The organism is Secundilactobacillus malefermentans, from assembly GCF_008033155.1.
Taxonomy (GTDB): domain Bacteria; phylum Bacillota; class Bacilli; order Lactobacillales; family Lactobacillaceae; genus Secundilactobacillus; species Secundilactobacillus malefermentans.
Window position 1 is genome coordinate 115,343 of the sequence record NZ_CP042371.1, and the last position, 57,671, is coordinate 173,013.

Genomic DNA, 57,671 nt, shown 5'->3' on the forward strand with positions numbered 1-57,671 from the left:
CTTCTTCACATGAAGTGAATCCTATCGGGAATGGAAAACTCATAACTTTACAATCTTAGCACAATTAATACCCTGATGTAACGGCGAATTTTTCTAAACAGGATAATCCTTTATCACCAATAAAAAAATGCGTTATAATAATGCCTATAATTCTAAAAGTTATGGAGTAATTTAATAGTGAAATTTAACCTTGGATCACTAAATAAACAAAAGAAACTTCGAGAAATGCTCATCTACTGTTTTCTTGAAACGACAGCATGGTGGTTAATTATTTCTCGATTTACAGGTGCAAATCCTCTATCTTCCCTCACAACCCGTACGGTATCGCTCATGACCTTTAGTCTGATCAGTGCTTTCTTGATTGCTTTTATCATGGATACTAATTTCTCTTCAAATTTAATCTTGCCGATTGGAATCATCGGTTTGATTCCGATTATTCTTGATATTGAAAAGTTAACATTCCCAATCTTTGGGTTACTACTTTTGCTAATTATCGGGCTATTCGCCTCGTGCATCCCGCAATTACAACTGCAAAATTATTTTGGCCTACTTACTATCTCACTTTTAGTCGTAGCTGTTGTGCCAATTACCATCTATTATGGTCAATATCATTATTTTCCAAATGCACTGTTCACGAGTTTCATTGCTTTTTGGTTTCTAACGGCCTTTTTCTTAGAACCATATTTTACGAAAAAAACACAGTCCATCTCAATCACATCAATTGTTTTATTGGGTGCAACAGTGGTCGCTATTTTCTTCTTATCCCATATTTTTCTTGCTTTCGTCTCTGTCATATTGTTACTGGTTTCCTGGTACGCAAAACCGCTATTGCTCAAATCGCATTGGTGGTTAATCATATTTGGAATTTTACAGATTATTATCTCTTTCGCGCTTTAAGCCTTCGTCATTATGATGAGGGCTTTTTATAATGCGATGAATAAGTTTGGAAAGATAACGCCAGGCTTTTTTAATTTGATGTTCATTTGTAGTTGGTCATCCAGTGTGGTCATTAAATCCTCAAATTCAAGACGTTCGTCACCAATCCACCCTTTAAAATCAACCATTTTACATTCACCCTCGACTATTGCGTACTCCTTCTTAATGAGCAAGCCTATTCCTTCAATTGTCACCTCAATATGTAATTCCCCATCACTCATCAACATTTCTTTTAATAATTTCATACCATCATTTACCAACATAATTTCCTCCTTATTTCGACTATTTATCACTTTTACTCTAAAAATTGCTTGATTCTCCTCTTTCAAAAACTTATTACATGCTTCTAACGATCTTAAATGGGTCTGAATTGTTCTCGAAAATGAGGACAAATAGGTTCACTCCTTCTGCTTTATTACAATCTATACTAATGAATGAGAACAAAAAAACAAAGTGCTCTTGCAAACCCTTTCAAGTTGTCTTACAAACGCTTCCAAGTTCACTTTCGTTTTAATCGTTTTTTAATCGAGTCTAACAATCCTTACTCTCCCATGGGATAAGCAAATGAGAAAAAAACGGCCAAATGCGGAAAAAAACGCTAAAGTGAAAAAGGCCTTTATTTTTAAATTACGAATCCTATTAAACTGGGAAAGTGCTTTTTTTCAAGTGCACCGCAACCCCGAAAAAACGTTTTCACAACTTTTGGAATTTTCTCTTTTTTTAGCGTATTATGAAGTTGAAACCGGAAAAATATTATAATTTAATGAGGTGGTTTTCTAATGAAACTTTTCCGATTCAGTTTGATTACAATATTAAGTACGTTATTCTTTTCAATTTTATTTAATTTAAAGCCTAGACGGATAAAATAATTTTCGATGGCTTTAATGGCTGACTACAAGGAGGAGATCATAATGACTGAAATACTAATCACTACGACAGAACACATCCCTGGTAAAGAATATGAGGTCATCGGCGAGGTATTTGGCCTTACAACCCAATCCAAAAATGTTTTTAGGAATATTGGTGCTGGATTGAAGAACGTCGTTGGCGGTGAAATTAAAGATTACACCAACATGCTAACCGAATCTCGAGACATTGCGATTGACCGCTTAAGGAAAAATGCGGCTGACATGGGCGGCGATGCCGTCGTTATGATGCGCTTTGACTCTGGATCAATTGGTACTGACATGCAATCAGTCGCCGCTTATGGAACTGCAGTTAAATTTATATAAAACAAAAGGGCCTATTAAAGTATGATAATCATACTTTAATAGGCCCTTTTTAGTAAGGAGAGTACAGGATTTGAACCTGCGCGCCGGTATAAGCCGGTTCGACGGATTTCGAGTCCGTTGCATTACCACTCTGCCAACTCTCCATAAGTAGCGTACTTATTAAGTATAGCAATTTTGACAACTTCTGCCAAGTTGGACTTAACAAAAATAGTACGCTTTATTATTAATATTCCATCAAACTAAAAATATCGTAATCGCTTATCTTTTCACGACCATGCAGATCCTTTAATTCAATGATAAAGGCGGTTCCAACAACAATGCCACCCAATTCCTCAACCAGTTTAATGGTTGCACTGATTGTGCCACCAGTAGCCAACAAATCATCAGTTACTAGGACCTTTTGACCTGGCTTGATAGCATCTTTATGCAGATAAAGAGCTGAAGTACCATACTCAAGATCATACGTTGCTTTCACGGTCTCTCGAGGTAGCTTTCCCTGTTTACGAGCGGGTGCGAAGCCAATACCAAGTTCATAGGCAATTGGACAACCAACAATAAAGCCTCTCGCTTCTGGGCCAACAACCATTTCAGCACCTTTATCCTTTGCATAATCGACCAACTTATCCGTTGCTTCACGGTAAGCCGCGCCATCAGCCATCAAAGGTGAAATATCTCGAAAAATAACGCCCTTTTCTGGGTAATCAGGTACACTCGCAATATATTTGGTTAAATCCAATGCCATTAAATAGCAACTCCTTTAATTCGTTAAACTAGCTGCGTTTGCAACCAAACTTTTAGCTCATTTGCATTACTTAGCAGTAGTTTTTCTTCTGTTTCAATTTGTTGTTCTCTTAATTGATAGCTTGGAGCAGCTGCTAAATCGACTCTACTTGGTTTAGCAGCGCCACTCATTAGGCCTTGACTAACCTGAACGAACCCTACCTCAAAGAAAACTTGTATCATAAATACTAATACGTTCCGATTAATTTCTAAATACTTTGCCAATTCATCCATTTGATGGGCAATATCAACATTTCTGTGTGTTTCCACGAACTTAAACAGTTTAGCATACTGAGCGCGTTCTGGCATCCCCAAAAGCGAAATAGGCTGCTTTTTGTACAAATACAGCACAATTTTGCTAGGTTTTACTTGTTTAAGAATGCCCCCTAGGTCTTCAATTGTATCTGGACAATCAACAATATAGATAACCGTTTCCGGATTAACTTGCTGGATTGAAAAATCTTCAAAAAGGATACCTTGGGCATTCTCTCCTATAAACGGAAGCAATTGGGTCATTATTTTCTTATGGAAAAAGAGGTAAACACCAGATTTTTGAAACATTTGTTGGTTTAATTGATTCGTTCGTTTAATAAAGAGCTGAGTCCCACTCACAAGAACATCCTTTACCATTACTTGTAGGGTAGATCTACCTTTCCAAACGTTAAGATCTAGGCAACCAATAATTTCAGTGTCATTCGGGCCATTCTGAATGTCTTTTGCAAGCGATCCTTTTCCAAACGCAATGGCGTCTAAGGATTTCCCATTCTGTCCTAATTTAAAACGTAAATGCGTTTTATCTGCACCCATTACCTTTACGCCAGAAATACTGTCTGGGTCAAATCGAAAAAGTGGTTCAAGGTTATCAGTTCCAAACGGTGCAAGTCGCTTCATCAAGTGGAAAAAGTCCATTGTTGTATCGGCTAAATTTAGCGTAGCTGCAACCTTAACTTGCGACCTTTCTTGCTCACTTAATTTTTGCTTGTCGGCTTCTTGCTCAAGTGCCTCTCGAACTTGATTAATGTTATCAATAGTCGTGGTCATTCCCACGGCCATCGCATGACCACCAAAATTGACCATTAAATCACGATGTCCATCTAAAGCAGAAAAAAGATCGAAGCCATCAACGCTTCTCCCCGATCCCTTGGCCCGTCCGGTTGTAGAATCACGATTTAAAACAATGGTCGGTTTTCCCGTTTTTTCAACGATACGACTCGCAACTATTCCTAAAACACCTTCATGCCAATTATTACCATCAATAATTAACGTTTGGCTGTTACGATTAGTTTCTGTGTCAGCCTGCGCTTCAGCTTCTAAACTGATTTGTTTAACTAATTCCTGTCGTTCTTTATTTTGGCTTTCAACATCTCGAGCGAGTTCTGTTGCTCGATCTTCATCAACCGTTGTTAGGAGCTCAACCGCTGGTGCAGCATCATTTAGTCGACCTAACGCGTTCAGTCTTGGTGCGATGCCAAATCCAATACTTTGCTCATCAAGTTCTTCAGGATTAATTTTGGCTTCTTTAATCAAAGCTGATAACCCTAACCTGGCAGTTTGCGAAATTGCTTGTAACCCATAATAAACGAGTACTCGATTTTCTCCAGTCATTGGCACTAAATCAGCAACTGTCCCAATTGCCACTAAATCAAGTGCGTCCTGTGGTATCTCTTGTAGAAGTGCGGTCACCACTTTAAACGCAACACCTGCCCCTGAAAGGCCCCCAAATGGATAGTTACTTCCTGGAAATCTGGGGTGAATAATCGCGTAAGCATCTGGTAGTTGTTCAGGTAATTCGTGATGATCGGTTACAACAACATCACAGTTCAACTTATTGGCGGCGGCGATGGCTTCATTACCAGAAACCCCATTATCTACTGTAATAATTAAAGTTGTCCCGTTCTCGATTATTTTTTTAAAGGCTTCGACGTTTGGCCCATAACCATCACTAAATCGATTTGGAATATAAAACTCAACCTCAGCGCCAAGCTGGTCCAATGCCTCATACATAATGGCGGTGCTAGTGACGCCATCAGCATCATAGTCCCCGTAAACGGTTATTTTTTCGCTGTTTGAAACAGCTTCCTCAATACGATCAATTCCACGTTGCATATCATGCATTAATAAAGGATCAGCTAATTGATCAGGATTCGGATTCAAAAAGTTTTGAATTGAATCTGCATCTTCATAGCCTCTATTAATTAATATTTGGCAAATAATCGGATCAAGTTCTAATTCCTGACCTAATTTTTTTGCTTCATCAGATGGTTGATCAACATTTTTAACATTCCATTTATATTGTGATTTTATCAATTGACCAAACGCTCCCTACTCTCAATGACGATTTTTTGCGAGTTGTTCCCATTAATGTCTAGATTTATCAAATGGAACTTCTATCTCATCAAAATCCTTCACAACTTTAGTGTCTGAAAATACCTTTTTGGCTTCTTTTTCAAGTTCATGCGCCATTTTAGAGGTATATCTTGCTGAAATGTGCGTTAGTAAAAGTTTCTTAACGCCCACCTTCTTCGCAACTTGAGCAGCTTGGATGTTAGTTGAATGATAATAGTTATAGGCCAAGTTGCCCTCACCTTTTCCAAAAGTACTTTCATGAACTAATACATCAGCATTAGTCGCAAGCTCTGCAATATTAGCCGTTTTTCTCGTATCACTAATAACGGTAATAATTCGGCCTTTTTGTGCGTTACCAATAAAATCTTGACCATCTAAAACGCGACCATCAGGGAGTTCAACCGTTTCCCCTTTCTTAAGTCGACCGTAAAGTGGTCCAAAGGGAACGTTGGCTGCCTTTACCTTATCTGCCATTAGCTCACCTGGATGATCTTTTTCAACAACTCGGTAGCCAAAACAATCTATCTTATGATCTAAAGGTGCCATATAGACGGTAAATTTATCATCATCATAAATTTCCCCAGGCTTTTCTAACTCTTCAAACTTAATAAAATAGGACAGTTTTGTTTCTGTGACGTGTAAACTCGTCATGACAAAATTTTTAATTCCTTTTGGTCCGTATATCGTTAACGGTGTTTCTCCACCTTGAAATGAGCGGCTACTTAACAAGCCAGGTAATCCAAAAATATGATCCCCATGCAAATGTGAGATAAATATTTTATCAATCTTTCTCGGTTTTAATGTTGTTCGAAGTATTTGCTGTTGTGTCCCTTCTCCACAATCGAAGAGCCACACTGAGTTCCGCTCTTCCAGGAGCTTTAAAGCAAGACTTGAAACGTTTCTAAACTTTCCTGGTACACCTGCACCAGTTCCTAAGAATTCTAATTGCATATTGTTATCCTTTTCTAACTTAATAGTCTACTTTTATAATTAATCCATTTAAATTTTACTTTCATTTTTGCCTTATCAATTGTAGCATACATATAGGAAATTGCGATTTATTAATCGCGGAATTGAGGATAAAATGCAGCTTTCAGACTTTCGAATAATGAGCTCTGATCTAAGACCTGACCTACTAATATACGTCGAGTATCTCGGTAAACAATTACCGGTTGTCGATACTTTCCTAAATAAAAATACTCTGGTACTCTTAGGTGGTGACAAAGAACCGCTATCCTTAACCTCATTACTTAATATCACGAAAGAATTGTCCGAATCTCTTAGTATTTTTGTAAAAAAAGATTCGCCGACTCGGGTTTATGGATTCAAAATTGAAGGAAATAAAATTATCATTAATTAGGAGACCATCCATGAATAAAAAGTTTTTAGTAACCGCAATATTGCTGCCATTACTCCTTTTGGCAGGATGTCAATCTACGAGCAAACCATCAGAGAATGATAGCAGTCACAATTCAGTAAAAACTTCCGAATCCTCTAAAGCAAGCGAATCAAGTAAACTTCAAGCTTCGAAGAACGAGACTCAAGCCAACTTTTCCGTTCCATCAAAGGATAAAAAGAGTGAACAATACGTTAAGAGTGGTAAATTGACTAAAATTAATCAATTTAGTTATGATTCGTTAGGAACTAAGCTCACCCTAAAAAGCAGTAAAACGAGTCATTTAATCACCCAAAATAAGCAAATTAAATATGAACTGACCAACCATAAAATTTATCAGAATAAAGCGACTACTAGTCGAGCAGTCGATGCAGCAGAAACTGCCTTTTCTACCGTAAAGATAGGATCTTCTTATACCACGCTTCAGCTAAAATTCACGGTCACTAATTATTTAAACAAACCTATTTTAATAGATGGTGTCAGTCGAATTAAGTTTAATAATGCAGGAACAGTTAGTTCTGCGTCTGGACTGAGTGATTCAAGTGCCGGCCAACAAATCAAGGCGAATTCATCAAAAAGTTTTTTTGCCATGGCACTGCTACCTAATGATCGTTTGAAAAAGCTTAATCCCGTTTCAATCAGTTTTTCTGGTGGATATAATTCTACCGGTTCCCAAATTGCTAAAACACCAGCAACTCTTCAATTACAATTGGAATAATAAAAAGACAAAATCGACCTGCACAGGAAGATTGAAGTGAACCCCCGGTATTGGACCAAATCCAATACCGGGGGTTTTACTATGACAAAATACACTAAACTATTTAAATTTAAGGTTGTTCAAGACTATTTGACCACTTCGCTCGGACTTAAGTTAATCGCTCGTAAATACCAGATCAAAAGTTATACAACCGTTAATAAATGGATCAGACAATATCAACATTTCGGTACTGAAGGACTTGAAGTTAGAAGACCAGGAAAAGTTTATGATGGCTCCTTTAAGGTAAATGTTTTAAAATGGATGAAAACGAACCAGGCGTCCTTAACTGAAACTGCCCTTAACTTCGATATTTCTGCGCCGTCCACAATCTGGCAATGGCAACGTTCTTTCGAAAGAAATGGTGTTGATGCCTTGTATCGTGGTAAGGGGCAACCAAAGCTAATGCCAACGAATAAACAAAACAAGAAAGTTAAGAAGCAAAGTGAACTAGAACATTTACGCGAAGAGAACGAATTACTAAAGATTGAGAACGAATATCTAAAAAAATTGAAGGCCTTGGTTCGATCACAACAAGACGACGAGCACAAATCATCCAAGAATTAAGGTCGAGCTATAAGCTTGTCAAGATCCTCAAAGTAGTTGGAATGGCCAAAAGTACATACAGCTACGCTGTAAGTCACGTTGCCGTTGATAGCGACAAAGACGCGGGACTTAAACAAACAATTACTGATTTCAAGACTAAGGCTCCTGCGGCGGGTTATCGTCAGGTTACTGGGCAATTACGCGAAATGGGTATATTCGTTAACCACAAGAAAGTATTACGCTTGATGCGAGAATTAAACCTACTGTCGACTGCCTTTAGTAAACAATCTCGAAAGTATAATTCTTATAAAGGAACGGTTGGCACTATTGCGAAAAACAGACTTAACCGCCGGTTCATGTCAGATCGTCCTTATCAAAAATTAACGACAGACATTACTGAAATTCGTTGGGGCAAGAAAACGATTGAAGAGCGTGCTTATTTTACGTGTATCTATGATTTGTTTTCTGGCGAAGTACTTAGCTATAATATTTCTTTAAATCCAACTGTGACATTCACGACAAAGGTTTTAGAGTCAGCAATCAATCGCATTCCCAAACAATTAGGTTATCGCACAACAATCCATTCAGACCAAGGATTCCAATATCAGAATATTCGTTGGGTTCAGATTTTGAAACGACGTCGAATTATTCAAAGTATGTCTCGAAAAGCAACCTGTTTAGATAACGCCGCAATGGAAAGCTTCTTTCACATAATGAAAGCAGAAGTGTACTATCAAAAAGAGCTCAATACGCTTGAAGAGTTAACTTCAGCAATATCGAGCTGGATTCAATATTATAATTTTTCTAGAATTAAAACAAAACTGGGTGGTAAGAGTCCGGTTAAATACCGAACTCTTACCACCCAGAAAGTTGCTTAAAGTTTCGTCCAATATTTGGGGTTCACTTCAAGATTTTGTCTTTTTTTATTTCTCAGTTTTTGTCATTGATCTAGCAACTAAACCAGCCAAATATTTGTTACCCGTCGGATTAGGGTGAACGTGGTCATCATAGAACCATTTACTTTGATTTTTACTAATTGAATGCCAATCAATAATCTTCAAATTATCATAGTGTGCAGGCGCTTCCTGCAGTTTTTGATTAACTTCACGTTCCCAATTTCGCGTTGGCACATGCGTATTAATCCAATAGACATGCCGTTTAGGACCAATTGCCTTCATAACGTCATCCAGTTGATCATCAGACATTGGGCTGTTCGTACCTAGATTAATCAGAACCGTATCATTTAACTGACCTTTCGCAGCCAGCCCCTTAATAACATCGGGAGCATCCCAAATTTGACGTCCAACTTTTGCAGAAATAATCATTTGTGGAAAAATCCGTTGCAAATCTGCTGAATTATCCGCCAAAATTGAATCACCCACTGCTGTCACTTTCATAACTTTAGCCTTGTCCAATTCAGTTTTAGATAGTTGATAATCCGTTGCAATTGCTTTTTCCTCACCAGTTAGACTGGCAGTTTTTTTAGATTCCAGCTTTTCAGTTGCTTGTGAGGAGCTTTTAGATTCGGCTTGTTTTTTCTTGATTGCTTTATTGCGTGCATTGGCAGCTTTTGTGTTGGTAGCAATTTTCTTTTGAAGTGCCAAATCGCCTTGATTTGCTCGACTTGGCTTCGTCACAGCACCCGTCATGGCAACAATTAGGATTAAGATAGCGGGAACCAACCATAGACGTTTCCATCCATACGGAGACTGCTTCTTAACAAACCTTCGAATCGAAGTACCTATATGACGATAGTGATACTTTCGAAGTGGCCCTTCTAGATATCGATATGAAAGATCACTTGCTACTAAAATTAAAATAACTTCGATAGCCGCGTGAAAAAGTGGATGAGCTGCAATATTAGTCATTTTGGCTTCGTAAAAAATCATAATTGGAAATTGATACAAATAAATACCATAGCTCCGCTTTCCTACCCAACTGAAAACGGGATTGGAAAATAATCGATTCATATCCGCACCCGGATGGGCGATTGTGGCAACTAAAATCGTTGAGAAAATAGTGAAAAGGAACATCCCACCAACATAGGTGAATCGGCTTTGACCTGACATTAAGAAAAACATCGCAATAATAATGATTAGACTAGCCACGCCCACACCGTTTAATGTAAATCGCAACCTTTGCGAGATGACTGGTTTTAACTTAGTAGCCGGCCAAACAAACGCAAGCGCAACACCAAACAGAACAGCAAATAATCTAGTATCAGTCCCGTAATAAACCCGATTGGATGATGCACCGCCGATTGTTAAAGCTGCCATCAAAATTCCGGACAAAATTGCTAATGAAAGTAAAATTTGAAAAATCTGCTTTCGTTGCTTAAAGAGTGCAAGCAGTCCAATTAAGAGCAGTGGCCAAATAAAGTAGAATTGGCCTTCAATCGAAAGTGACCATAAATGAGTAAACGGAGACTCACCATTAAATCTATCAAAATAGGACTGTCCGTGACCAATTTCCCACCAATTATAAATGTACAGGAAATTAGTCCAAATGATATCTTTTAACCCGGTCAGAAGACTTCGCTGAAACAGCGTAATATACGCGGCAGTTGCTAAAACCATTGCAACCAGTGCCGGATACAACCGCTTTAATCGCCGTTCATAAAAACCCACTAAATCAATTCGTCGGTTTTGTTCATATTCTTGTAAAAGTAAATCCGTAATCAAGTATCCAGATACCACAAAGAAAATGGGTACTCCTAGATATCCCCCTTGAAGTCGGTACGGTAGCAAATGATAGACAATGACACCAATTACCGCCAGCGTCCTAATACCATCAAAGCCAGTGATGTAACGACTATTTTTAAGTCGTCGCTCATTTGTCTTTTCCATTAAAACTTCCCCTTTTTATCGGCCCCTATTTGCCAATGACAACTCTATTCCACGTACTCAAAAGTGAAATCTTCAATTTGAACAAGATCACCATTTTTTGCACCCATTTCTTGCAGTTCATCATCGATACCCATTCCACGCATCTGCCTTGAGAATCTAGTTAAACTAGCCTCATGGTTTAAATCTGTCATTTGGAATAATTTCTCAATTCGCTGACCAGTTAATACCCAGGTTCCATCTTCATCTTGATTAATTTCAAAATCTGGAACGTTCTCAGGAATAACATCTTCTTCTGTCTCCAAATCATCAAGACCCTTAACTGGGAATTGAGGCGTCTTATCCAATAACTCAACAGTTTGAATAATTAATTGCTTCAGTCCGCTATGAGTCACAGCCGATATGGCAAAGATTTGCGGTTGATTTGGTAATGTTGTATCTTCCGCAAGCTGCTTTTTGAACTCTTCTAAATTTTCCGCAGCCTCTGGAATATCCATCTTTGTCGCCACAATAATTTGTGGTCTATCAAGAAGGCCTTCATCATACTTCCTTAACTCATCGTTAATTTTGTGAAAGTCATCAAATGGATCGCGATCTTCTGCCCCACTCATGTCAATTAAATGAAGCAACACACGAGTTCGTTCAATATGACGCAAGAATTGAATTCCTAGGCCAACACCATCTGCAGCCCCTTCAATCAGACCGGGCAAATCTGCAACAGCAAAATCACGGCCATCATCAAGCTTTACCATCCCTAAGTTAGGGACTAATGTCGTAAAGTGATATTCTCCGATCTTAGGCCTTGCACTTGTAATAACTGACAGTAACGTCGACTTTCCAACCGATGGGAATCCAATCAACCCAACATCGGCCAACATTTTAAGTTCAAGTTTAACTCGACGTTCTACTCCTGGTTCACCATTTTCTGCAAACTCAGGTGCCGGATTCTTTGGTGAGGCAAATCGAATATTACCTCTTCCACCGCGACCACCTGCGGCCACAATAATCTGATCATTAGAATCTACCAAGTCACCGATAACAGCGTTGGTTTCTTCATCGATTACAGTTGTTCCTTGAGGGACACGAATAATCCGATCATCGGCTCCTGCGCCTGTCATCCCTTTTATACCACCATTGGTTCCACTATTAGCTTTAAATTTTTGATTATATCTAAAGTCCATCAGGGTTCTTAGCCCCTCGTCTGCTCTAAAGACAACGTTGCCGCCACGGCCGCCATCGCCACCGGCTGGGCCACCATTTGGAACGTACTTTTCTCGTCTAAAGGCAACCATTCCGTTGCCGCCATTACCAGCTTTTACGTTTATTGTTACTTGATCTACAAACATTTATATTCCTCATTCTCTATCTGACGTTTTTCCTTTTTCCGAAGTTGTTATCCCCAAGATTATAACATGTTCTCCAACTGCTTCATAGTTGGTTATTGGCTGGTTTCATTCTGCTTTAGCGTTACTTTGATGGTGTCGACAACTGTGGTTGAAATACCAAGTTCTTTTAATTCATCAGGAGCGGCTTCAGCAATTTTTTTGATTGATCCAAATTTTCTAAGCAATTTATTTCTCGTTTTTGGGCCAACTCCTGGAATATCATCCAGTCTAGAGCTCAAAGAATGCTTTGAATGAACTTGCCGATGAAATGTTATTGCAAATCGATGAACCTCATCCTGAATTCTTTGAAGCAAATAGAACCCTTGAGATTTTGGATCAAAATGAAGCGGCGTATCACCTTCACTTGCAAGTAAATCTGCTGTTTTATGTTTATCATTTTTAACCATTGCAGCAACTGGGATATCTAAGCCCAGTTCATTTTCCATCACATCTTTTGCCGCATTAAGTTGAATATCGCCACCATCCATCAAAACGAGGTCTGGCATCTTAGCGTGCTCCTTCAGTAAACGTGTGTAACGCCGTCGAATGACTTCACGTGTACTGGCAGCTTCATCGGCGTGATCCACCGTTCGCAATTTATATTTACGATACAAGCTTTTATTAGGTTGTCCATCAATAAAGACGACCATCGCGGATACTAAATCAGCACCTTGAATATGAGAATGATCAAACGCCTCAATTTTATGGCCAGGCGCAATTCCTAGTGCCTTAGTAATCTCTTCCATTGCGCCAACCGTTTTCTGCTCATCAAGTTCCAGTAAACGAAACTTCTCTTCTAGCACGAGTCTGGAGTTCTTACCGGCCATTTCTAGCAATGATCGCTTTTCTCCCCTGACTGGAGTTCTAACTGGTAACTGTAAAATATCACTTAGAATTTCGTGGGGAATTTCTTTTGGAACCAGTATCTCTCGTGGTAACACATTATTTTTCCGATTATAAAATTGAAGGATAAAAGTGGTCATTTCCTCAATAGCATCGTTAACAACTGGGAATAGCCGTTTTTCACGTTTCATTAGGCGCGACTGGCGAATAAAGAATACCTGAATTGAAAGCCACCCTTTATCAAAGTAGAAGTTAAAAATATCTCTCGGTGTTCGGTCATTTGAAATAATTTTTTGCTTTTCAACAGTGACTTCGATGTAGTGAATCTGATCGCGCAATTCTGCTGCTCGTTCAAATTCCATGCTTTGCGCTGCTTTATCCATTCTTATTTTCAAATCTTTCTTTACATCTGCGACATTACCATTTAAGAAAGATTTTATTTTCTTTATTTGCTCTTCATATTCCTCAACTGGGACCTCTTTAAAGCAAGCCCCCAGACATTGTCCCATGTGATAGTAAAGACAAGGACGATGCTGGTAACCATTACAACGTCGCAACGGATAAACTTTTTCAAGGAAGTGTAACGTTTCTTCAGCTGCATAAACATTTGGATAAGGTCCAAAGTAAAACCCACCATCTTTACGAACGCTACTAACAATCTTCAATTGCGGATCACGTTCATTCGTAATTTTAATATATGGGTAGCCAGTTCCCTGTTTGAGCTTAATATTGTAATGTGGTTGATGTTTTTGAATTAATGTAATTTCAAGAAGAAAGGCTTCTTTATCAGTGGAGGTAATAATCGTTTCAAAATCAGCTATTTCAGACACCAAATGGGCCGTTTTCCCATCATGATGACTTTTAAAATAGGACCGCACCCGATTCTTTAAATTTTTTGCCTTCCCAACGTAAATAATTTTGCCATTTATGTTCTTCATCAAATAACAACCAGGAAGTCCAGGAAGTAGTGCTAGCTTATGTTCAATATGCTCTGAAGCCATCAAAATCCCCCCTATAGTCTTTAAATTCAGCTATTTTATTATAACCCGAATAAACGTTTGGTTCAATTATCACATCTTGAATCAAAAAGGAATCGGAATAATATTATTCCGACCCTTTATGCCACTACTAACTATTAATAATCTTACTAATAAAATCTTTTGCTCGGTCAGTTTTAGGATGATCAAATACTTCAGTCGGCGTCCCTTGTTCTTGAATATAACCGTCCGCCATAAACCAAATTTCATCTGCCACCTGCTTAGCAAATCCCATTTCATGGGTCACAACGACCATTGTCATTCCTTCTTCGGCCAGCTCTTTCATCACTGCAAGTACTTCTCCAACCATCTCTGGGTCCAAAGCGCTAGTAGGCTCATCAAAAAGCATTACTTGTGGATTCATTGCCAGTGCCCGGGCAATTGCTACCCGCTGTTGCTGACCTCCAGAGAGACTATCAGGATATGCATTTGCTTTTTCTTCTAGGCCAACCCGTTTGAGTAATGAACGGGCCTCTTTTTCAGCGTCTTGGCTGCTCATTTTTTTAACCTTAATTGGGGCGAGTGCTAAATTCTGAATGACCGTCATGTTCGGAAATAAATTAAAATTTTGAAAAACCATTCCCATTTTTTCACGCACCGTACTTAGTTCTTTTTCAGATAGCGTCGTTATTTCGGTCCCATTAAACTTAATCTGGCCCTTTGTTGGCGACTCTAACTTATTCAGGCAACGAAGGAACGTACTTTTCCCTGCCCCAGAAGGACCAATCACACAGATAACTTGTCCATCATGAACTTCCTCGGAAATGTTCTTTAAAACGTCATTTTTCCCATACTTTTTCGCTAAATCTTTTACTTCAATTACCGCATTATGAGTCATGTTGCATCCTCCCTTCGAAATGATTCAAAATTCTGGTCAGTCCAAACGTCAAAATAAAGTACAGAACCATCGCTACAAACACTGGCATAACGCCACGATAAGTGTCTGCACGCACGATATTTAGCTGATAAATTAAATCAGTAACCCCAATAATCGACACAATCGAGCTTTCCTTGATGAGCGAAATAAATTCGTTCCCCAACGCTGGCCAAATATTTTTAAGTGCCTGAGGTAAAATAACGGAACGCATGATATCCGTCTTCGACAATCCCAGACTTTTTGCTGCCTCGTCTTGCCCCTTAGAAACTGAGTCAATTCCACCTCTAATAATTTCAGCTATATACGCTCCACTGTTTAGGGAAACTGCTATTATTCCTGAAACGAGTGCAGGTAAATTGATGATAACCCCAACACCAAAGTAGACGAACAAGACTTGAACCATAAGTGGTGTCCCACGAACAAATTCAATATACCCCACTGCAATTCCCTTCAATAGTTTATTGTTGGCAAGTCGCATTAAGGCTAAAATAACTCCCAATAAAACACCAATGATTCCTGAAACAGCTGCTATGATTAGGGTATATTCAACCCCCTCTGCGAAATACTTCCAGTAATGGCCCATTGAGGTGTTCGCAGTATTAACTTTCAAATATTTTCCAGCTTGATTCAAATAAACCTTATTAATTAGATCATCTTTCTTTATTTCGCGAATACTTTTGTTTGCGGCCGCAACTAGACTATCAGAACCTTTTCTAAACGCAATGGCGGAACCCGTACTATTTTTATCTAACTTATAGGAAGAGTGAATCGCAATAACGCTGGAATCGTTCTTGGCGTATGCCTCTGCCGTTGGCTTTTCCATCCCTACTGCTTCCAATTTATGCGTTTTAAGTGCTAATACCAAATCTGTTCCTTTATCCATTCCCTTAATCGTAACTCCAGGGATATATTTTTTTGCCAAATTATATTGTAGTGTCCCCGTTTGAGCCCCAATTTTTTGGTTTGCTAACGATTTTTGATTTGGATATTTGCTTGCATCCGCTTTATTAATAAGGAAGTCTTGCCCACCCATATAATAAATGTCTGAGAAATCAACGCTTTGTCGACGAGATGGGGTTGGATTCATTCCTCCCAAAACCATATCCGCTTTACCGGTTTCAAGGGCAACCAGCAACGAATCAAACGTCATACTCTTAATCACTAGTTTGACGTGGATGTCTTTCGCTATTTTCTTTGCGATTGAGACATCCATCCCTACTATTTTGCTCTTACCTTTTTGATTAACCTGAAACTCATATGGCGGATAATCAGGGCTCGTCGCTAATACCAAAGTTCCCTTTTTTTGTACTGCTGCAAGTGAATTATCCGTCGCAGCATGAACGCTACTTGGCGCCATAGACATTGCAGTAATTCCCACTATGACCATTGCCATCATTATTAATAACTGTTTTAGTTCCTTCATTATTCTATTCCTCTTTATTTTTCAATTTTCCTGATAGCAATATTTCAATGTTTTATAAGATTCTGACTCAGATGGCAAACCATATGACAAACAACATTTTTTCTGCTATGATAGCGTCAAAGTAAGGAGATGGAGAAATGGCTATTAAAGTTAAACGTCAAGATGACTTAGACGCTATGTTTGGAAAATTTGCTCGAATGGATCCAAAAGACGCTAAACGTGATAAATTTCTAAAGCACGATGAAGCACATAAGGACCTCAAAAAGGCTAAGCCATTACTTGATCGGGACGATCATTTTCATAAATAATTAGTTAATTTTCGAAAAATGGTTAAATAAAATAAGGACTAGGATAAGCTCAGTGCTTGCCTTAGCCCTTATTTTTTATTGATTTAATTCTACTTTCGCTAATTCAATTTGTTTCTTAACCTGATCAAATCCAGTTCCACCTTCAGAATGACGGCGTTCTACCGCAATGGTTGGTTTCAAAACTTCATACACTTGCTGGTCAATTTTTGGATTTATTTTTTTATAATCCGTCAATGAAATGTCTTGTAAGTTTTGATGGTTTTGAATTCCCTTAAGGACTAATTCACCAACAATTTTGTGCGCTTCCCTAAATGGAATCCCCTTTGTTGCCAAATAATCAGCTAACTCCGTCGCGTTAGAGAAGTCATTTTCAACTGCCGCATGCATCTTGTCCTTATTTACCTTTAACGATTTCAACATTCCGTTCAGGACTTTTAAGGATGGTAGAATCGTCTTGATTGTGTCAAAAGTTCCCTCTTTATCTTCCTGAAGATCCTTGTTATAAGCAAGTGGCAAAGATTTCATTGTCGCAAGGAGACCCATCAAGTGGCCATATACTCGACCACTCTTACCACGAATAAGCTCTGCCATATCTGGATTCTTCTTTTGAGGCATGATTGAACTTCCGGTTGTGAAAGCGTCACTGAGCTCAATGTAGTTAAATTCATAGCTCACCCACATACTAAGCTCCTCACAGAATCGTGATAAATGCATCATTAAGATTGAAGCATTACTTAAGAATTCTAAGGCAAAATCTCTATCTGATACTGCATCTAGGGAATTTGCATATACTTTACTAAATCCCAATTCTCTGGCAACAAACTGACGATCAATCGGAAAAGTTGTGCCTGCCAGCGCTGCAGCACCTAATGGCAACATGTCTGTATGTTCTTCATTAAAAGTAAATCGCTCTTTATCTCGCTTTAGCATTTGATAATATGCCATTAAATAATGGCCATAAGAAATTGGTTGGGCATGTTGCAAGTGGGTATAACCCGGCATAATAGTCTCAACATTTTCTTCAGCTAGCTTAACTAACGTACTCTGAACCATGCCAATTTCATCGATAATTTTTGGTAATCGGTTCTTTAAATACAAATGAAAATCCGTCGCAACCTGATCGTTGCGAGAGCGGGCTGTGTGAAGTTTGCCTGCAACCGGACCAATTCTGTCCGTTAAAATCGATTCAATGTTCATGTGGACATCTTCGTTAACAGTTGAGAATTCAATCTTACCGGCATGTAAATCGCTTTGGATGCCTTCAAGACCTACAATAATTTGCTGAACATCTGAATCAGGCAAAATTCCTGTTTTACCAAGCATTTTAACGTGAGCCAGTGACCCTTCAACATCTTCATCCGCCATTAATTGATCGAAATTAATTGAAGCACCAAAATCGTTTACCCAACTGGCACTTTCTTCTTGAAAACGACCACCCCATAATTTAGTGCTCATACTTTACCTTCTCGTCCTTTTCTTGACCGGAAACTAAAACTTTTTCTGCTGTTTTTTCATGTGCAATTTGGTTTAGGAATGCTTTTTGTTTATTTTTAATGTTTACTTGTGAATAAACTTGAGTTGGTAATCCCCAAAGCTTTACGAAGCCTTTAGCTGCCTCTTGATCAAATGAATCAGCTGAGGTATAAGTGGCAAGATTTTTATCATAAAGTGAGTTGTCAGATTTACGTCCCAAGACGGTCACGTTTCCCTTAAATAATTGTAACTTAATTGTCCCATTGACCGATTCTTGGCTTTGTTTTAAGAAGGCCAATAAGCTGTCCATTAGTGGTGAAAACCATAAGGCATTATAGATAAGTTCAGTCAGTTGTTTTTCAATGACTGGCTTAAAATGAGCTAAATCCCGTTCAAATGTCATGTCTTCAAGTTCTTTATGGGCCTTAATTAAAACCGTTGCAGCGGGAGCTTCGTAAATTTCACGAGATTTGATTCCTACTAATCGATTTTCAATATGATCGATTCGGCCAATTCCATGTTTGCCAGCAATTTTATTTAATTTTTGAATAATATCAGCTAATTTCATTTCTTGATGATCCAGGGTAACGGGAACGCCCTTTTTAAAATCAATTTCAACAACCTCAGGCTCATTTGGTGTCTCTTCTAAGGGATTAGTCATCGCATAAGCATCTTCTGGAGCTGTTGCCCATGGATCCTCAAGCACACCCGCTTCGTTTGCACGTCCCCAAATATTTGCATCAATAGAATAAGGTGAGTCTAGGTCAATTGGAATCGGAATGTTATTATCTTTAGCGTACTTTATTTCTTCTTCACGTGACCAGTGCCAATCTCTCACTGGTGATAATACTTCAAGACTAGGGTCCAGTGCATGAATAGCAACTTCAAAACGAACCTGATCATTCCCTTTACCCGTGCAACCGTGTGCAACCGCAATTGCATCGTGCTCATGAGCTACTTCGACCAATTTTTTACTAATTAAAGGACGAGATAAAGCCGAAATCAATGGATATGAGCCTTCGTAATAAGTATGACCTTGCAAAGCGACTAAGGCATAGTTTTCAGCGAATTCATCCAATGTGTCAATCGCATAAGCTTCAACTGCACCTACGTTTAGAGCCTTTTGTTTGATAAAGTCGAGATCTTTTCCTTCTCCAACGTCAATACAACAAGCAATAACGTCATAGCCTTTATCTTTAAGCCAGGCCACTGCGACTGAAGTATCTAGTCCACCAGAATATGCCAAAACAACCTTTTTATTCTCTTCCATTTTGATTCCCTCATTCTCTAATTATTTTTTAATGAATTTGATAATAAAAAGAGAATATCATTATTATACATGACATGCAATCTTTATACATAAAAAACCGTAATATTCATAGATATATTCATAAATTCGGAATATTTTGGTTAATTCAGCCAAAAAAACAGCTATCCTCGATGAGGATAGCTGTTTCTACTTCTTAGTTTTGTTGTTGAAATCCGTTTGGATAACGCTTATTTAATCGCTCAATGTTATCTTTTGCGACATTATCAAATGGAATATCTGCCCATTCCGCAACTTGGGAAAGATACCACATCACGTCACCCATTTCCTTCGTCAACGCTTTTTTATCCAAGTTTTGACTATAGAAGGTATATTGTCTAACTAGATCAACGACCTCGCCAACCTCACTTGATAAACCCAAAGCACAGTTAGTTAAAACTTGTTCATTTCCATAAAGCGTACGATTAGCCGCCTTTTGATAATCATTAAATTCCAACTTCGTTACCTCCAAATGCTTGTGTCTCAATCCATTTCCATATATCTTCCTTACCCATTTTAGTTTGAGCAGAAAACATAATAAATGAATCTTTTTTATCAAATTCGAGTTTCTTTTTTATGATACTTTCTTGTTTGTTCCATTTGCCTCGCACAATCTTGTCGCTTTTAGTGGCAACAACTAAGATTGGAATTTCATAGTAGCTCAACCACTGATACATTTGCACGTCTTCTTGAGAGGGCTCGTGTCGTGCATCAACTAACGAGATAACTCCTTTTAATTGTTCACGCTGAGTTAAATAGGTTTCAATCATTTCTCCCCATTTTTCTCGTTCTTGCCTTGATACCTTGGCATAGCCATACCCTGGTACATCCACAAAGTACAGGTCTTCCTCAACTTTATAAAAATTCAAAGTTTGAGTTTTACCGGGCTGGCTAGATGTCCGTGCGTAACTTCTTCTGTTTATCAAAACGTTAGTCAATGAAGATTTCCCAACATTTGATCGACCGACTAGTGCAATTTCAGGATAACCTGTTGTTGGATATTGAGTTGGTGATACAGCACTCATTACGAGTTCAACGTTATTTACTTCCATCATTTGCGTCCTTTCATTTTCCCTCATACCATTCTACCATACCGTCGGACAAATAAAAAAAGCCGAAATAGAATATTCCGACTTAATTATTGGGCTATGAAGCCTTTTGATTCTTCAAAACAATCTCTGGCTCAGCCTTTTCCGTAACAGTTTTTGGTGTAATAATGACTTTCTTAATATCATCTCGTCCTGGTATATCAAACATAATGTCTCGCATAACATCTTCAATAATAGAACGTAAACCACGAGCACCAGTATCACGATCAATGGCTAACTTTGCCATTTCGCGCAAGCTTTCTTTCTTGAACTCTAGCTCAACGCCGTCAAGTGCAATCAGCTTCGTATATTGCTTTACTAAAGCATTCTTAGGCTCTGTAAGGATTCGTACCAAATCATCCTCAGAAAGCTTCTCTAAAGCCGTTAGAATTGGTAAACGACCAATAAATTCTGGAATCAAACCAAATTCCAGTAAGTCTTCTGGGACAACTTGCTGCATAAAGCTCTGATTTTCGTTAATTTTGTTACGTGCTGAATCAGTTCCGAAACCAATTGTTTTGTCACCTAATCGGTTCTTAACAATTGTTTCAATTCCATCAAATGCACCACCCACAATAAACAAGATATTCGTTGTGTCGATTTGAATAAACTCCTGTTGTGGATGCTTTCGTCCGCCCTGCGGTGGTACATTAGCAGTTGTTCCTTCAAGGATCTTCAGTAAAGCTTGTTGAACTCCTTCACCAGAAACATCTCGGGTGATAGAAACATTCTCGGCCTTCTTCGCAATCTTATCGATTTCATCAATATAAACGATTCCTTTTTCAGCTCGTTCAACATCATAATCCGCACTTTGAAGTAGTTTCAATAAAATATTCTCAACGTCTTCACCAACATAACCAGCTTCAGTAAGTGTTGTTGCATCTGCAATTGCAAAAGGAACGTTTAAGATTTTAGCTAAGGTCTGAGCTAAAAATGTTTTACCAGAACCAGTTGGTCCAATCATGCTAATATTACTTTTTTGTAATTCTGGCCCATCTTCGTCTTCTTCTTTGTTTAACTGATTAATTCGTTTGTAATGATTATATACAGCAACAGAGAGCGTCCGCTTTGCTTCCTCTTGCCCAATTACGTAATCATTTAATGAGTCAACGATTTCTTGAGGAGTTGGTACCTTGAAATCAGCAGCTTCTTCATTACTAAATTCTTCATCGATAATTTCTTTACATAAATCGATACATTCGTTACAGATATAAACGCCTGGACCTGCAACAATTTTTTTTACTTGATCTTGTGACTTGCCACAAAAAGAACAATTCACTGGACCATTCGTATCGGTATTTTCAAACAAGCAACTCACTCCTTCTATTATGAATTTTATGAACCCTCACGAATAAACAATATAACACAATCATCAAAAAGTAACATCTAAAGGCTTCTCTTCATGATTAAATTATACAACAAAGACCCATGAAAGAAATAAATTAGCTCTCACAGGTCTTCTATAAAAGCCTCATCAATAATTAAAAATTATTTATTGTCAGCTTTCTTTTCGTCTTTTTTTGCATCTTGTTTTGCAGAATCAGCAATTAAATCAACAGCCTTTTTAACTGCAATGTCGTGCTGTAGCATGTCATCAGAAAGTGCACTACGTACAGCACTCTCTTCCATGCCATATTGGCCAGCCAAGTCTTTCACTTCAGCCTTAATATCGTCTTCTGTTGGTTCAATCTTTTGATCTTCAACAACAGCCTCTAATACAAGGTTAGTCTTTACTCGACGTTCTGCATCATTTTCAAATTGCTTACGTAAATCAGCTTCTGTTGTCCCAGTGATTTGGTAATATGTCTTAGGATCAATTCCTTGTTGTTGCATGTTAGCAAGGTATTGGTCAGTTTGACGTTGGATATCTTCTTGCATCATGGCTTCTGGAATATCCTTAACTTCAGCATTGTCAACAGCTGCAGTAATTGCAGCATCTTCAATAGCATCGTGGGCTTCCTTAGTCTTTTGATCCTTAAGTTCATCTTTAATCTTAGTCTTTAATTCTTCAAGACTATCTACCTCTTCATCAACATCTTTAGCAAATTCATCATCAAGTTCAGGTAATTGCTTCTCCTTAACTTCGTGAATCGTTGTCTTAAAGGTAGCTTCTTTACCTTGTAGGTCCTCGGCTTGATAATCCTTAGGGAATGTTACTTTTACATCAACATCCTCACCAGCCTTGTGACCAATTAATTGGTCTTCAAAGCCTGGAATAAATGAGTTAGAACCAAGTTCTAAGGCGTAGTTGTCAGCCTTACCGCCATCAAATGACTTGCCATCAACTGAACCATCAAAGTCGATTGTAACAGTATCACCCTTCTTGGCAGCTTCGTCTTCTTTCAAGACTAATTCTGCTTGTTGTTGGCGACGCTTTTCAATTTCTGCATCAACATCTTTTTGGTAGACACGTGTGTTTTGCTTTGGAACACTTAAGCCTTCGTAATCGCCTAATTTTACATCAGGTTTAACGGTAACAACAGCTTTAAGAACCCAAGGCTTGCCTTTTTCCATTGACTCAACGTCAACTTGTGGTTGGTCTACTGGGTCGATTTCAGTTTCTTTGATAGCTTGCTCATATGCTTCTGGTAAAACGATGTTTAAAGCATCCTGGTATAAAGCTTCTTCACCATACATTTGGTTGAAAATTTGACGAGGAACCTTACCCTTACGGAATCCAGGTACTGAAAGATTCTTCTTTGTTCGATCAAAAGCTTGATCAATACCTTTTTTGATTTGCTCAGAGCCAATCTCGAATGTTAATTCGCCTTGATTAGCTTCTTTCTTTTCCCATTTTGCAGTCATTATATTTCCTCCGAAACCTCATGTTATTTAATTACAATTCTATTAATTGCATACAAATTTTAGTTTAACGTATCCAAGTCAAAAAGTAAATTACTTTCCAGCAATAACCGCATTCTAACGGTAAAGTTATCCAAAATTCATACTCAAAAAACACAATCATGAAAAAAGAACTCGAAAAGTTTAACTTTTCGAGTTCTTCTTTTAGGCCTAAAACTAAAGAGTTTTAGTCAAGAATTTCTGAAACGACTCCGGCACCAACAGTATGGCCACCTTCACGAACAGTAAACTTAGTACCCTTTTCAATGGCAGCTGGAGCGATTAAGTCAACTTCGAAAGTTACGTTATCGCCAGGCATAACCATTTCAACACCGTTAGCTAATTCGATAACACCAGTGATATCAGTGGTATGGAAGTAGAATTGAGGACGGTAGTTAGAGAAGAATGGCGTATGACGGCCACCTTCCTCTTTAGAAAGGATATAAACTTCAGACTTAAACTTCTTATGAGTTTGAATCGAACCTGGCTTTGCAAGTACTTGGCCACGAACAACTTGTTCACGGTTAATACCACGAAGAAGGACACCAACGTTATCGCCGGCTTCACCAAATTCCAAAGTCTTACGGAACATTTCAAGACCAGTTACGGTACTCTTAAGAACTTCTTCTTGTAAACCAACGATTTCGACTTCTTCACCGACCTTGATAGTACCACGATCGATACGACCTGAAGCAACAGTACCACGACCAGTGATCGTAAATACGTCTTCAACAGGCATCAAGAAAGGTTTGTCGTTATCACGTTTTGGAGTTGGGATATATTCATCAACAACATCCATCAAGTGAAGGATAACTTTTTCTTGTTCTGGATCGCCTTCAAGAGCTTTAAGTGCAGAACCACGAATAACTGGAATATCGTCACCAGGATAATCGTATTCTGAAAGTAACTCACGGACTTCCATTTCAACTAAGTCGATTAATTCATCATCATCAACTAAATCGGTCTTGTTAAGGAAGACAATAAGATATTCAACACCAACTTGGCGAGCCAATAGGATATGCTCACGAGTTTGTGGCATTGGGCCGTCGGTTGCAGCAACAACTAAGATAGCACCGTCCATTTGAGCGGCACCAGTGATCATGTTCTTGATGTAATCAGCATGTCCTGGAGCGTCAATATGAGCATAGTGACGTTTTTCAGTTGAGTACTCAACGTGAGCAGTATTGATCGTTATTCCACGTTCACGTTCCTCAGGTGCCTTATCAATATCAGCGTAATCTTCGGCCTTAGCCAAACCTTTGGCAGCTAAAACTTTAGTAATAGCTGCAGTTAAAGTAGTCTTACCATGGTCAATATGGCCAATTGTACCAATATTTACATGGGGCTTACTTCTGTCATATGTTTCTTTTGCCATTAATGAAACCTCCTGTTTTTATCGCAAGAATAATCTCAGCACCAAAGCCATGGTGCTGGCAATCCTTTGAGTATAATTATACTACTTCTTCACAAAAAGACAAAATGACGTGTCTCTAGAAGAATCCTTAAAGTATTATATAGACTGAATCGAGTTTTGTAAACCAAAAAAAGCGAATTTACGCATTTTTCCTGAAATTTAGCAAAACAAACCAGTAAAAGAGCATTTATCTGCTTAATATCTATAAAAATTGCAGGAATTTTCAGATTAAAAATTAATTTTTAAAAATCTATTCTGAATTTTTAAACGATTGAATCATACTTTTTGTATATTTTTGCATTTTATTTTGCCATTTTATTATTGCTTTTATTTGTTCGTTTTCTTCATCAATCGTCACTTCAGTATATGAACTAGATAGAACTTGAATCCAAAGCGTCGAATTGGTAATGACGTTTTCGGCAAAGGGATAAAGGTACATGAGCTGCAACCTTAATTCCTCATGCAGCTGTTCACCCAAAATCGGATCGTTTACATCAACTTCTTCATTAAGAATCTGATTAGTTTCTATATAACTCTTAGTTTGCTGGATGGGTAGCAAGTCTCCGGTGTTAAGCGGATGCTCTTTTTCATCTAGCCAATACATATTTACTTTTTCTTGCAGTCTCATCTTTTGCATAGACTCTAATACGCTTGAACGAATAATTGGATGAATAAATGGATCTAACAATAAAAACCTAGCGCTTTTTAGCCACAATAATAGCGGTAATTTTTTTGCGGTTTGAAAGCGTGCAATTTGGACTGAAATCGGCTCATCAGCCATATGATAGAATTGGTTGGCTATTTTTTTGTTAGTCTCTGCCATATTCGATGAACTGCCAATTTCAGCAGATGAAATTTTCTCTAAAACTCTCTCTTTATACTCACCAGGAAAATCTGCTGTACCAATTATTTCTCGAAGCAGAATAAAAGAATCGTTTTTTATTAATACATTTTGAAAGAAGTTAAATAACGGTTCTTCAGCTAAATAAGCTTCAATTGATTCTAAAACTATTCTTTCGGCTGCCACAAACTGATTATCGAGGTAATAAGCATTACTTAGATAAATGTTGAGCTCCTCTGTGGGGGACTCTTTGTATAGCTCCTCAAATTTCAAAACTGCTTGATGATACTTTTCACTTGCAAGTGCCTCTTTTGCGCCGTTCAAAAGTTCTTCATTCATGATAATTCTCCACCTACAAAAAGAACCGAAGCGTGATTACTCCGGTTCCATCTTATTTAGATTCATCTTTTTTGTTTTCTACTGCAGCTGTGTTTTCGTGTTCCTTAGTTGTTTTACTGCGATGATGTTGATTTACTTCCATGATAACGGGCAAAATAACCGGATGACGTTTTGTTTGGTCAAACAAGTAGTGATTTAAATTTTCTCTAACATCTTGTTTTAAATGTCCCCAATCAAATTCTTTATGATCTAGATTTGCTTGGACTACTTTCTTAATGATGTCCGAACTTTCATGCATGAGGTTTTTGTTAGCTTTTACATAAACAAAACCTCTCGACGTAATCTTTGGTTCTGAAATAATTTTCTTTTTCTTTCGATCAATTGTCACAACAGCAACAAATATGCCATCTTCCGAAAGCACTTTTCGATCACGCAATACAATATTTCCAATATCGCCAACACCAATACCATCAATCATCGTATTGCCAACGTTAATACTACTGCCTAAATGCATTTCGCCATCATCATACGTGATAACGTCACCCTTAGCAGTCATGAAAATATTTTCCTTTTTGATGCCAACTTCTTGCGCAGCTTCCGAATTTGCTTCCAATAAACGATATTCACCTTGAATAGGAACTAAATACTTGGGCTTCAAGATATTAATCAAAAGTTGTAGATCATTCTTACTAGCGTGTCCTGAAGAATTTAGCTCATCAGAGATAGAAATCACTTCTGCACCAGCACGGTAAATCATATCCCGCGTTTTAGCAACAGTTGTCTCCATTGCATGTGAAGGTGTTGTCGTAATAAAGACTAAATCCCCTGCTTGAATCTGGGGTCCCTTCTCCTGTTGATTAGCCATTCTTTGGAGAGCTTTTATTGGTTCACCCATTTTTCCTGTCTGCAATATAATCGTTTCTTCAGGCGCTAATTTATCTAGGTCTGCTTCCTCAACTAATAGATTATCAACAGGTAATATCAACTTATTTAAACGTAAAGCGGTGTTTACTATTTTTTCTAAGTCATGGCCTGTTAATAAAACTCTACGATTTGTATTAGCAGCCGCATTAAAGACCTGTTGGATTCGGAGAATATTGGAGGCTACACTGGCAACAATAATACGTCCTTCATGATATCTAAAAGTTTCTTCAACATATTTAGCTATATCACGTTCATTGGTTGTTTCAGCTGGATTTTCCGCATTAGCAGAGTCACTTAAAAGCGCCAATACACCCTTTTGACCAATTTCAGCTAATCGACCGTAATCTGTTTGAAAATCACGACCTGCTGTCTGGTCAAACTTAAAGTCCCCAGTATAGACAATTTCTCCTTCATCAGTATCCAAAACAATTCCCATTGATCCAGGAACAGAATGGGTTGTTCGGAAAAACGAAACCTTCACATCTCCAAAATCAATTTCAGCATTTGCATCTACAACGTGAAAATCAGAGAACTTTTTGGTTGTTTCATTGCTTTCCACAGACAACTTGGCTAATTCGATTGTCATTTTTGAGCCAAAAACTGGCACATTGAATTTATTTAAAAAGTATGGAAGTGCCCCAATTGCATCTGCATGGCCATGGGTTAAGAACACGCCGACGATTCGATCTTTATTTTCCTCAAGATAAGAAAAATCAGGAATCACAATATCAATTCCCAATAATTCATTTTCCGGGTACTGAAGTCCACAATCCAAAATATAGATACCATCATTAATGTCAACAACATACATATTTTTGCCGTTCTCACGTACGCCACCAAACGGGCTAATTTTAATTTTACTACTCATAATTCACCTCATACGAACTGTATTTTCGTCTAATAACTATCATTCGGGGATAATTAAGCAATTGCTAGAATTATCGACCTGCTACCTTCATCCAATTTCTTGGAAACGATCTTATTTAAACTGAATACAGTGTACCATATTTTAGAGAAATACAATATATAATGGTGTTTTTTGTGACTTGATGGGATAAAAAAAAGCCCTCTAATTGAGGACTCTTAGAATAGAATTAACGACGTAATCCTAAGCTATTAATAAGATCATGGTAACGTTGAACATCCTTGCCACGTAAGTAAGCAAGTAAGTTACGACGGTGACCAATCTTCTTCATCAATCCACGTTGTGAATGGAAGTCTTTTCTATGAGTTTGCATATGAGTGTTGATTTCAGTAATGTCGGCTGTTAAAACAGCGATTTGAACTTCTGCTGAACCAGTGTCTCCATCATGTCGTGCATACTTTTTAATAATTTCGTTTTTTTGCGTTTGAGTAATTGCCATTGTGTAATACCCACCTTTCAAATTTTTTTGTCCCCTTCACTGAGTAAAACGGCTGTGAGTGTCCGTTAAACTAAGTTAGGGATAGTTATCACACTTTTTCTATTATATCTTAGCCATCAAAGACATGCAAGATATTTTAACTTTTGACTTTACTATCAAGTAAAAAACCTTTACATTAAAAGGGAGAAGTGTTGCAATCGGTGATTCTATTCTGTATAATTACATACGTTGAAAAAAATCGATAACCAGGCAACGGTTTTCTACTTGTTGGAGGTGAAATTAATGCCAATTATTAAATCTGCGATTGAACGTGCACGCACTAACGTTAAGGCTAGCAAACGTAATGCGCCACAACTTAGCGTAATGAGAACGACTGTTAAGCAATTTGAAAAAGCAGTTACTGCTGGAAGCGACAACGTTACAGAATTGTACCGTGCTGCTTCAAGTGCTGTTGATCATGCTGCTTCAAAGGGCCTAATCAAAAAGAACAAGGCTTCACGTGATAAATCACGTATGGCTGCTCGACTTGCTAAAGTTGCTAAGTAAATAAAAAAAGCTCTGATCAAATGATCAGAGCTTTTTTTATGCCGTCATAACCTCATCTGTAAACTGTACCATAAATAATTCAAACAATGTTTCGGGATTTTGAGTTGTTGATTTTAATTTCTTTTCAACATCAATTAATCCAAGATAGGCTTTTTGCAATAATAAAACATTGAAATGCTTAACTGTTTGCAGTGATAGTTTGACTCTATATGGATGGACCTTTAACGTACTTGCTAACGTTCCCTGACTATAGCCATGTCGCGTAAGTATCTGCACCTGTAACAATAATCGAAACTGGCTCACCAATATGGCATTTATTTGTAACGGTTCCACCTTTGAAAGTAATAGTTCCTGATATAGTCTGATTGCGCGTGCAGTATTTTGACTCAGCACTGCTCCTACCAAATCAAATACGTTCTGGTCTAGCGTTTTCGTAACGAGTCCCCTCACTGCATCATCATCAACTAACTTTGAGGAATGGCAATAAAGCTTTAATTTTGGCAATTCATTCATGATCAACGTTAAATCACCATTAGTTCTTTCGAGAAGTAACTGCTCTGCAGATGGCTTAATTTGAAAATTATCCTGTTCAAGTTCGTTCTTTATTATTCGTTTAATTTGTGGCTCTTTTAGATTGCTGATATCAATTATTTCTGCAACAGATTTTAATTGCTTTGAAATTTTTTTGCGAGAATCAAGCTTATCATATGGTGCAAAGAAAACTAGGATAGTACTTGGCTCAGGATGCTGTAAGTAATCGAGTAGATCATCTAAGTTATGATTAACTTTGCTTCCTTTGTGAGTTGATCCCGTAAAGAAATATGGGTTATTAACAAAAACCAGTCTTTTCTCTCCAAAAAAAGGTGCTGATGAGGCATCCGAAATTGCCTGGGAAATGGAAGTCGTTTCCATGTCATAACTGGCAAAATTCATGGTAAGCTCGTCCGCTGGAATAAGGGTCTTTAAATTCTTTTTAATTTTTTGCTGTAAATAAGACTGATCACCAAGAACTAAAGCAACATTCTTAATTTTATTTGAATCAATTTGTTTTAAAAACTCATCAAAAGTCATCAGTTCCTCCTTAAAAAGGTATGCCATTTTCCAATATGGTTTCCTTCAAATACATATGAAATCATACCATCTGTTTGTGTATTAAAATATGGGATCCCCTGTTTTTTTAACGTTTGTAGTGTTTCTTCATTAGGATGTCCGTACCGATTTTCTCTCCCAGCAGATATTATTCCTAATTTTGGCGATATTTGCTTGAGTACCTTTGGATCTGAGGCTGTCTTACTACCATGGTGGCCTAATTTTAAAACATCCACCTTAAGTGACGGATATTGCTCAATAATATCTCTCTCCCCTTGCCTATCTAAATCACCCGTAAACAGCCACCGCTTTTTTCCTAGCCAGCAGGTCAATACCATGGAATCCCCATTTTCTCCAATTCCAGAGTGAAACGGATGCAATACTTCAAAGGGAGATTTGTTGGGGATACTACCGGCGCGTAAAGGTTTTATATTGCTTAAGGAAATGAAATTTTTAACTTTATTAATAAAGGCCGGATTTTTCTGCATACCCAGTGGGACGTACAAATTATCAACGTTCAAATTAGCCAATACAACTGGCGCATCCCCAGTATGATCCGCATCTTTATGACTTAAATATAATCCATTTAAATGTGAAATTCCTTTACTTTTTAAATAATTAATCGTAATTGTTTCTGCTCGACTTCTCGCTTTTGTGGTTTCCTTAAACTTCGAATTTCCGAAAGCCAGTCGTCCACCCGTATCAATCATTGAGATGCTACGGTTAAGCGGCTCCCTCACTAAAAAGCAATCACCCTGTCCAATATCAAAGTACGTAACCTCTCCATGGATTGTTAAATGAATCATCCCAAACATTCCTAGATATACAACTAATATTGTGCTCAATAAACCTAAACTTTTTTCCTTTTGACCAATCAAAATTAGCGTCGCAATAAAAACAAAAGCCAGTCCTCCAAGTGCAGGCTTACCAAAAGTAATGAGGCCTGGAAGTTTTGCAACATTATTTAAACCTGCGTTAAATACCCCAATTATCAAATTGGCAATTTGTCCAATAAACGTAAACTTTAAGCCCAATATACCGCCCATAAATGTTAATGGAAAAATGAAAGCACTAAAGAACGGTAAAATCAGCAGGTTGGCTAGTAAGGACAAAACATGCCATTCGAAAATATGGAACAAAATGAAGGGTAAGCTTATCAGGTTCATTAAAAATGTTTGTACCCAGAATTTTTCATGGCCTACAAACATTAAGCAAAAAGCTAGCCCAAAACTCAACTGATTTCCCATTTGCATGATTAGTGCAGGTTGAATAGCCGTACAAATCATCAATGTCACACTAAAATTGTCCATTGGTAAAATTTGTTTCCCAAATTTTAAGAATAATAATCTCATCTCCGCCATTATTATTGCTCTTAAAAGGCCAGTTGCGCCACCCGTAAATATGAAATATAAGGGTAAAGCAACGATTAAAAGCCATTGAATCAAGTTTTTTGAGCGACGGAATAGTGTTAGCAGTCTCTCAATCAGCAATAGAAAAATGGATACGTGTAAACCTGAGATGCTAAATAAATGAATGAGTCCCAATTGTTTAACACCAGTTAATTGCTGATAAAAGTCCTGAGTTCTGGCACCCAAAATCAGACCTTGAAAATACAGTTTTAATTCTTTTGGTAGCCTTTGAGATTGAGAAACAGCTAAACATCGCCAAATATGGCACTGATTAATCACGCTTTGAATAATATTTGTTGCTTTTGCAGATTGAATATTAAGAATCTGATTGATTTTGATCGTATTTAAAATACTATTTTGTTCATCATATTTTCGCCGATCAAATTCATTTACGTTTGTCGCTTGAACGGGAAGCGCCACATCACCCTTTACAGAAAATAGAATAGGCACTTTAATTCTTTTATAGCGCCTTATTTCACTTGGTGAGTTACTAAAATATATTGCTGAAATTTTGGTGCCATTACTAAGTCTGCCCATTAACCTAAGTTGATTCCCAACCACCGTTACGTTATCTGGTTGAACGAACAAGCTTACCCGAACATTTTCAGCGGGCGTAATTTGGGATTGATTCTGCCGGATATTAAAACAAAAGAAGTACCCTGCGAAAATCAAAAATCCAATCACACAACTGTGAAGTGAACCCCGATAATTGGAGAAATCCAAATTATCGGGGTTTTACTATGTTTTCAAAAAAAATAAAATTACAGGCTATTCTAGAATTAGCACAGGGCCTTCCACCAAGCTATATCAATAAAAAGTACGGAATTAAAGGGTCTGCGACTATATATGAGTGGAAACGTCATTTTAATCAGTTTGGTGTGGAGAGTTTCCAAGACAAACAGACCAAGACTTACTTTGATTATTCGTTTAAAATGAAAGTAATTAAATGGCGTTTCAATCAAAGAGCCTCTTATCCTGAAACTGCGAAGCAGTTTAAAATCAAGCATCCAGCTGTAATCTGGCAATGGGAAAAAGCTTTTAAAGAAGGACGCCTCAATATTGATCAAAGGCGGTCGAAATTAATGTCCAATAAAGATGTAGAAAAGAAATCTAAAGAACAGCTAGCAGAAGAAAATCGTGTGTTAAGGGTTCGGGTGGCTTATCTGGAAAAATTGCACGCCTTGGCTCAGAAGAAGAAAGACTTACAAACCAAGAAAAAGCGCAAATAGTTACTGAGCTGAGGCGAGAATTAAACGAACAACTAAGCTTTATCCTCAAAGTTATTAATATGGCTAGTAGTAGCTTTCACTACGCCCTTGGGCGTAAAGATGACTCTAAATATCCGCACAAATTAGTAGCTGAAATCCTCCAGATTAGATTGGATAATCCTGACTTTGGCTATCGCACTGTAACTGCCGAATTAAAAAATAGAGGCAAGAGAATTAATCATAAGGTCGTACTCAAAATCATGAAGCAGAACAACGTTCTCTGTCATGCCTTTGATAGGAAAACCAGGAAGTATAACTCATATAGAGGAACTGTGGGCAAACTAGCTAAGAATAAATTAAAGCGTAGATTCAATACGAATCGACCTTATCAAAAAGTAGTCACCGATGTTACTGAATTAAGATGGGGAACCAGTTCCACTAATGAACGAGCTTACTTCACCGCTTTTGTGGATTTATTTAGTAATGAGATATTGTCTTGGAACCTTGGGCTTAGCCCAAATGTGGATTTTGTTACAACTCCATTGAAAGATTTAATCAAATCAAAGCCACAACTACCATATAAGATGCTGATTCATTCAGATCAGGGATTTCAATATCAGAATCGTAGCTATGTTTCAAAGTTAAAAGAAAACCACATCATCCAAAGTATGAGTCGCAAAGCGACATGCCTGGATAATGCGGTTGTTGAAAGCTTTTTCCATATTCTAAAAGTTGGAACAGTGCATAATAATCATTATGCCTCTTACGAAGAGCTTAAAATCGGCATTACCAAATATGTGGACTATTACAACAATAAGAGAATTAGAACAAAATTGGCTGGAAAGACCCCGGTTCAATACCGAGAGCTTTCCAACCAATTCAGTGCTTAAAATTAACTCCAATATTTGGGGTTCACTTCACTGATTAAAATTTTGATGTTTTTGAGATAAATAATCCTAATTAGCCAGTATATTAGTAGACATAAGCCTAAAACCTTATTTCCATAGCAAAAAATTGCCAAACCACTCACATTGATTGCCGGGAATATCCAATAGCCACGTTCTATAATTAATCAGTTAGATAAGTTTCCAATGATGCTTCATCAAGAATATCGGAAGTAAGTGATACTTTTTCTAGTGCCACGTTTTTAAGCTTAATCAGTTTTTCAGCATACGGATCATTATGATAATTTCTTAGATAGTAAATTTTAACAATCCCCGCCTGTAACAGCATTTTAGTACATTGTAAGCATGGAAAATCAGTGACATATATTTCTGCCCCATCAGTCGATTCACCAAACTTAGCACACTGCAAAATAGCATTCATTTCTGCGTGAATGGTTCTCATACAGTGGCCATCTACCAAGTAACAACCCTCATCAATACAGTGTGTATCTCCTGCAACTGAGCCATTATACCCGCCTGCAATAATTCGTCGATCCCTGACTAAGGTTGCACCAACAGAAAGACGATTGCACGTACTTCTTGAAGCCAATAGGACCGCTTGTATCATAAAATATTGGTTCCAAGGGATTCTTTTTTTATCCAAGATTAAAGATCTCCTTTTAAAAGTTTTCCTTCCTAGTATAGCAAATTTCTAACCTTAAAATCTTACAATTATACAGTCGCGTTTTCTGAAATTTTTTCAACTGTTTTATCACCAAACCCGCTAATTTTTGTCAAATCGTTGACGCTCTTAAACTCTCCGTGTGCTTCGCGATATTGAATAATATCTTCTGCTTTTTTCTCTCCAATTCCCGAAAGCTCCTGTAATTGCGATGCATCAGCCTGATTTAAATTAACCTTAGTCCCTCCAGCATCCGGGGAATCATTAGAAGAATTCGGAGTCTCGCTGGGAGTACTACTTGAACTCTCAACTGGTGTTCCCGTCATCGCGCCCGGTTCACCTTTAACCTCCCCCTTCACTGGAACGTATACTACTTGCTGATCCGTCAAGGATTGTGCCAAATTTATGTGCTTTTGATCGGCAGACCTATTAAAGCCACCAGCCAAATCAATTGCATCATTCACCCGCATATTAGCCGTCACTTGGTAGACACCTGGATTTTTGACTGCGCCTTTAACATCAATGTAGATTTGTTTATGTCCGTCTGAACTTGCTGTTTGTTGAAAGCCACTAGACTGGGTTGACGCTGATGACCCACTAACTTTTCTAGGACTTACCATGGAATTGCCAGTTTGTGTGCCATTCAAAGTTGGGCTATCTGCCCTCCCTTTTTGATTGAGCATGAAGAAACTAATAGCTACTAAAATAAGGACTGCAATAATTCCGCCAATTATTTGAATCCGATATTCTTGATATAATTCCTTTACCTTATCCAACTTGCCACCTCCTTCACTGTTAAGTACGAAAAATAGTCGAAAAAAAATCAGTTAGATTATTCTCTAACTGATTTTTTATTTTTCTAAATAATCTAATGCATCCTTAAAGGTTTGTACTGGTACTACTTTCATCCCCGGCGCATACTTTTTAGCAGTCTTTTTTGCCTGTTCATAGTTAGTTAAATGATTTGGCTCATATTTGAGCACTTCTTTGCTTGGCTTTAAGTAAGGGGCGAAAAATATCTTTGCTCCTGCTTTATGTGCGGCAATAATTTTCTTATCAATTCCGCCAATTTCGCCAACTGAACCATCAGGATTAATCGTTCCAGTACCCGCTATTTTTTGTCCATGCCTAATGTTTTTCCCAGTTAACTGGCTGTATATTTGTAGGCTAAACATTAATCCACCTGAAGGCCCACCAATATCCCCAGGGTTAACCTTTATCGGAATTTTAGTATGAACTTTTATATTATCAGTGAGCGTAATTCCAATTCCAGGAGTTCCCTTTGCAATATCAATTAACTTACCGGTTGCTTGCTGCGAGTGGCCATTGTGTGTAAAAGAAATTGTCATTTTCTGATTTACTTTTTGTTTCCGAATGTACTTCTGAAAGCCATATGCACTTGAGAAATGTTGTTTATTTACTCTGGTTACAGTGTCTCCCACGCTTAATTTTGAACGAAAATTAGAATTTTTACTAATATTTAAAACGTAAATTCCAAGATATTTTCTGGAAACTTGTTTGTTTGCCGCCTTATATGCGGTTGCAATTGCCTGATTGATGGCACTTTGCATGTAAAAATTTTGAACTTTCTCATAGGTTTTACCAGTTTGTCCACCGGTAACTGCCTCTTCGCTTTCAATTGAATAGTAATCAGGTTTAAGCTTTGCGAGTGCCATCGTAATCGGGCGGGCTTTTGAGATTCTGACAGATGTAATCATAAAGGAACCTTTATTCTTGTCAGGATGCTTAGAAATCTTTACAAATGAACTCAAATCATCCGCTGACCCAGGTGCCTCGATATACTTAGACATCGGCCAAAATAAAGCGATTACGAGCACTAATAAAAAAACCGAGACGAGGATCGTCCGATTTATAAAATGTTTGTTATTTTTCATTTGGCTCACCAGCTTCGAGGGCACTTGCAACAATTGGTGGCACTAAATCACTTAAATTTCCGTTGAAATGGGCAACTTCCTTCAACAAACTAGAAGCAACAAAATCATACTTAGAATCAGCCACCATAAATAGTGTCTCCACGTTACTATCTAAATATTGATTCATTCCAGCAATCTTTTTTTCAAACTCAAAATCAGTATTATCTCGAATTCCCCGAATAATAATTTTGGCGTTGATGGATTTCAAAAAGGTGACCGTAAGACCCGTTTCAATTCTTGCAGTGACATTTGGTAGCCCTTTTGTACTGTCCTTAATAAAAGATAGCCGCTGCTCACTTGAAAAAAGTGATTTTTTTGAGGTGTTAGTACCGACTACTACCACTACCTCATCAAAAATTTGACTCGCCCTTTTGATGATATTTAAGTGTCCGTTTGTAATGGGATCAAAACTTCCTGGGTACACTGCTATTGTCATCCGTGTTCCTCCTCGCCAAATCGATAAATATTAATTTCCGTAATTCCATAATCCTTTTTTTCAACTAGCCGGAAACCGTCTTGTTGTCCAAGCTTGGCATCTTGATCAGTTTCACAAGCAATAATAGCATCATCACTAAGTAAGTCTAACTTTTTAAGGCTTGCCATTTGGTCACTTATCTTTTGTTCTTTATAAGGTGGATCAAAGAAAACAAGCGAAAATTTTATGTTTTGCTTAGAGAATTGCTTCAATGCTAAATTAGCGTCTCGCTTTAAAATTGAAAATTGATTAGGAGATTTCGTGACTTCAATATTTTGCTTAATTGTTTTAATGGCTAGGCCCTGTCGATCCACTAAATAGGCCATGTCAATTCCTCTAGAGACCGCCTCAATACTTAACCCACCGGAACCCGCAAATAGGTCCAAACTGTTACCACCCTCAAAATAAGGGCCAATAATGTTAAATAATGATTCTTTTATCTTATCGGTTGTTGGCCGAGTTTTCGTTCCTGGCACTGCTTTTAATCGACGACCACCAAATTGACCTGCAACTACACGCATTAATCTTCCTCCGTTAAACTATTATCAACAGCTTTAAGCGGATCATTCCGATCTTGTTTCCTAAACCAAGTATCCAATTCTGCTCGTGGAGATTCGACCAGTCGTTTCACAAAATGGAGTTGTTCTAATTGCTTTTTTGTTTCTGCAATTTTTTCTTGGTGCACAAAAATGACAGCATACCTCATTCGTTTTGAAATATACGTAATTTCTCCAAATCGTTTTAACTGGCGCATTTGCTTAAGATTATACGTATAAACAATCAGTTCTTCTCTTTGTTCAACTTTAAAATCCATAAAATCACCTTTTATTCTCGATTATATTTTTCTTTCGCACTAATATTCAAGAGTGTCCCAATTGCAACACTTGCTGTAATCATGCTAGAGCCCCCATAACTCACAAATGGAAAGGTTACTCCAGTAATTGGTAACATTCCCAATACCCCACCTAAATTGAAAAACGTTTGGACAGAAAGATAAGTAGCAATACCATAGCAAAGAAGTGAGTAAAAATTATTTTTGCTACGAATTCCAATTAAAACCGCTCTTCCAATAATAACCATCAGTAATAAAATAAGTGCAAGACAGAATAACAGGCCTAATTCTTCCGCAGTTATTGCGATAATAAAATCAGTGTTGGGTTCAGGCAGGTAGCCAGTTTTTTGAATTGAGCGGCCAAGGCCGACACCAAACAATCCACCATTGCTCAAAGCATAATATGAATTGACTAATTGTTGCCCGACTGTCTGAGCATGCGCAAATGGATTTTCAAACGCAATAATCCGTTGTAACTTGTATGACTTAACAATTCCACTATTTGCCAGTATTCCGGCTAAAGGAAGTAAGATGAAATAAACCGCAATAAGTGACCCTATTAGCCAACTAGCACTCTTTTTTATTCCCATGCCACTGGCCAACCAAATAACGGCTATTGCAGCAAAGTTAATCACCGCACCACCCAAATCAGGTTGAAGTAAAATCAGCAAAATTTGTAGCATGCTTAAAATCATTGGCGCCTTTAACTCATCCCACCAATTTTTTACTGATAAATGCATTTCAGATTGTCTACGGGCATTAGCCACGTAGTACGCATTTAAGAAAATTAAGAAATACTTGGAAAACTCAGCTGGTTGAATACTAAACGAGCCAAAAGAAATCCATCCCGCCGCACCGTTAACTGTTTTTCCAAAGAATAAGAGCCCCAACAGAACGACCATAAAAACAACCCAAATGCTGAATAGCGTTTTGGCTTTTCTGAATCTCTCAAGATTTAATCGATAAACGACATATGCTAGTCCAAGTCCGATAATCACAAATGTCGATTGTCGCTTTAAATAACCCAGTGGTGTTCCACCACTTTGTACTGCAATGTTTGAACTTGAAGAATATACCATCACTATTCCGATAGCACACAAGATAATAAATGGCACAAAAATAAAATAGTCTAAATATTTAAGTTTTTTCATACGTACTCACTCATCCACAACATTATGAGGCTTGCCCCTACTGTAATTAATTGACATTATTATATCATAATCACACTGCATATTTTCTTTTTTTAAAATTCAAGAGACAATCTTAGAACAAATTAAAAAGCCGCTGAAAAAATTCAGCGGCTTTTATAGCTTATTTAGAGCTTGATCGGTTCTTCTTAGCATTCTTTTCTCGGAGACTTGAATCAAGAGTTTGCTTACGTAAACGAACACTCTCAGGTGTTACTTCACAGTACTCATCATCATTCAAGAACTCTAATGATTCTTCAAGTGAAAGATGCGTAGGAGTCTTAATCCGTGATGCATCATCAGAACCAGCAGCACGAACGTTGGTTAAGTTCTTACCCTTTGTGATATTAACTGTAATATCATTTTCACGGCTATTTTCACCGACAATCATCCCTTCGTACACTTCGGTACCAGGTTCGATTAACAATGTACCACGACTTTCAATACCCATCATCGCGTATAAAGTAGCCTTACCAGAATTCATAGAAACCAAAGTACCCTTTGAACGGCCAGGATGCCAGTTTCTAATAACTGGTGCATACTTCTTAAATGTATGGTTCATGATTCCGTATCCACGAGTCATTGACATAAATTCGGTTGAGTAACCAATTAATCCACGTGAAGGTGCAAGGAATGTCAAACGAGTTTGTCCGTTTTCAGTTGATTCCATGTTTTGCATTTCACCTTTACGTTGTGAGAGACTGTCAATAACGCCACCAGTATATTCTTCTGGCGTATCAATTTGGACCTCTTCAAAAGGTTCACTATTAACACCATCAACGTCTCGGTAAATAACTTCTGGACGAGATACTTGTAATTCAAAGCCTTCACGACGAAGGGTTTCAACCAAGATTGAAAGGTGAAGCTCACCACGACCTGATACAACCCAAGCAGCGGGTTCACTGGTATCTTCAACTCGAAGTGATACATCAGTCTGCAACTCACGCTTTAGACGATCTTCAAGTTGGCGACCAGTAACAAACTTACCTTCGCGACCAGCAAATGGTGAATCATTCGTTCTGAAAGTCATTTGAAGGGTTGGCTCGTCAATACGAAGTACTGGCAATGCCTCTTGCGTTTGAGGATCAACAACAGTCTCACCAACGTTAATGTCTTCCATTCCTGAAATGGCAATTAAATCTCCGGCTTTAGCTTCATCAATTTCAAGTCGTTTTAATCCAAAGTAACCGAAAAGCTTCGTTACACGGAAGTTCTTTGTTGAACCGTCAAGCTTCATCAAGGTAACGTTGTCTCCAACCTTAATCTTGCCTCGGAAAATACGGCCAATTCCAACACGACCAACGAAATCATTATAATCTAGCATTGCCACTTGGAATTGAAGAGGTTCATCTTCGTTATCAAGGGGTGATGGAATACTCTTAATGATTGTGTCAAAGACAGGCTTCATTGTGTGTTCTTGTGAATCCAATTCTGGATCATAACTTGAAGTTCCATTCATAGCTGAAGCATAAATAACTGGGAAATCAAGTTGGTCTTCATCAGCACCAAGTTCAATAAAGAGATCAAGCACTTCATCAACAACTTCTGAAGGACGAGCACCTGGACGGTCAACCTTGTTAATGACAACAATTGGTGTCAAATGTTGGTCCAAAGCTTTTTTAAGCACAAAACGAGTTTGTGGCATAGTTCCTTCAAAAGCATCAACAACTAATAGAACACCATCAACCATACGCATGATTCGTTCAACTTCGCCACCGAAGTCGGCATGTCCTGGTGTGTCCAAAATATTAATTTGCTTATCACCGTAACGGACAGCTGTGTTCTTTGATAAAATCGTGATGCCTCGTTCACGCTCAATGGCGTTTGAATCAAGGGCACGGTCCTCAATCTGGACATGCTCGTCAAGGGTATCTGACTGCTTTAATAACTCATTCACTAAAGTAGTCTTACCGTGGTCAACGTGGGCAATAATGGCAATGTTACGAATATCATCTCTGGTTTTCAAAATGTTCTTCCTTTCGTTATCTAACTCTAATTTAGTAATCAACTACGTTCATTTGACTAACAGACGAACTTGATCAGTAATTCATAGTAGTTCGCATAAAAAAACTGTGACCTAATTGTCACAGTCAGACGTTCTCTTTTACAATTTTTAGAATGTCTTGTTGTGCTTTCTCTGTCGTTACCAATACAAGGTTAGATGATAACATATCTAACGGCGTTCCGTCAACCTTCGTGCATACTAGTCCGAGAGTGCTGGCCAAAATATTACCTGCTGCAACATCCCACGGCTTTAAATATGAAATGTATCCAACTGTTTTGCCAAGAAGCACGTGAATAAATTCAATCCCGGCTGAACCGTATATTCGCATCCCAGCACTATTTCTTATAATTGACTGCATCCCAAATTTATTTTCAATGACAAGGGGACCACTCGCCCCAAATAAGCCACTTCGTAAATTCACGTTTTCCGGATTCTGTAATTTTTGTTCGTTTGCAAAAACACCAATTGCGGGGCCTCCAGAATACAAAACATTTTTAGGCACATCATATATATATCCCAAAATCCCCTGCCCGTCTTGGTAGAGAGCTAACATAATTGCGTAATGATCTCGCTGCTTGACAAAGTTCATCGTTCCGTCAAGCGGATCAATAATCCAAACCGAGCCCTTCATCGAAGTTAGCCGATCACCTTGACCTTCCTCACCCAAAATTTTACTGTCAGGATCAAAAGTACGGATTTTATCAATTAGAAATCGCTCACTTGCTTTATCCACATTTGTCACTAAGTCGCGCGGACCAGTTTTAGTTGAAATATCTAATTTAGACTGCATCATTTTATTAATTAAATCGTAATCAGCCTGAAGCCACTTCTTAACAGTCTGATTAATTCGACCAATCTCTATCTTATCCATTTTATTCAATGGCCTCCAGACATTTTCACTCTTTTTTTAGTCGTCTGCTTACCTTCTTTAACCGTCCGATAAATACTATAGCCGCCACTAACTTGTTCAAAGCTACGGTCTAGCTGCTTTTCTTGTGCTTTAGTAGGTACAACCTGTTTAAACCTTGCATATGCGCTAATTAAGTCGTCTTTTAAAATTCCGGCATTGTTTTCATAGGCTTCCTCAACGTTTCTGTACAAATTGGTTACCGCAATAATGTCCGCACTATCCCAATCTTCTTCGAGTGGGTACTGATAATTAGTTTTCATCCACTTTGGTCTCCAATCCACCATTTTCAATCGTATTTATTAATGTTTTTATTTTCTTTTCAATTTGCTCATATTGGGATTGTTCATTTTCAGATAATGTTAAATCGGTTAATTTGGTTACACCTCGATGATCAACTAATACTGGTGTACTGGAAGCAAATGAGTCACTGGGGTTTTCAGCCTCTTGGATATTAGAAACACTCATGATAGCTGATTTCTTTAAAGTGATTGCTCTTAAAATATCCATTACCGCGAGACCTTGAAGCGTTTGGTTATTAATTAAATCAATTGCCGTCGTCTCCGCCTCTAAAGCTGCCAGATCCTGTGCACTAAAATTAGAGTCATCATTCGCCAAATACATTAATAACGGAGTTGGCCCCACATATGTCCGACTCCATGCAATCAAAGGCTCACTTGCTCGGCCAACCACCGAAACGTTAACATCTTGCTTTCCAACCACAAGCTGATCCTGAATAAGCGACTGAAGCAGTAAGCTTTGAGGGTAGGCACCAGCACCAATAATACTAGTCTTATCCATTCCCGAAAAACGCCATGCAAAGTAAGTCAGAATTTCATCTAAAAATCCAGAAATAATGAATTTCCCACCAAAACCGTTTTCAATAGCCTCGTTGATTCTTTGCCTAAACTTAGGCAAATTCTTTTGTAAAACTTCAAGTTCATTGGGAAAACTCTCAAGTTTAACGTTTTCAGGTAAATTACGTTGGAAAATAATTGCAATTTTTGAATCAGAAAAATCCGCCGTAGCACCCATTGAAATGTCAATCTGATCAACCACTTGACTGGCAGTAATAATGCCTTGTAATGACTCAACATCTGCCTCATCGTCAGGTAAAACCACTAAATTTAGTGGGAGTTTCGCCCCTATAGCAAGCTTAAGAAAATTACGGATATAGTCTGATTCACCAGCTAACACAATTTTAACTGCCATTTAATTTCCTCCAAATCAAAACTTGAAAACGCTTTGTATTTCTTAATTATAAATTTATTTCAGCGAATAGCAAGATTGTGGAATTTAGGCAAAAAAAACACACCCCTTTACGAGATGTGTTTTTCGGCATTTAAATGTGAGTAGGGAACCCAATAGCAATGTCAGCTGCTTCTTGGATTGGTTCACTCAAGGTTGGATGTGGATGAATCGTTAATGCGATATCCTCTGCATTCATACCTGAGTTAACAGCTAAACTCAGCTCAGCAATTAAGTCACTTGCGCCTGGTCCAACCACTTGGGCACCTACAAGCGTATTTTCATCTTTGGTCGTAACCAAACGAACAAATCCATCTGGTTGATCAAGTGAAACGGCACGTGCATTACCAGCAAATGGGAACTTGGCAGCAGAAACTTCAAGACCTTTATCTTTAGCTTCACTTTGGCTTAAACCAACAGTTGCTAATTCGGGATCTGCAAAGCAGACGGCAGGAACGCCAACGTAATCGTTAGCAGTCTTGTTTCCTGAAATGGCACCTGCGGCAACTTTACCTTGGAAAAAGGCTTTATGAGCCAAAGCAGGACCAGATGCGATATCACCAATTGCAAAAATGTGTGGTGAATCTGTACGACCTTGAATGTCAGTTTGAACAATTCCGTGATCATCCGTCTTGGCACTCGTAAATTCAAGACCGATATCATCAGTATTGGCTTTACGTCCAACAGTAACCATGCAGTAATCTGCTTTAACTGTTGATGCCTTTCCATCGACTTCATAAGTCACAGTGACACTGTTAGCATCTTGTTCTGAACTCTTGGCCATAGCATTGGTAACAATGTCTACACCCTTCTTCTTTAAACTCTTAACAACGATAGAAACCATGTCTTTATCGAAGTTAGGAAGAATAGAGTTAGTTCCTTCAAGAATGGTAACGTGAGAACCAAGGTTAGCATATGCACCAGCTAATTCAGTACCTACATAACCACCACCGATTACAACAAATTCTTTTGGAATTTCAGGTAAGCTTAAGCCACCAGTTGAATCGATAACGCGATCCTTAAATTTAAATCCAGGAATTTCAATTGGACGGCTACCTGTAGCGATAATCAAGTCCTTGAATTCGATTGTTAGACCGTCATCAGCACTCATAAACTGCTTAGGGCCAGTAGAAACTACTCGAAGTCGAGTGTCGCTGTCAAGAACGGCTTCACCTTGAATGATTTCAACCTTATGCTTCTTTAAAAGCATCTTGACACCGCTGGTCATCCGATCAACGACTTTCTTTTGTTTCCATTTCTGAGTCTTAGCAAAATCAATTGTGGCAGGTTGTGTTGTTATTCCAAATGTTGAAGCATCGTTTGCTTCTTGTAAACGGTGACCAGCATTAATCAAAGCCTTAGAAGGAACACAGCCCACGTTCAAACAGACACCACCGAGCGTCTCCGATTTTTCGACAATTGTTACTTTTTGACCCAATTCTGCAGCACGAATGGCTGCAACGTATCCACCAGGGCCAGCTCCGATAATAACGGTGTCCCTCTTCTCAGCATCAGCCATATTTAAATCATCCTTCCATTAATAACATATCTGGATCATGAAGAAGTGAAGTTAACTCGTTTAAAGCACGTTGAGCAGTAGCACCATCAATCAAACGGTGATCATAGCTTAATGAAAGCTTCAACATGTTTCCGACAACAATTTCGCCATCTTCGTTAACAATTGGCTCTTTAGCAATCTTACCAACACCTAAAATAGCAACTTCAGGGTAGTTGATAACTGGAGTAAACCAGCCACCACCAATTGATCCAACGTTACTGATTGTAATTGAACCACCAGACATCTGCTTTGCACTCAATTTGTTATCTTGTGCTGCTTGGGTGTTGTCAGTGATTTCTTTTGCAATTTCAAACATACCCTTTGAATCTGCGTTCTTAACATTAGGAACGTATAGACCATGTGGTGTGTCCGTTGCAATTCCGATATTGTAATAATGCTTGTAGACAATTTCTTGGGTTGAATCATCAATAGATGCATTCAATTCTGGGAAATCTTTCAAAACGGCTACAAGTGCCTTTGCAACGTATGGTAAGAAGGTCAAGTGAATGTCGCGGTCAGCGGCAGTTTGTTTATACTTCTTACGATTTGCCATCAAAGCAGTTACGTCAACATCATCAAATGAGGTAACGTGAGGTGCCGTAAACTTAGAAGTCGTCATTGCCTTAGCAATAGCTTTTCTAGTCATTGACATTGGTTCACGGGTTTCCTCTTCTGGAGTAGCTGAAACGTAAGGCTTGATTGGTTGAGCAGCAGTTGCTGCAGGAGCTGCGGATGCACTTGCAGCTGCTGGAGCAGTAGCGCCTGAACCTGCACCATCAATATCAGCTTTTAAGATTTGGCCGTGGTTACCAGTTGGTGTAACAGTGGTAATATCCACACCCTTATCACGAGCGTATTGACGAACTGATGGCATTGCCAAAACTAATTTGTTAGGATCTGATGCTGCAGGAACACCGGTTGGTGCAGCTACGGCTGGTGCGGGAGCTGCTGCAGGAGCTGCAGCTGGTGCTGCTTCTTCTTTAGGTGCTTCTGCTGGTGCAGCCTCACTTGATCCTGAATCTCCAGTATCTGGTGATCCATCATCAATTTCAACTAGGACATCGCCAATTTCGGCGGTTTCGCCCTCTTGTTTTAGAATTTTCTTAATTGTACCGGCAACTGGAGAAGGTAATTCAGAGACTGATTTATCGTTTTGGATTTCAACTAAAACGTCATCTTCCTTAACGGTGTCTCCTTCTTTAACATCCCATGAAGAAATTTCACCTTCGGCCATTCCTTCTCCGAGTTCTGGGAGCTTGAACTGATAAGCCATGAGACAACTTCCTTTCTCTTACAAAATAATGATTAAATTCACTTACTAAATTGAATTCGCTTTCAATTAGTAATTTACTAAATCACGTACCTTAGCTTCAATATCATCGGCATTTGGAATCCAATCATTTTCAGCTTGAGCCCATGGATAAATTGTATCTGGGGCAGCAACACGTCCGATAGGTGCGTCCAATGATAAAATGACATTTTCAGCAATATCAGAAGCAACAACTGCACCAACACCGGCCATTCTTTGTGCTTCTTGTACAACGACGACTTTATGAGTCTTCTTGACAGAAGCAAAAATGGTATCAGTATCAATTGGAGAAAGTGAACGTAGGTCAATCACTTCGACTGAGATATTTTCCTTCTCTAACTTGTCAGCAACCTTGAGTGCTTCGTTAACTTCAGCACTGTAAGCGACAACCGTAACATCGGTACCTTCGCGAACAACTTTTGCTGAATCTAGCGGAACAGTATAATGGCCTTCTGGAACTTCATCCTTCATTGAACGATAAAGTTTCAAGTTTTCCATAAATAACACTGGGTCGTTGTTTTCAACAGCTGAAATAACAAGTCCCTTTGCATCATATGGGTTACTTGGTGTAACAACACGTAAGCCTGGAACTCCTGTAAAGAAGTTTTCTAGGTTATCAGAATGCATTTCAGCGGTATGAGTACCACCACCAAATGGTGTACGAATTGTTACTGGCATTGCACGTTTGCCACTGAAACGGAATCGGTTACGAGCCATTTGGCCTGCAATTGAGTCCACAGCTTCAAAAGTGAATCCCATAAATTGAATTTCTGGAATTGGACGCCAGCCGGTCCATGCAAGACCAATTGACATACCTAAGATTCCTGATTCAGCTAAAGGTGTATCGAAAACTCGATCTTCACCGTACTTGTCTTGAAGTCCAACAGTTGTACGGAAAACACCACCGTTTTTACCAACATCTTCACCGAAGATAAGTGTCTTTGGATCGTCGCCTAAGACTTGATCCAAACCATCAGTAATAGCTTTAATATAAGTTAGTTTAGCCATGGTTATTTCGACTCCTTTGCTTCGAATTCAGCAATTTGTTTCTTAATGTTTGGCGTTGGAACTTCAAACGTCGTCTTCAACATTTCAGTAACAGTTTGCTTTGGTGTTGCTTCTGCATCTTTCATTTCTTGTTTGAAGCTATCTTTATATTCTTCAACAAGCTTGTCTTCTTGTTCTTGTGACCATAATTTCTTATCAGTCAAGATTTTACGTAATCTGATTAGTGGATCACGGTCGAACCATGGTTGTTCTTCTTCTTTAGTACGGTAACGACTAGGATCATCACCAGCAGATGAATGAGCACCATAACGATAAGTTAAGGTTTCAAGCATAACTGGACCATTTCCAGCGGTTACGTAATCACGAGCTTCTTTAGTAGCTTGGTAAACTGCTAAGATATCCATACCATCAACTTGGATAGATGGAATACCCATGGCAACAGCTTTTTGAGCTAAGGTTTCAGCACCAGTTTGAGTCTTACGAGGAACTGAAATTGCCCAGCCGTTATTTTGAACAAAGAAAAGTGCTGGAGCTTGGAATGAAGATGCAAAGTTCATACCTTCATAAAAGTCACCCTGTGATGTACCACCATCACCAGTATAAGTAAATGCAACTGTATCTTTGTCGCCATTCTTCTTGATACCAAGTGCGGCACCAGCGGTTTCAACATATTGTGCACCAATGATAATTTGTGGCATCCATGCTCGAGTATCGCCGTAATCGTTACCAACAGCGTTACCTTTTGACCATAAGAAACCTTGTTTAACACTTGCGCCATGTTGAATTAATTGAGGCAGATCACGATAAGCTGGGAAGAGATAATCATTCGAACTCATTGCTGAGATTGAACCCATTTCACTGGCTTCCTCACCTTCCGTTGGAGCATAGAAACCTAAACGTCCCTGACGTGAGAAGTTCATAGTTTGTTCGTGCAATGCACGCTCCCAAACCATTTTCTTCATGAAGTCAACAAGTTGATCGTCTGAGAAGTTATCAAATAGTTTTTGATTAACTATCTTGGCGTTCTCGTCAACAATCTGAAGAGGGGTTTTATATGGATCGCTCATCGTTGATTTGATTTTATCAAAATCAACAGCCGTTGCTTCTTTCTTTGTCGCTGCCATAAATAACACTTTCCTTTCCGTGGTTATGTAAACACTGTTTGCGCAATTTCCATAATTTATGAAAACAACAACAAACAATGAAATACAATTTAACTACGGTTCTAATCTACCATTTTTTTCCGGTCCTTGCAAGCCCTTTCATTAGCATAAAGTCACTATTTTCATGAAAATGGTGATAAACCAGCTTTTACAAAATACAATGAAATTATCTTTGATTATTTTTTCAAAAAGTGCTTCGAAAACAGAGAAAACTATGATAAAATTGACTGGTTTAGTATGCGTGGAGGTAATAAATTTGATATTAATGAAAGATATTGTTCGCGATGGAGATGTTGTCCTTCGGTCAGAAGCACAACAGGTTACTTTTCCATTAAATGAAGAAGATAAGAAACTTGCGTCCGAAATGATGGAATATTTAGAAGTTAGTCAAGACTCCGAACAATGCAAAAAGTTCGGACTACGAGCAGGCGTTGGCCTTGCTGCACCACAAGTTGGCGTTTCCAAGATGATGGCTGCCGTTCTTGTTCCGCCAGAAAAAGAAGGCGCAAAATCACCATTTAAGGACGTTATTATCAACCCGGTTATCGTCAGTAATTCAGTTCAATCTGGCGCTTTGGTCGAGGGCGAAGGTTGTCTTTCTGTTGATAAAGAAGTGCCAGGATACGTTCCCCGCTATGATCGAATTACCTTGAGGTATCAAAATCAGGATGGTGAAATGAAGAAAGTACGTTTGCGTGATTATCCAGCAATTGTTTGCCAACATGAAATAGATCATTTACATGGAATCCTTTTTTATGACCACATCAACAAAGAGAACCCCTTTAAAGCACCCGAAGATACAGTTATGCTTGAATAAAGAAAGAGCTGCCAACTTATGGCAGCTCTTTTTCTTCATCTAATTTTTTTAAATCTCTTAAATACTCCACGGTTGATTCATTCATTAGATAGGCAACATCAACGTGAAGTTCATTTTTGTATAACCACATGTCAGTAACTGAAAACGCATCGGTTCCTTCCATTGCATGAACCTTATTTTCCTTCGAATAAATTTGTAATGAAGAATTGAGAGCTTCTTTGATATGACTGGCCAACTTTTGATCTGGACTTATCGGCTTCAACGTGTATTCAAAGGCCATCACCCCTCTGCCCCACACATCGGCAACCCCTTTTGAATTGACAGATTTCCTTTGACGATTAGAAATCAATCCTTGTCCTTCTGCCTGTTCTAATGCCCAAGCCATCGCACGGTCGGTCTGCCGTTTGGCATCATCTCTCAAACGATTAGTCATTCGTCTGAGTAAGAATCTTCTTATGAACCAGAGAATAAAAAGTGCAATCAACAGTGCGATAACAATTTCCAAAGTCATCTTCATTTTTAATCTCCTTTCATAAGAACGGTTTTTTTCCTCTTTAAGTTTATTCTATCATTACTATTGCAAAACAGGTAATTCTATACTTACCATGTAACTTATGCTAAAATTGACGTTAATTGTTGTGTAAAACAACCCGATGTTCGGAATAATGTTTCAATGAATTAAATTGGCCATTAACTTTAATGGTTAAAATCAATATAAAGGAGTCATCAATGAATGATTTTTAAAGTTTACTATCAAGAGGATAATATTCGAAACCCCAAGCGAGAAACAACCAAGTCTCTATTTCTCGAGGCAGATACCGAAGTTGATGCTCGAACACTAATTGAAGAAAATACGGATCATAATGTCGAATTCATAGAACCTTTAGAGGGTAAGTTTCTAGAATACGAACAAAACGAATCAGGCTACAAATTAACGGAGTTTAATTCTTAATGACAAAGTTAAATATCAAGAATAACGAAGCTGCCATCTACGGTGTTGGTGGCCTCGGAGAAATTGGTAAGAATACTTATGGTATCCAGTTTCAAGATGAAATAATTCTTGTAGACGCTGGTATTAAATTCCCTGAAGATGAGCTTTTGGGAATTGATTATGTTATTCCTGACTATCAATATCTAGTTGCTAATCAACAAAAGATTAAAGCACTAGTTATTACTCATGGTCATGAAGATCACATAGGTGGTATTCCTTACCTACTGAAAGACCTGCACGTGCCAGTTTATGCTGGACCCTTAGCACTTGCATTAATTAAGAACAAGCTCGACGAACACGGGTTATTAAAAACAACTGAATTACACACAATTGATGAAGATACGGTTCTAAAGTTCAGAAAAATGAGCGTTTCATTTTTCAGAACCACCCACTCAATTCCAGATACGCTTGGAATTGCCGTCCATACACCGGTTGGCGTTATTGTGCATACTGGAGATTTTAAATTCGATCTTACGCCAGTAACGCACCAGCCACCGAATCTTCAAAAGATGGCGCGCTTAGGTGAAGAAGGTGTTCTTTGCTTAATGGCTGATAGCACCAATGCCGAGCGCCCTATTTGGACTAAATCCGAAAAATGGGTCGGAAAATCAATTCGTAAAATATTTGATCAAGTAGAAGGTAGAATTATATTTGCTACCTTTGCATCAAATATTTCGCGAATCGAAACAGCTTGTGAAGTTGCCCTTGCACACGGTCGAAAGGTTGCAGTGTTTGGTCGTAGTATGGAAGCTGCAATCGTTAATGGTCGTGAGTTAGGCTATCTTAATTTGCCGGACGAAGCAATTGTTGATGCCAACGACATAAAATCAATGCCCGCTAATAAAGTCATGATTTTATGTACGGGATCTCAGGGTGAGCCTATGGCCGCCCTCTCTAGAATTGCAAATGGTACCCACCGTCAAATCTCAATTCAACCCGACGACACGGTTGTTTTCTCAAGTAATCCCATCCCTGGTAACACGATTAGCGTTAACCACGTGATTAATGAACTAGAGGAAGCTGGCGCTCGTGTCATTCATGGCAAGGTAAACAACATTCATACTTCCGGTCATGGTGGACAAGAGGAACAGAAACTAATGCTACGCTTGATGCAGCCTAAGTTCTTCATGCCAATTCATGGTGAGTATCGAATGCTTAAAATTCATACTGAGCTTGCAGAAGAATGTGGTGTTCCCCTTGATCATAGCTTTATCATGGAGAACGGTGATGTCTTGGCGCTCACAAAGGATTCTGCTAGAATGGCAGGACACTTTAATGCCGGCGATGTTTACATCGATGGTAACGGAATTGGCGATATCGGAAACGTTGTACTTCGTGACCGTCAGTTACTTTCCGAAGAAGGCCTTGTCGTCGTTGTTGCAACAATCAACCTGAAGGATAAAGAAATTCAAGCTGGGCCTGATCTCTTATCACGTGGATTTGTTTATATGCGTGAATCTGGAGAATTGTTAAATGAAGGTCGACGTCTTGTCTTTAGAACTATTCGAAGAGCGATGCGGTCTAATAAAGCTAATGAAGCTTCCATTAGAAACGCAATTATCGATGATTTGCAGAACTTCCTGTTTGAAAAAACAGAACGTCACCCTATGATTCTACCAATGCTAATTATGAAATAAAAATAACACCTAAATCAAAATCTGATTTAGGTGTTTTCTTTCTGAATAAAATAAATATTTTGTTTGATTTCATTATTAGGTGTACCATCATTTAAAAATTGGTTATAATTTAACTTAGTTTAGTTTTAGAAAAGAGGATTAAGTTGGCAACCTACTTTTACATAATCATTAATGAAACTGCTGGCGGCGGAAAAACTCGGCGCTTATGGCCGGAAATCAAACAGGAATTAGATCAAAGAAACATCAATTATGACTTTACCTTTTCAACTTATCACAAACATGCGGTTCAACTTGCTGAGCAATGGGCCAAACACATTGATTACAATAAAATCCCTAACCCAGTTTTACTAGCGATTGGTGGCGATGGAACCTTTCACGAATCGTTAACGGGTTTAATTAATGCCCATGTATCTCCTCAGATCCCAATAGGCTACGTGCCCATTGGCTCTGGTAATGATTTTGCTAGAGGTATGAAAATGAGCCTAGATTGGCGTCATGCACTTACCCAAATATTAAACTGTACGCATGAAAATATCATTAATATTGGGACTTATAATGACACGCTCAAACATGAACGTGGTATTTTTACAAATAATCTTGGAATCGGATTCGATGCTGCTGTGGTTTCAAGAGCCAACCACTCCAAGAAAAAAGGATTACTCAATCGATTCCACTTGGGATCAATTAGCTATCTCGCTTCCTTAATTGGTGTCCTTTACAATCAAGAAGCATTTCCATTAACCGTTCATATTGATGATAAACGGGATATATACCCCAAAGCCTTTTTAGTAACTACCTCAAATCATCCCTTCTTTGGTGGCGGTGTTAAAATACTGCCCCCTGCTTCCGTAAAGGATGAGGCCTTGGACCTAATAATCATCGAACGCCAAAATATCTTCGTTCTACTCTTCCTATTAATTATGATCTTTATTGGAAAACACCTCAATTTTAAAGCCGTCCATCATTACCATGGAAAAAAGATTCAATTATCAATTTCTTCAATTGAATTCGGGCAAATAGATGGTGAAGAAATGGGTGGCAGATACTGGGATGTTTATTTGGGTGTTCAATCTTACCCCGTGTGGATTGACCCAACTATTTAAGGAGTGTTTTTATTGAATGAGGCCTACATCAAAAATGTTATATATGGTGTTGCAATCGGCGATGCTCTTGGAATGCCCCATCAATTTAAACCGCGAAACTCATTTATGACTCATCCAGTTACTAACATGACTGGTTTTGGTGCGTTTAATTTGCCTGCAGGAACGTGGTCAGATGATACAAGTATGACCCTTGCTGCTTTGGATTCCCTAAATGATGGACTCAATTATCCTAAAATGATGGAAAACTTTGTGCGTTGGATTGAAAATGGCGCTTATACACCAACTGGGTATGCCTTTGATATCGGCAAAGGAACGCAAGATGCCATTTCTGCTTTTCAAAAGGGAACGCCCCCTCTTTCATCAGGTTCAACTGATGAAACTAATAACGGCAATGGTGCGTTAATGCGACTAACCCCGATTGCACTTTATCTTGCAGTGTCACCTCATTCTGAATCCAGTACATTTGAAATTATACGGAACTTCACTCGCCTGACGCATGGTCATTCCCGTTCAATAGTTGCTTCAGGCATACTTACAAATATTATGTTACAGGTTATTAACCACCCTAAGCGACCCATTTTAGAAAACCTGACCAACGGAATCAATCAAGCGCGACGCTATTACGATAGGAAACCTGTTTACCAAGCTGAGTTGCACTATTTTTCAAGACTCTTTAACCTTGCCCAGCTATCTGACATGTCCCAATCTTCAATAAAGAGTAGTGGCTACGTTGTTGATACTTTAGAATCAGTCTGTTGGTGTTTGCTGACGGAGCCTAATTCTTCTAAATGTTTATTGAAAGCCGTCAACCTTGGAGATGATACCGATACAATTGCATCTATTCTTGGGGGACTGCTCAGTATGAATCCTCAAACTAACTTTCCAATAGACTGGCAACGACAGCTTCAGGGCCAAAATCAACTGAATACAATTATTAAAAATAGTTCAAATTACCTTAAATAAAGAGCCAAAACCTGAAAGTACCTCAGATTTTGACTCTTATTTATTATGGTTCTATACTTTTTCCTGTTGATGGATTGCCAGAGTGGTAATCTATTAACAGGATTTTTTTGTAAATTAAAAGCCCACAGGTCCCCATCCAATAAAATCCACCCACTACAGCATCATTAAAGGAGATAAGAACCCATGAACCCTATTGATAATACCATAAAGTTCGTCCTAAGCATAACTGACGAGAACGTTAACTTTTTTGCTTATAAAAGCCAATCTATTAAAAACAAACAATCTAAGATTTACATCGCCAACGTTAAAGTTAACTGTGTGAGATGTCCCCAATGTGGTTTCAATCATCTAAACCATAATGGTCACTACATTGCGCGTACTTCGTACCCGTCAGCCAATGCCAGTGAGCCAGTGTACCTTGAGCTGCATAAGGAACGATTAGTTTGTAAAGACTGTGGTGCTTCAATAATGGCATCCACTAGTCTAGTTGATAAATATTGCAACATTTCGCAAGCCACACGACAGAAAATATTCATGCATTTGCAGGACGACCGGACTCAGGCCAGCATCGCCTTAGATAATTGTGTATCACCAAGTACAATTTGTCGCTATTTAGATAATTACGATGATTTATTCCGCCGGAATTATGATTACTTACCAGAGCATTTAGCGATGGATGAAGTTCGCGGTGTTGGTGGTCAATTACACTTTATCTGTATTAACGGTGCCAGCAACCATGAAATTCAACAAATCTTGCCGGATCGCTATAAAAAAAGCATTATTGAGTACTTTAATAAATTCCATATCAATACCCGAAAACGGGTTCAAACCGTAACTCTGGATCTCAATAGTTACTATAAAGATATCGTTAAGGAAATGTTTCCAAACGCAGAAATTGTCGTTGATCGATTCCACATTATCGCCATGATGACGCGGGCATTCAACCAGACTAGAGTTCAGACAATGAAAAAATATGACAAGAAATCTATCGAATATCGACTGCTTAAGTTCTCATGGAAACTATATTTGAAGCACATTGATGAACTAGAAGTCAGCCAAACTTTCTATGATCGTCATTTACGACAGCAGTTAACTCAACAAGGGCGAGTACAAATGGGGCTTGACACTGATGACACTATTTCGAGCACATACGATGCGCTGCAAGGTATCATGTCCTGTCTTAAAAATCATGACAAAGATGGCATTGTCCACTATCTCTACAAAAATGAAAACCTAAGTTTTCAAATGAAGGAAACACTAAAAACGTTTAAAAGTAATCTGAAAATTGTCTTGAATGCCAGTGAATCTAAGTATTCTAACGGCCCAATTGAAGGTATTAATCGGATGATTAAGCAGATTCAGCGGACTGCGTTTGGATTTAGAAATTTCCATCATTTAATCTCGCGGATCAAACTTCAACAAATGAGAACAAAACCAAATACAAAAACAGAACTAGAAGCCGCTTAGCTTCTAGTTCTGTAAAACTATCTATCAACAGGATTTGACAGAGAGCCTTTATTATTAATCCTCAGAGGCAGCAATCGCCTCTAAAATCATTTCTAATTGATCACACTTCCGACTGAGATTATGGGCTCTCTCATTGACGTTATTTTTAATTGTCTGGGTAGTGCTAGTGACATATCCGTGTTCTCGGTTTTCGAGTTCATTTAATTCCCGATTAGCGGCCTTATATTCAGCCAAAATTTCGAATTTATTACTCACCTCATACACACTCCTTTTTTTCAAAATTAGTATATAGATAATAAGCGAATTGCTTAACAAGAGAAATATAACACTTCATTCGTATTTTGTTAACACTTTTCAGAAATATTTTTTGCAAAAAAAAACCTCAAAAATGAGGTATTGAAGTGAACCCCAAATATTGGACGAAACTTTAAGCAACTTTCTGGGTGGTAAGAGTTCGGTATTTAACCGGACTCTTACCACCCAGTTTTGTTTTAATTCTAGAAAAATTATAATATTGAATCCAGCTCGATATTGCTGAAGTTAACTCTTCAAGCGTATTGAGCTCTTTTTGATAGTACACTTCTGCTTTCATTATGTGAAAGAAGCTTTCCATTGCGGCGTTATCTAAACAGGTTGCTTTTCGAGACATACTTTGAATAATTCGACGTCGTTTCAAAATCTGAACCCAACGAATATTCTGATATTGGAATCCTTGGTCTGAATGGATTGTTGTGCGATAACCTAATTGTTTGGGAATGCGATTGATTGCTGACTCTAAAACCTTTGTCGTGAATGTCACAGTTGGATTTAAAGAAATATTATAGCTAAGTACTTCGCCAGAAAACAAATCATAGATACACGTAAAATAAGCACGCTCTTCAATCGTTTTCTTGCCCCAACGAATTTCAGTAATGTCTGTCGTTAATTTTTGATAAGGACGATCTGACATGAACCGGCGGTTAAGTCTGTTTTTCGCAATAGTGCCAACCGTTCCTTTATAAGAATTATACTTTCGAGATTGTTTACTAAAGGCAGTCGACAGTAGGTTTAATTCTCGCATCAAGCGTAATACTTTCTTGTGGTTAACGACTATACCCATTTCGCGTAATTGCCCAGTAACCTGACGATAACCCGCCGCAGGAGCCTTAGTCTTGAAATCAGTAATTGTTTGTTTAAGTCCCGCGTCTTTGTCGCTATCAACGGCAACGTGACTTACAGCGTAGCTGTATGTACTTTTGGCCATTCCAACTACTTTGAGGATCTTGACAAGCTTATAGCTCGACCTTAATTCTTGGATGATTTGTGCTCGTCGTCTTGTTGTGATCGAACCAAGGCCTTCAATTTTTTTAGATATTCGTTCTCAATCTTTAGTAATTCGTTCTCTTCGCGTAAATGTTCTAGTTCACTTTGCTTCTTAACTTTCTTGTTTTATTTATTCGTTGGCATTAGCTTTGGTTGCCCCTTACCACGATACAAGGCATCAACACCATTTCTTTCGAAAGAACGTTGCCATTGCCAGATTGTGGACGGCGCAGAAATATCGAAGTTAAGGGCAGTTTCAGTTAAGGACGCCTGGTTCGTTTTCATCCATTTTAAAACATTTACCTTAAAGGAGCCATCATAAACTTTTCCTGGTCTTCTAACTTCAAGTCCTTCAGTACCGAAATGTTGATATTGTCTGATCCATTTATTAACGGTTGTATAACTTTTGATCTGGTATTTACGAGCGATTAACTTAAGTCCGAGCGAAGTGGTCAAATAGTCTTGAACAACCTTAAATTTAAATAGTTTAGTGTATTTTGTCATAGTAAAACCCCCGGTATTGGATTTGGTCCAATACCGGGGGTTCACTTCAGTATTTTTCCTTTTAATTAACTGTCCCAGCAAAACTAGGCATAAAGTACTTACTAATTGTTTCGATTTCCACGTTTTGCCCTGGGGTCGGTGCAGCAACATATTGTCCGTTACCAATGTAAATTGCATCATGATAAGTTGAGCCCTTACTGCCCCAGAATAAAATATCGCCAGGAACCGCTTTGGCTACGCTGTGCGTTGTAACATGTGATTCTTGTTGAACTGTATTATGTGGCAAAGAAACGCCAGCAGCATTCTTATAAACATACATAACTAATCCAGAACAGTCCATTCCCTTTAATGAAGCGCCACCCCAAACATATGGGATGTTCTCTCCAGCCAATTTAACTGCTAATGCAGCTACTGAGGTTGTTGACGCATCATTCGTAGTCGTAACTGTTGTATCCTTGCTTGAGCTTGCCGTAGCCGTATTCGTTGAAGAACTCGTTGAATCATCGGTATCCACATGATTATCTTGCTTAGCAACTGTTCCGCTGACGGTTAGCTTTTGACCAGCATAAATGGTACTACCAGAAATTTTATTAAGCTTTTGCAGCTTTGCAACGGTTGTGTCGTATTTTGAAGCAATCTTTGAAAGTGTATCGCCTGATTTAACTTTATATGTATTCGTAGCAGACGAAACCTTATTACTTGTTTCAGTAACCGTTGTTGTCTTTGTCGATGTTTTAACTTGAGTGGTCGCTTTGACAGTTTTGCTAGTTTGCTGTTTAATCGTCAATTTCTGACCAACAAAAATGACATCATTTTGACTTGCATTCTTTTTGATTGAGTTAGCTGACTCAATACTTTTGACAGAAACGTTGTACTTTTTAGCAATGCTCCAAACCGTATCGTTTGATTTTACTGTAACCGTTTTTGCGCTTGCCGACTGGCTTGTTACCAAAAGAAATCCAGCGGCACTCGCAACACCAGCCAATACCTTTACCGTGTTATGACTATGTCCCATTAAATTTCACTCCCTCAGAGAAGATGGTCTTTAATACGAAAGCTGACAATGTAACTGCTTCCACATAACCACATATTAACACATCTTGTTCAATTTGTTTCAATAAAGGTTAAGAAATAATAAAGGTATGTA

At 38.4% G+C, this 57,671-nt stretch carries 53 protein-coding genes, 1 tRNA gene, 1 pseudogene and 1 riboswitch (1 of these 56 cut by a window edge); of the genes and pseudogenes, 14 read left to right on the forward strand and 41 right to left on the reverse strand.

The window, feature by feature from the left end; genetic code table 11:
- Window positions 1-50: riboswitch (SMK box riboswitch) on the reverse strand (it extends 41 nt beyond the left edge of the window).
- Between the two features lie 127 nt (window positions 51-177).
- Complete coding sequence (locus FGL90_RS00585) at window positions 178-897, forward strand: hypothetical protein (RefSeq protein ID WP_010620028.1); 720 nt, start codon at window positions 178-180, stop codon at window positions 895-897.
- A 26-nt stretch (window positions 898-923) separates the two neighbouring features.
- Here FGL90_RS00585 and FGL90_RS00590 read toward each other — a convergent pair whose 3' ends face one another.
- The gene (locus FGL90_RS00590; RefSeq protein ID WP_029327561.1) at window positions 924-1,199 is read right to left on the reverse strand and encodes a hypothetical protein; all 276 of its coding nucleotides are present in this window, start codon (window positions 1,197-1,199) and stop codon (window positions 924-926) included.
- Window positions 1,200-1,847: 648 nt separating this feature from the next.
- On the opposite strand from FGL90_RS00590, the gene FGL90_RS00595 reads away from it, so the two are divergent.
- Window positions 1,848-2,168 (forward strand): heavy metal-binding domain-containing protein, encoded by a 321-nt coding sequence (locus FGL90_RS00595; RefSeq protein WP_010620031.1) that lies wholly within the window; start codon window positions 1,848-1,850, stop codon window positions 2,166-2,168.
- 55 nt (window positions 2,169-2,223) lie between these two features.
- Here the strand turns inward: FGL90_RS00595 and FGL90_RS00600 are convergent.
- From FGL90_RS00600 to rnz, 4 genes are all read right to left on the reverse strand, one after another.
- Window positions 2,224-2,311: transfer RNA gene (locus tag FGL90_RS00600), tRNA-Ser, on the reverse strand.
- An 80-nt stretch (window positions 2,312-2,391) separates the two neighbouring features.
- A complete protein-coding gene (locus tag FGL90_RS00605; RefSeq protein WP_029327562.1) occupies window positions 2,392-2,910 on the reverse strand; it encodes an adenine phosphoribosyltransferase in 519 nt (172 codons plus the stop codon).
- A gap of 23 nt (window positions 2,911-2,933) precedes the next feature.
- Window positions 2,934-5,255, reverse strand: a complete 2,322-nt coding sequence (recJ, locus tag FGL90_RS00610; RefSeq protein WP_147656466.1) for a single-stranded-DNA-specific exonuclease RecJ — start codon at window positions 5,253-5,255, stop codon at window positions 2,934-2,936.
- Window positions 5,256-5,306: 51 nt separating this feature from the next.
- A complete protein-coding gene (rnz, locus tag FGL90_RS00615) occupies window positions 5,307-6,245 on the reverse strand; it encodes a ribonuclease Z (protein WP_010620034.1) in 939 nt (312 codons plus the stop codon).
- A 419-nt stretch (window positions 6,246-6,664) separates the two neighbouring features.
- Here rnz and FGL90_RS00620 point away from each other — a divergent pair, with 419 nt between their 5' ends.
- Window positions 6,665-7,408: a hypothetical protein gene (locus FGL90_RS00620; protein ID WP_010620036.1), complete on the forward strand. Its 744-nt coding sequence runs from the start codon at window positions 6,665-6,667 to the stop codon at window positions 7,406-7,408.
- Window positions 7,409-7,489: 81 nt separating this feature from the next.
- Window positions 7,490-8,868, forward strand: a protein-coding gene (locus FGL90_RS00625; protein ID WP_147656468.1) for an IS3 family transposase whose coding sequence is annotated in 2 segments (ribosomal slippage) — window positions 7,490-7,979 and window positions 7,979-8,868 — 1,380 coding nt in all. Because the reading frame shifts where the segments join, the coding sequence is not laid out codon by codon here.
- 45 nt (window positions 8,869-8,913) lie between these two features.
- Here the strand turns inward: FGL90_RS00625 and FGL90_RS00630 are convergent.
- From FGL90_RS00630 to FGL90_RS00650, 5 genes are all read right to left on the reverse strand, one after another.
- Entirely contained in the window at window positions 8,914-10,836 is a 1,923-nt protein-coding gene (locus FGL90_RS00630; RefSeq protein WP_147656470.1) for an acyltransferase family protein, read from the reverse strand.
- Between the two features lie 44 nt (window positions 10,837-10,880).
- A complete protein-coding gene (obgE, locus tag FGL90_RS00635) occupies window positions 10,881-12,179 on the reverse strand; it encodes a GTPase ObgE (RefSeq protein ID WP_010620038.1) in 1,299 nt (432 codons plus the stop codon).
- 92 nt (window positions 12,180-12,271) lie between these two features.
- The gene (uvrC, locus tag FGL90_RS00640; protein WP_147656472.1) at window positions 12,272-14,062 is read right to left on the reverse strand and encodes an excinuclease ABC subunit UvrC; all 1,791 of its coding nucleotides are present in this window, start codon (window positions 14,060-14,062) and stop codon (window positions 12,272-12,274) included.
- 127 nt (window positions 14,063-14,189) lie between these two features.
- Entirely contained in the window at window positions 14,190-14,936 is a 747-nt protein-coding gene (locus FGL90_RS00645; protein WP_147656474.1) for an amino acid ABC transporter ATP-binding protein, read from the reverse strand.
- Entirely contained in the window at window positions 14,926-16,398 is a 1,473-nt protein-coding gene (locus FGL90_RS00650; protein ID WP_010620041.1) for an ABC transporter substrate-binding protein/permease, read from the reverse strand. Before FGL90_RS00650 ends, FGL90_RS00645 begins: the two co-directional genes overlap by 11 nt.
- A 137-nt stretch (window positions 16,399-16,535) precedes the next feature.
- Between FGL90_RS00650 and FGL90_RS10355 the strand changes: the two genes are divergently transcribed.
- The gene (locus FGL90_RS10355) at window positions 16,536-16,706 is read left to right on the forward strand and encodes an SPJ_0845 family protein (protein ID WP_010620042.1); all 171 of its coding nucleotides are present in this window, start codon (window positions 16,536-16,538) and stop codon (window positions 16,704-16,706) included.
- Window positions 16,707-16,781: 75 nt separating this feature from the next.
- On the opposite strand, the gene argH is transcribed toward FGL90_RS10355, so the two are convergent.
- The 10 genes from argH to rpsO all read right to left on the reverse strand — a co-directional run bounded on the left by argH (window position 16,782) and on the right by rpsO (window position 28,296).
- Window positions 16,782-18,161 carry an argininosuccinate lyase gene (gene argH / locus FGL90_RS00655; protein ID WP_147656475.1) on the reverse strand — a complete coding sequence of 460 codons (1,380 nt, stop codon included), beginning with the start codon at window positions 18,159-18,161 and terminating at the stop codon, window positions 16,782-16,784.
- Window positions 18,151-19,449, reverse strand: coding sequence for an argininosuccinate synthase (locus tag FGL90_RS00660; RefSeq protein WP_010620044.1), 1,299 nt, complete (start codon window positions 19,447-19,449; stop codon window positions 18,151-18,153). The genes argH and FGL90_RS00660 overlap by 11 nt, the downstream gene beginning before the upstream one ends.
- A gap of 193 nt (window positions 19,450-19,642) precedes the next feature.
- On the reverse strand, window positions 19,643-19,942 hold the full coding sequence (locus tag FGL90_RS00665; RefSeq protein WP_010620045.1) for a nucleoside triphosphate pyrophosphohydrolase family protein: 300 nt from the start codon (window positions 19,940-19,942) through the stop codon (window positions 19,643-19,645).
- Complete coding sequence (yihA, locus tag FGL90_RS00670) at window positions 19,932-20,537, reverse strand: ribosome biogenesis GTP-binding protein YihA/YsxC (protein ID WP_029327563.1); 606 nt, start codon at window positions 20,535-20,537, stop codon at window positions 19,932-19,934. The genes FGL90_RS00665 and yihA overlap by 11 nt, the downstream gene beginning before the upstream one ends.
- Before the next feature lie 94 nt (window positions 20,538-20,631).
- Window positions 20,632-21,882 (reverse strand): ATP-dependent Clp protease ATP-binding subunit ClpX, encoded by a 1,251-nt coding sequence (clpX, locus tag FGL90_RS00675; protein ID WP_010620047.1) that lies wholly within the window; start codon window positions 21,880-21,882, stop codon window positions 20,632-20,634.
- Between the two features lie 179 nt (window positions 21,883-22,061).
- Complete coding sequence (tig, locus tag FGL90_RS00680; protein ID WP_010620048.1) at window positions 22,062-23,378, reverse strand: trigger factor; 1,317 nt, start codon at window positions 23,376-23,378, stop codon at window positions 22,062-22,064.
- A gap of 223 nt (window positions 23,379-23,601) precedes the next feature.
- A complete protein-coding gene (tuf, locus tag FGL90_RS00685; protein ID WP_010620049.1) occupies window positions 23,602-24,789 on the reverse strand; it encodes an elongation factor Tu in 1,188 nt (395 codons plus the stop codon).
- A gap of 289 nt (window positions 24,790-25,078) precedes the next feature.
- Window positions 25,079-26,008, reverse strand: coding sequence for a hypothetical protein (locus FGL90_RS00690; RefSeq protein WP_010620050.1), 930 nt, complete (start codon window positions 26,006-26,008; stop codon window positions 25,079-25,081).
- 52 nt (window positions 26,009-26,060) lie between these two features.
- Window positions 26,061-27,800 (reverse strand): ribonuclease J, encoded by a 1,740-nt coding sequence (locus FGL90_RS00695; protein WP_147656477.1) that lies wholly within the window; start codon window positions 27,798-27,800, stop codon window positions 26,061-26,063.
- Window positions 27,801-28,026: 226 nt separating this feature from the next.
- Window positions 28,027-28,296 carry a 30S ribosomal protein S15 gene (gene rpsO / locus FGL90_RS00700; protein WP_010620052.1) on the reverse strand — a complete coding sequence of 90 codons (270 nt, stop codon included), beginning with the start codon at window positions 28,294-28,296 and terminating at the stop codon, window positions 28,027-28,029.
- Between the two features lie 282 nt (window positions 28,297-28,578).
- Between rpsO and rpsT the strand changes: the two genes are divergently transcribed.
- On the forward strand, window positions 28,579-28,842 hold the full coding sequence (gene rpsT / locus FGL90_RS00705; protein ID WP_147656479.1) for a 30S ribosomal protein S20: 264 nt from the start codon (window positions 28,579-28,581) through the stop codon (window positions 28,840-28,842).
- Window positions 28,843-28,878: 36 nt separating this feature from the next.
- Here the strand turns inward: rpsT and holA are convergent, their stop codons facing one another.
- Together holA and FGL90_RS00715 are read right to left on the reverse strand one after the other, a co-directional pair.
- Window positions 28,879-29,913, reverse strand: a complete 1,035-nt coding sequence (gene holA / locus FGL90_RS00710) for a DNA polymerase III subunit delta (RefSeq protein ID WP_147656481.1) — start codon at window positions 29,911-29,913, stop codon at window positions 28,879-28,881.
- Window positions 29,913-31,877 carry a DNA internalization-related competence protein ComEC/Rec2 gene (locus FGL90_RS00715; protein ID WP_147656483.1) on the reverse strand — a complete coding sequence of 655 codons (1,965 nt, stop codon included), beginning with the start codon at window positions 31,875-31,877 and terminating at the stop codon, window positions 29,913-29,915. The genes holA and FGL90_RS00715 overlap by 1 nt, the downstream gene beginning before the upstream one ends.
- A 203-nt stretch (window positions 31,878-32,080) precedes the next feature.
- On the opposite strand from FGL90_RS00715, the gene FGL90_RS00720 reads away from it, so the two are divergent.
- Together FGL90_RS00720 and FGL90_RS00725 are read left to right on the forward strand one after the other, a co-directional pair.
- Window positions 32,081-32,569: a helix-turn-helix domain-containing protein gene (locus FGL90_RS00720; RefSeq protein ID WP_147656485.1), complete on the forward strand. Its 489-nt coding sequence runs from the start codon at window positions 32,081-32,083 to the stop codon at window positions 32,567-32,569.
- Between the two features lie 8 nt (window positions 32,570-32,577).
- Window positions 32,578-33,438 (forward strand): IS3 family transposase, encoded by an 861-nt coding sequence (locus FGL90_RS00725; RefSeq protein ID WP_235809393.1) that lies wholly within the window; start codon window positions 32,578-32,580, stop codon window positions 33,436-33,438.
- 178 nt (window positions 33,439-33,616) lie between these two features.
- Here FGL90_RS00725 and FGL90_RS00730 read toward each other — a convergent pair whose 3' ends face one another.
- The 15 genes from FGL90_RS00730 to pdhA form a co-directional block, all read right to left on the reverse strand.
- Entirely contained in the window at window positions 33,617-34,060 is a 444-nt protein-coding gene (locus FGL90_RS00730; RefSeq protein WP_318635552.1) for a ComE operon protein 2, read from the reverse strand.
- 104 nt (window positions 34,061-34,164) lie between these two features.
- Entirely contained in the window at window positions 34,165-34,890 is a 726-nt protein-coding gene (locus FGL90_RS00735; RefSeq protein ID WP_147656487.1) for a helix-hairpin-helix domain-containing protein, read from the reverse strand.
- Window positions 34,891-34,965: 75 nt separating this feature from the next.
- A complete protein-coding gene (locus FGL90_RS00740) occupies window positions 34,966-36,009 on the reverse strand; it encodes a SepM family pheromone-processing serine protease (protein ID WP_147656489.1) in 1,044 nt (347 codons plus the stop codon).
- The gene (coaD, locus tag FGL90_RS00745; protein WP_010620059.1) at window positions 35,999-36,484 is read right to left on the reverse strand and encodes a pantetheine-phosphate adenylyltransferase; all 486 of its coding nucleotides are present in this window, start codon (window positions 36,482-36,484) and stop codon (window positions 35,999-36,001) included. The genes FGL90_RS00740 and coaD overlap by 11 nt, the downstream gene beginning before the upstream one ends.
- Window positions 36,481-37,044 carry a 16S rRNA (guanine(966)-N(2))-methyltransferase RsmD gene (gene rsmD / locus FGL90_RS00750; RefSeq protein WP_147656491.1) on the reverse strand — a complete coding sequence of 188 codons (564 nt, stop codon included), beginning with the start codon at window positions 37,042-37,044 and terminating at the stop codon, window positions 36,481-36,483. The genes coaD and rsmD overlap by 4 nt, the downstream gene beginning before the upstream one ends.
- On the reverse strand, window positions 37,044-37,337 hold the full coding sequence (locus FGL90_RS00755; protein WP_010620061.1) for a YlbG family protein: 294 nt from the start codon (window positions 37,335-37,337) through the stop codon (window positions 37,044-37,046). Before FGL90_RS00755 ends, rsmD begins: the two co-directional genes overlap by 1 nt.
- Before the next feature lie 11 nt (window positions 37,338-37,348).
- The gene (locus tag FGL90_RS00760; RefSeq protein ID WP_010620062.1) at window positions 37,349-38,506 is read right to left on the reverse strand and encodes an FtsW/RodA/SpoVE family cell cycle protein; all 1,158 of its coding nucleotides are present in this window, start codon (window positions 38,504-38,506) and stop codon (window positions 37,349-37,351) included.
- 160 nt (window positions 38,507-38,666) lie between these two features.
- Entirely contained in the window at window positions 38,667-40,508 is a 1,842-nt protein-coding gene (gene typA, locus FGL90_RS00765) for a translational GTPase TypA (protein WP_147656493.1), read from the reverse strand.
- 124 nt (window positions 40,509-40,632) lie between these two features.
- Window positions 40,633-41,418, reverse strand: a complete 786-nt coding sequence (locus tag FGL90_RS00770) for an inositol monophosphatase family protein (RefSeq protein ID WP_147656495.1) — start codon at window positions 41,416-41,418, stop codon at window positions 40,633-40,635.
- A 5-nt stretch (window positions 41,419-41,423) separates the two neighbouring features.
- Window positions 41,424-41,717, reverse strand: coding sequence for a UPF0223 family protein (locus FGL90_RS00775; protein ID WP_010620065.1), 294 nt, complete (start codon window positions 41,715-41,717; stop codon window positions 41,424-41,426).
- Window positions 41,707-42,666 carry a Rossmann-fold NAD(P)-binding domain-containing protein gene (locus FGL90_RS00780; RefSeq protein ID WP_010620066.1) on the reverse strand — a complete coding sequence of 320 codons (960 nt, stop codon included), beginning with the start codon at window positions 42,664-42,666 and terminating at the stop codon, window positions 41,707-41,709. The genes FGL90_RS00775 and FGL90_RS00780 overlap by 11 nt, the downstream gene beginning before the upstream one ends.
- 130 nt (window positions 42,667-42,796) lie before the next feature.
- Window positions 42,797-44,221, reverse strand: coding sequence for a dihydrolipoyl dehydrogenase (lpdA, locus tag FGL90_RS00785; RefSeq protein WP_147656496.1), 1,425 nt, complete (start codon window positions 44,219-44,221; stop codon window positions 42,797-42,799).
- Between the two features lie 7 nt (window positions 44,222-44,228).
- Window positions 44,229-45,533 (reverse strand): dihydrolipoamide acetyltransferase family protein, encoded by a 1,305-nt coding sequence (locus tag FGL90_RS00790; RefSeq protein ID WP_147656498.1) that lies wholly within the window; start codon window positions 45,531-45,533, stop codon window positions 44,229-44,231.
- Window positions 45,534-45,599: 66 nt separating this feature from the next.
- Window positions 45,600-46,577 (reverse strand): alpha-ketoacid dehydrogenase subunit beta, encoded by a 978-nt coding sequence (locus FGL90_RS00795; protein WP_010620069.1) that lies wholly within the window; start codon window positions 46,575-46,577, stop codon window positions 45,600-45,602.
- Window positions 46,578-46,579: 2 nt separating this feature from the next.
- Window positions 46,580-47,701: a pyruvate dehydrogenase (acetyl-transferring) E1 component subunit alpha gene (pdhA, locus tag FGL90_RS00800; RefSeq protein WP_010620070.1), complete on the reverse strand. Its 1,122-nt coding sequence runs from the start codon at window positions 47,699-47,701 to the stop codon at window positions 46,580-46,582.
- 295 nt (window positions 47,702-47,996) lie between these two features.
- Here pdhA and def point away from each other — a divergent pair, with 295 nt between their 5' ends.
- Window positions 47,997-48,557, forward strand: a complete 561-nt coding sequence (gene def, locus FGL90_RS00805) for a peptide deformylase (protein ID WP_147656500.1) — start codon at window positions 47,997-47,999, stop codon at window positions 48,555-48,557.
- A gap of 16 nt (window positions 48,558-48,573) precedes the next feature.
- On the opposite strand, the gene FGL90_RS00810 is transcribed toward def, so the two are convergent.
- A complete protein-coding gene (locus FGL90_RS00810) occupies window positions 48,574-49,074 on the reverse strand; it encodes a hypothetical protein (RefSeq protein WP_147656502.1) in 501 nt (166 codons plus the stop codon).
- A 216-nt stretch (window positions 49,075-49,290) separates the two neighbouring features.
- Here FGL90_RS00810 and FGL90_RS00815 point away from each other — a divergent pair, with 216 nt between their 5' ends.
- The 5 genes from FGL90_RS00815 (at window position 49,291) to FGL90_RS00835 (ending at window position 54,718) form a co-directional block, all read left to right on the forward strand.
- Window positions 49,291-49,509: a DNA-directed RNA polymerase subunit epsilon gene (locus tag FGL90_RS00815; protein ID WP_010620073.1), complete on the forward strand. Its 219-nt coding sequence runs from the start codon at window positions 49,291-49,293 to the stop codon at window positions 49,507-49,509.
- Window positions 49,509-51,185 (forward strand): ribonuclease J1, encoded by a 1,677-nt coding sequence (rnjA, locus tag FGL90_RS00820; protein ID WP_010620074.1) that lies wholly within the window; start codon window positions 49,509-49,511, stop codon window positions 51,183-51,185. Before FGL90_RS00815 ends, rnjA begins: the two co-directional genes overlap by 1 nt.
- A gap of 143 nt (window positions 51,186-51,328) precedes the next feature.
- On the forward strand, window positions 51,329-52,288 hold the full coding sequence (locus FGL90_RS00825) for a diacylglycerol/lipid kinase family protein (protein ID WP_010620075.1): 960 nt from the start codon (window positions 51,329-51,331) through the stop codon (window positions 52,286-52,288).
- Window positions 52,289-52,300: 12 nt separating this feature from the next.
- A complete protein-coding gene (locus FGL90_RS00830; RefSeq protein ID WP_010620076.1) occupies window positions 52,301-53,251 on the forward strand; it encodes an ADP-ribosylglycohydrolase family protein in 951 nt (316 codons plus the stop codon).
- A 183-nt stretch (window positions 53,252-53,434) separates the two neighbouring features.
- Window positions 53,435-54,718 (forward strand): ISL3 family transposase, encoded by a 1,284-nt coding sequence (locus FGL90_RS00835; protein WP_147656504.1) that lies wholly within the window; start codon window positions 53,435-53,437, stop codon window positions 54,716-54,718.
- Between the two features lie 54 nt (window positions 54,719-54,772).
- Here the strand turns inward: FGL90_RS00835 and FGL90_RS00840 are convergent, their stop codons facing one another.
- The 3 genes and pseudogenes from FGL90_RS00840 to FGL90_RS00850 all read right to left on the reverse strand — a co-directional run bounded on the left by FGL90_RS00840 (window position 54,773) and on the right by FGL90_RS00850 (window position 57,539).
- Window positions 54,773-54,973 carry a hypothetical protein gene (locus FGL90_RS00840; protein WP_010620077.1) on the reverse strand — a complete coding sequence of 67 codons (201 nt, stop codon included), beginning with the start codon at window positions 54,971-54,973 and terminating at the stop codon, window positions 54,773-54,775.
- 172 nt (window positions 54,974-55,145) lie between these two features.
- Window positions 55,146-56,524, reverse strand: a pseudogene (locus tag FGL90_RS00845) (IS3 family transposase).
- A gap of 61 nt (window positions 56,525-56,585) precedes the next feature.
- Window positions 56,586-57,539, reverse strand: a complete 954-nt coding sequence (locus FGL90_RS00850; RefSeq protein ID WP_010620078.1) for a C40 family peptidase — start codon at window positions 57,537-57,539, stop codon at window positions 56,586-56,588.
- Between the last annotated feature and the right edge of the window lie 132 nt (window positions 57,540-57,671).

Excerpts from the sequence above, each read along its gene's own strand:
- pdhA (WP_010620070.1), bottom strand. The coding sequence starts at position 47,701 with ATGGCAGCGACAAAGAAAGAAGCAACGGCTGTTGATTTTGATAAAATC.
- FGL90_RS00790 (WP_147656498.1), bottom strand. The coding sequence starts at position 45,533 with ATGGCTTATCAGTTCAAGCTCCCAGAACTCGGAGAAGGAATGGCCGAA.
- rpsO (WP_010620052.1), bottom strand. The coding sequence starts at position 28,296 with ATGGCAATTACTCAAACGCAAAAAAACGAAATTATTAAAAAGTATGCA.
- FGL90_RS00810 (WP_147656502.1), bottom strand. The coding sequence starts at position 49,074 with ATGAAGATGACTTTGGAAATTGTTATCGCACTGTTGATTGCACTTTTT.
- coaD (WP_010620059.1), bottom strand. The coding sequence starts at position 36,484 with ATGACAATAGCAGTGTACCCAGGAAGTTTTGATCCCATTACAAACGGA.
- FGL90_RS00770 (WP_147656495.1), bottom strand. The coding sequence starts at position 41,418 with ATGGATAAGATAGAGATTGGTCGAATTAATCAGACTGTTAAGAAGTGG.
- FGL90_RS00660 (WP_010620044.1), bottom strand. The coding sequence starts at position 19,449 with ATGGAAGAGAATAAAAAGGTTGTTTTGGCATATTCTGGTGGACTAGAT.
- rpsT (WP_147656479.1), top strand. The coding sequence starts at position 28,579 with ATGCCAATTATTAAATCTGCGATTGAACGTGCACGCACTAACGTTAAG.
- FGL90_RS00780 (WP_010620066.1), bottom strand. The coding sequence starts at position 42,666 with ATGGCAGTTAAAATTGTGTTAGCTGGTGAATCAGACTATATCCGTAAT.
- rsmD (WP_147656491.1), bottom strand. The coding sequence starts at position 37,044 with ATGCGTGTAGTTGCAGGTCAATTTGGTGGTCGTCGATTAAAAGCAGTG.
- FGL90_RS00605 (WP_029327562.1), bottom strand. The coding sequence starts at position 2,910 with ATGGCATTGGATTTAACCAAATATATTGCGAGTGTACCTGATTACCCA.
- FGL90_RS00835 (WP_147656504.1), top strand. The coding sequence starts at position 53,435 with ATGAACCCTATTGATAATACCATAAAGTTCGTCCTAAGCATAACTGAC.
- FGL90_RS00715 (WP_147656483.1), bottom strand. The coding sequence starts at position 31,877 with ATGGGCAGACTTAGTAATGGCACCAAAATTTCAGCAATATATTTTAGT.
- FGL90_RS00740 (WP_147656489.1), bottom strand. The coding sequence starts at position 36,009 with ATGAAAAATAACAAACATTTTATAAATCGGACGATCCTCGTCTCGGTT.
- rnjA (WP_010620074.1), top strand. The coding sequence starts at position 49,509 with ATGACAAAGTTAAATATCAAGAATAACGAAGCTGCCATCTACGGTGTT.
- tig (WP_010620048.1), bottom strand. The coding sequence starts at position 23,378 with ATGACTGCAAAATGGGAAAAGAAAGAAGCTAATCAAGGCGAATTAACA.
- argH (WP_147656475.1), bottom strand. The coding sequence starts at position 18,161 with ATGAGCACTAAATTATGGGGTGGTCGTTTTCAAGAAGAAAGTGCCAGT.
- FGL90_RS00755 (WP_010620061.1), bottom strand. The coding sequence starts at position 37,337 with ATGGATTTTAAAGTTGAACAAAGAGAAGAACTGATTGTTTATACGTAT.
- FGL90_RS00850 (WP_010620078.1), bottom strand. The coding sequence starts at position 57,539 with ATGGGACATAGTCATAACACGGTAAAGGTATTGGCTGGTGTTGCGAGT.
- FGL90_RS00630 (WP_147656470.1), bottom strand. The coding sequence starts at position 10,836 with ATGGAAAAGACAAATGAGCGACGACTTAAAAATAGTCGTTACATCACT.
- FGL90_RS00730 (WP_318635552.1), bottom strand. The coding sequence starts at position 34,060 with ATGATACAAGCGGTCCTATTGGCTTCAAGAAGTACGTGCAATCGTCTT.
- lpdA (WP_147656496.1), bottom strand. The coding sequence starts at position 44,221 with ATGGCTGATGCTGAGAAGAGGGACACCGTTATTATCGGAGCTGGCCCT.
- FGL90_RS10355 (WP_010620042.1), top strand. The coding sequence starts at position 16,536 with ATGGCTATTAAAGTTAAACGTCAAGATGACTTAGACGCTATGTTTGGA.
- obgE (WP_010620038.1), bottom strand. The coding sequence starts at position 12,179 with ATGTTTGTAGATCAAGTAACAATAAACGTAAAAGCTGGTAATGGCGGC.
- FGL90_RS00775 (WP_010620065.1), bottom strand. The coding sequence starts at position 41,717 with ATGAAAACTAATTATCAGTACCCACTCGAAGAAGATTGGGATAGTGCG.
- FGL90_RS00690 (WP_010620050.1), bottom strand. The coding sequence starts at position 26,008 with ATGAATGAAGAACTTTTGAACGGCGCAAAAGAGGCACTTGCAAGTGAA.
- rnz (WP_010620034.1), bottom strand. The coding sequence starts at position 6,245 with ATGCAATTAGAATTCTTAGGAACTGGTGCAGGTGTACCAGGAAAGTTT.
- FGL90_RS00590 (WP_029327561.1), bottom strand. The coding sequence starts at position 1,199 with ATGTTGGTAAATGATGGTATGAAATTATTAAAAGAAATGTTGATGAGT.
- FGL90_RS00595 (WP_010620031.1), top strand. The coding sequence starts at position 1,848 with ATGACTGAAATACTAATCACTACGACAGAACACATCCCTGGTAAAGAA.
- FGL90_RS00650 (WP_010620041.1), bottom strand. The coding sequence starts at position 16,398 with ATGAAGGAACTAAAACAGTTATTAATAATGATGGCAATGGTCATAGTG.
- FGL90_RS00620 (WP_010620036.1), top strand. The coding sequence starts at position 6,665 with ATGAATAAAAAGTTTTTAGTAACCGCAATATTGCTGCCATTACTCCTT.
- FGL90_RS00720 (WP_147656485.1), top strand. The coding sequence starts at position 32,081 with ATGTTTTCAAAAAAAATAAAATTACAGGCTATTCTAGAATTAGCACAG.
- FGL90_RS00645 (WP_147656474.1), bottom strand. The coding sequence starts at position 14,936 with ATGACTCATAATGCGGTAATTGAAGTAAAAGATTTAGCGAAAAAGTAT.
- FGL90_RS00760 (WP_010620062.1), bottom strand. The coding sequence starts at position 38,506 with ATGAAAAAACTTAAATATTTAGACTATTTTATTTTTGTGCCATTTATT.
- holA (WP_147656481.1), bottom strand. The coding sequence starts at position 29,913 with ATGACTTTTGATGAGTTTTTAAAACAAATTGATTCAAATAAAATTAAG.
- FGL90_RS00815 (WP_010620073.1), top strand. The coding sequence starts at position 49,291 with ATGATTTTTAAAGTTTACTATCAAGAGGATAATATTCGAAACCCCAAG.
- yihA (WP_029327563.1), bottom strand. The coding sequence starts at position 20,537 with ATGGAAGTAAATAACGTTGAACTCGTAATGAGTGCTGTATCACCAACT.
- tuf (WP_010620049.1), bottom strand. The coding sequence starts at position 24,789 with ATGGCAAAAGAAACATATGACAGAAGTAAGCCCCATGTAAATATTGGT.
- uvrC (WP_147656472.1), bottom strand. The coding sequence starts at position 14,062 with ATGGCTTCAGAGCATATTGAACATAAGCTAGCACTACTTCCTGGACTT.
- FGL90_RS00795 (WP_010620069.1), bottom strand. The coding sequence starts at position 46,577 with ATGGCTAAACTAACTTATATTAAAGCTATTACTGATGGTTTGGATCAA.
- FGL90_RS00695 (WP_147656477.1), bottom strand. The coding sequence starts at position 27,800 with ATGAGTAGTAAAATTAAAATTAGCCCGTTTGGTGGCGTACGTGAGAAC.